45 protein-coding genes and 1 pseudogene (1 of these 46 only partly in view) are annotated in these 47,211 nt (G+C 36.0%); 3 read left to right on the forward strand and 43 right to left on the reverse strand.

The window, feature by feature from the left end; genetic code table 11:
- The 23 genes from J7I96_RS12215 to J7I96_RS12325 all read right to left on the reverse strand — a co-directional run.
- Window positions 1-256 carry the 5' end (the start) of an aminotransferase class I/II-fold pyridoxal phosphate-dependent enzyme gene (locus J7I96_RS12215; RefSeq protein ID WP_214768334.1) on the reverse strand. 950 nt of this gene lie to the left of the window's left edge, so the window shows 256 of its 1,206 coding nt (coding positions 1-256); the start codon lies at window positions 254-256; its stop codon lies off the left edge, out of view.
- Between the two features lies 1 nt (window position 257).
- On the reverse strand, window positions 258-899 hold the full coding sequence (locus tag J7I96_RS12220; RefSeq protein ID WP_214768335.1) for an acetyltransferase: 642 nt from the start codon (window positions 897-899) through the stop codon (window positions 258-260).
- Entirely contained in the window at window positions 896-1,510 is a 615-nt protein-coding gene (locus J7I96_RS12225; RefSeq protein ID WP_214923026.1) for a sugar transferase, read from the reverse strand. Before J7I96_RS12225 ends, J7I96_RS12220 begins: the two co-directional genes overlap by 4 nt.
- A gap of 20 nt (window positions 1,511-1,530) precedes the next feature.
- Window positions 1,531-1,668: a YwzD family small protein gene (locus J7I96_RS12230; RefSeq protein WP_214768337.1), complete on the reverse strand. Its 138-nt coding sequence runs from the start codon at window positions 1,666-1,668 to the stop codon at window positions 1,531-1,533.
- A 16-nt stretch (window positions 1,669-1,684) separates the two neighbouring features.
- The gene (gene galE, locus J7I96_RS12235; RefSeq protein ID WP_214768338.1) at window positions 1,685-2,758 is read right to left on the reverse strand and encodes a UDP-glucose 4-epimerase GalE; all 1,074 of its coding nucleotides are present in this window, start codon (window positions 2,756-2,758) and stop codon (window positions 1,685-1,687) included.
- Window positions 2,759-2,787: 29 nt separating this feature from the next.
- The gene (locus tag J7I96_RS12240; RefSeq protein WP_214923027.1) at window positions 2,788-3,987 is read right to left on the reverse strand and encodes a glycosyltransferase; all 1,200 of its coding nucleotides are present in this window, start codon (window positions 3,985-3,987) and stop codon (window positions 2,788-2,790) included.
- Between the two features lie 16 nt (window positions 3,988-4,003).
- Window positions 4,004-5,143 carry a glycosyltransferase family 1 protein gene (locus J7I96_RS12245; RefSeq protein ID WP_214768340.1) on the reverse strand — a complete coding sequence of 380 codons (1,140 nt, stop codon included), beginning with the start codon at window positions 5,141-5,143 and terminating at the stop codon, window positions 4,004-4,006.
- 20 nt (window positions 5,144-5,163) lie between these two features.
- Window positions 5,164-6,246 (reverse strand): EpsG family protein, encoded by a 1,083-nt coding sequence (locus J7I96_RS12250; RefSeq protein ID WP_214768341.1) that lies wholly within the window; start codon window positions 6,244-6,246, stop codon window positions 5,164-5,166.
- Window positions 6,247-6,252: 6 nt separating this feature from the next.
- Window positions 6,253-7,152, reverse strand: a complete 900-nt coding sequence (locus J7I96_RS12255; protein ID WP_214923028.1) for a glycosyltransferase family 2 protein — start codon at window positions 7,150-7,152, stop codon at window positions 6,253-6,255.
- 5 nt (window positions 7,153-7,157) lie between these two features.
- Window positions 7,158-8,267, reverse strand: coding sequence for a glycosyltransferase family 1 protein (locus J7I96_RS12260; RefSeq protein ID WP_214768343.1), 1,110 nt, complete (start codon window positions 8,265-8,267; stop codon window positions 7,158-7,160).
- Window positions 8,252-9,409 carry a glycosyltransferase family 4 protein gene (locus J7I96_RS12265; RefSeq protein WP_214923029.1) on the reverse strand — a complete coding sequence of 386 codons (1,158 nt, stop codon included), beginning with the start codon at window positions 9,407-9,409 and terminating at the stop codon, window positions 8,252-8,254. Before J7I96_RS12265 ends, J7I96_RS12260 begins: the two co-directional genes overlap by 16 nt.
- Window positions 9,410-9,478: 69 nt before the next feature.
- On the reverse strand, window positions 9,479-11,305 hold the full coding sequence (locus tag J7I96_RS12270; protein ID WP_214768345.1) for a polysaccharide biosynthesis protein: 1,827 nt from the start codon (window positions 11,303-11,305) through the stop codon (window positions 9,479-9,481).
- 290 nt (window positions 11,306-11,595) lie between these two features.
- Window positions 11,596-12,294 carry a CpsD/CapB family tyrosine-protein kinase gene (locus J7I96_RS12275; RefSeq protein WP_311315188.1) on the reverse strand — a complete coding sequence of 233 codons (699 nt, stop codon included), beginning with the start codon at window positions 12,292-12,294 and terminating at the stop codon, window positions 11,596-11,598.
- Window positions 12,295-12,310: 16 nt separating this feature from the next.
- Complete coding sequence (locus J7I96_RS12280) at window positions 12,311-13,060, reverse strand: YveK family protein (RefSeq protein WP_214768347.1); 750 nt, start codon at window positions 13,058-13,060, stop codon at window positions 12,311-12,313.
- Between the two features lie 181 nt (window positions 13,061-13,241).
- Entirely contained in the window at window positions 13,242-15,029 is a 1,788-nt protein-coding gene (locus J7I96_RS12285) for an ABC transporter ATP-binding protein (RefSeq protein ID WP_214768348.1), read from the reverse strand.
- Window position 15,030: 1 nt separating this feature from the next.
- Window positions 15,031-16,212 (reverse strand): nucleotidyltransferase domain-containing protein, encoded by a 1,182-nt coding sequence (locus J7I96_RS12290; RefSeq protein WP_214768349.1) that lies wholly within the window; start codon window positions 16,210-16,212, stop codon window positions 15,031-15,033.
- 14 nt (window positions 16,213-16,226) lie between these two features.
- On the reverse strand, window positions 16,227-16,682 hold the full coding sequence (locus J7I96_RS12295; RefSeq protein WP_214768350.1) for a lasso peptide biosynthesis B2 protein: 456 nt from the start codon (window positions 16,680-16,682) through the stop codon (window positions 16,227-16,229).
- Between the two features lie 33 nt (window positions 16,683-16,715).
- Window positions 16,716-17,015, reverse strand: coding sequence for a lasso peptide biosynthesis PqqD family chaperone (locus J7I96_RS12300; protein WP_214768351.1), 300 nt, complete (start codon window positions 17,013-17,015; stop codon window positions 16,716-16,718).
- Entirely contained in the window at window positions 17,012-17,947 is a 936-nt protein-coding gene (locus tag J7I96_RS12305) for an aldolase (RefSeq protein WP_214768352.1), read from the reverse strand. The genes J7I96_RS12300 and J7I96_RS12305 overlap by 4 nt, the downstream gene beginning before the upstream one ends.
- An 87-nt stretch (window positions 17,948-18,034) precedes the next feature.
- Window positions 18,035-18,160, reverse strand: a complete 126-nt coding sequence (locus J7I96_RS12310; RefSeq protein ID WP_133346496.1) for a paeninodin family lasso peptide — start codon at window positions 18,158-18,160, stop codon at window positions 18,035-18,037.
- Between the two features lie 4 nt (window positions 18,161-18,164).
- Complete coding sequence (locus J7I96_RS12315; protein WP_214768353.1) at window positions 18,165-20,096, reverse strand: asparagine synthase-related protein; 1,932 nt, start codon at window positions 20,094-20,096, stop codon at window positions 18,165-18,167.
- Between the two features lie 545 nt (window positions 20,097-20,641).
- Window positions 20,642-21,547 (reverse strand): hypothetical protein, encoded by a 906-nt coding sequence (locus tag J7I96_RS12320; protein ID WP_214768354.1) that lies wholly within the window; start codon window positions 21,545-21,547, stop codon window positions 20,642-20,644.
- Between the two features lie 238 nt (window positions 21,548-21,785).
- Window positions 21,786-22,679, reverse strand: a complete 894-nt coding sequence (locus J7I96_RS12325; protein ID WP_214923030.1) for a selenium metabolism-associated LysR family transcriptional regulator — start codon at window positions 22,677-22,679, stop codon at window positions 21,786-21,788.
- A gap of 134 nt (window positions 22,680-22,813) precedes the next feature.
- Here J7I96_RS12325 and J7I96_RS12330 point away from each other — a divergent pair, with 134 nt between their 5' ends.
- On the forward strand, window positions 22,814-23,839 hold the full coding sequence (locus tag J7I96_RS12330) for a YeiH family protein (RefSeq protein WP_251025088.1): 1,026 nt from the start codon (window positions 22,814-22,816) through the stop codon (window positions 23,837-23,839).
- 26 nt (window positions 23,840-23,865) lie between these two features.
- Here the strand turns inward: J7I96_RS12330 and speD are convergent, their stop codons facing one another.
- From speD to J7I96_RS12380, 10 genes and pseudogenes are all read right to left on the reverse strand, one after another.
- Window positions 23,866-24,702: an adenosylmethionine decarboxylase gene (gene speD / locus J7I96_RS12335; RefSeq protein ID WP_214768356.1), complete on the reverse strand. Its 837-nt coding sequence runs from the start codon at window positions 24,700-24,702 to the stop codon at window positions 23,866-23,868.
- Between the two features lie 160 nt (window positions 24,703-24,862).
- Complete coding sequence (locus tag J7I96_RS12340; protein ID WP_214768357.1) at window positions 24,863-25,525, reverse strand: ABC transporter permease; 663 nt, start codon at window positions 25,523-25,525, stop codon at window positions 24,863-24,865.
- A gap of 17 nt (window positions 25,526-25,542) precedes the next feature.
- The gene (locus J7I96_RS12345) at window positions 25,543-26,460 is read right to left on the reverse strand and encodes an osmoprotectant ABC transporter substrate-binding protein (protein WP_214768358.1); all 918 of its coding nucleotides are present in this window, start codon (window positions 26,458-26,460) and stop codon (window positions 25,543-25,545) included.
- An 11-nt stretch (window positions 26,461-26,471) separates the two neighbouring features.
- Window positions 26,472-27,125, reverse strand: a complete 654-nt coding sequence (locus J7I96_RS12350; RefSeq protein ID WP_214768359.1) for an ABC transporter permease — start codon at window positions 27,123-27,125, stop codon at window positions 26,472-26,474.
- 12 nt (window positions 27,126-27,137) lie between these two features.
- The gene (locus J7I96_RS12355; protein WP_214768360.1) at window positions 27,138-28,292 is read right to left on the reverse strand and encodes a betaine/proline/choline family ABC transporter ATP-binding protein; all 1,155 of its coding nucleotides are present in this window, start codon (window positions 28,290-28,292) and stop codon (window positions 27,138-27,140) included.
- A gap of 206 nt (window positions 28,293-28,498) precedes the next feature.
- Window positions 28,499-29,662 (reverse strand): annotated as a pseudogene (locus J7I96_RS12360) (acyl-CoA dehydrogenase family protein).
- A gap of 566 nt (window positions 29,663-30,228) precedes the next feature.
- On the reverse strand, window positions 30,229-31,002 hold the full coding sequence (locus J7I96_RS12365; protein WP_214923031.1) for a hypothetical protein: 774 nt from the start codon (window positions 31,000-31,002) through the stop codon (window positions 30,229-30,231).
- Between the two features lie 29 nt (window positions 31,003-31,031).
- A complete protein-coding gene (locus J7I96_RS12370; protein ID WP_214768362.1) occupies window positions 31,032-31,499 on the reverse strand; it encodes a flavodoxin in 468 nt (155 codons plus the stop codon).
- Between the two features lie 48 nt (window positions 31,500-31,547).
- Window positions 31,548-31,946, reverse strand: a complete 399-nt coding sequence (locus J7I96_RS12375) for a hypothetical protein (RefSeq protein WP_214768363.1) — start codon at window positions 31,944-31,946, stop codon at window positions 31,548-31,550.
- A gap of 394 nt (window positions 31,947-32,340) precedes the next feature.
- Window positions 32,341-32,556 (reverse strand): hypothetical protein, encoded by a 216-nt coding sequence (locus J7I96_RS12380; protein WP_095391132.1) that lies wholly within the window; start codon window positions 32,554-32,556, stop codon window positions 32,341-32,343.
- 296 nt (window positions 32,557-32,852) lie between these two features.
- Here J7I96_RS12380 and J7I96_RS12385 point away from each other — a divergent pair, with 296 nt between their 5' ends.
- Entirely contained in the window at window positions 32,853-34,043 is a 1,191-nt protein-coding gene (locus tag J7I96_RS12385; protein ID WP_214768364.1) for an MFS transporter, read from the forward strand.
- A gap of 107 nt (window positions 34,044-34,150) precedes the next feature.
- Window positions 34,151-34,330 (forward strand): acyltransferase family protein, encoded by a 180-nt coding sequence (locus tag J7I96_RS28015; protein ID WP_251025089.1) that lies wholly within the window; start codon window positions 34,151-34,153, stop codon window positions 34,328-34,330.
- A gap of 690 nt (window positions 34,331-35,020) precedes the next feature.
- Here the strand turns inward: J7I96_RS28015 and J7I96_RS12390 are convergent.
- The 10 genes from J7I96_RS12390 to galU form a co-directional block, all read right to left on the reverse strand.
- Window positions 35,021-35,407: a DUF192 domain-containing protein gene (locus J7I96_RS12390; protein WP_214768365.1), complete on the reverse strand. Its 387-nt coding sequence runs from the start codon at window positions 35,405-35,407 to the stop codon at window positions 35,021-35,023.
- Between the two features lie 906 nt (window positions 35,408-36,313).
- Window positions 36,314-38,044, reverse strand: coding sequence for a phospho-sugar mutase (locus J7I96_RS12395; protein WP_214768366.1), 1,731 nt, complete (start codon window positions 38,042-38,044; stop codon window positions 36,314-36,316).
- 39 nt (window positions 38,045-38,083) lie between these two features.
- A complete protein-coding gene (locus tag J7I96_RS28420; protein ID WP_285289401.1) occupies window positions 38,084-38,212 on the reverse strand; it encodes a hypothetical protein in 129 nt (42 codons plus the stop codon).
- Between the two features lie 113 nt (window positions 38,213-38,325).
- A complete protein-coding gene (locus J7I96_RS12400; protein ID WP_251025057.1) occupies window positions 38,326-39,636 on the reverse strand; it encodes a glycosyltransferase in 1,311 nt (436 codons plus the stop codon).
- Window positions 39,633-39,965 (reverse strand): hypothetical protein, encoded by a 333-nt coding sequence (locus J7I96_RS12405; RefSeq protein WP_214768367.1) that lies wholly within the window; start codon window positions 39,963-39,965, stop codon window positions 39,633-39,635. The genes J7I96_RS12400 and J7I96_RS12405 overlap by 4 nt, the downstream gene beginning before the upstream one ends.
- 175 nt (window positions 39,966-40,140) lie before the next feature.
- Window positions 40,141-41,145, reverse strand: coding sequence for an NAD-dependent epimerase (locus J7I96_RS12410; RefSeq protein WP_214768413.1), 1,005 nt, complete (start codon window positions 41,143-41,145; stop codon window positions 40,141-40,143).
- A 360-nt stretch (window positions 41,146-41,505) separates the two neighbouring features.
- Window positions 41,506-42,687 carry a hypothetical protein gene (locus J7I96_RS12415; RefSeq protein WP_214768368.1) on the reverse strand — a complete coding sequence of 394 codons (1,182 nt, stop codon included), beginning with the start codon at window positions 42,685-42,687 and terminating at the stop codon, window positions 41,506-41,508.
- Window positions 42,674-44,197: a glycosyltransferase gene (locus tag J7I96_RS12420; RefSeq protein ID WP_214768369.1), complete on the reverse strand. Its 1,524-nt coding sequence runs from the start codon at window positions 44,195-44,197 to the stop codon at window positions 42,674-42,676. The genes J7I96_RS12415 and J7I96_RS12420 overlap by 14 nt, the downstream gene beginning before the upstream one ends.
- Window positions 44,198-44,568: 371 nt before the next feature.
- On the reverse strand, window positions 44,569-45,888 hold the full coding sequence (locus J7I96_RS12425) for a UDP-glucose dehydrogenase family protein (RefSeq protein ID WP_214768370.1): 1,320 nt from the start codon (window positions 45,886-45,888) through the stop codon (window positions 44,569-44,571).
- A gap of 1 nt (window position 45,889) precedes the next feature.
- Window positions 45,890-46,795: a UTP--glucose-1-phosphate uridylyltransferase GalU gene (galU, locus tag J7I96_RS12430; RefSeq protein WP_214768371.1), complete on the reverse strand. Its 906-nt coding sequence runs from the start codon at window positions 46,793-46,795 to the stop codon at window positions 45,890-45,892.
- Window positions 46,796-47,211: the final 416 nt, after the last annotated feature.

The raw sequence follows: 47,211 nt of genomic DNA on the forward strand, positions 1-47,211 counted from the left end.
TAGAGCAAAAAACAGTATCATTTTTTCCCACACCCAATAAAGAAAGAGCCAAATGAATTGCGGCAGTTCCAGAGCTGACAGCAAGCACTTCTTTGACTCCTACATATTTGGCTATATCCTTTTCAAAAGCATCCAGATTTGGCCCCAGCGGTGCAATCCAATTTGTTTCAAATGCTTCATTAATATACTTTTCTTCATTTCCGCTCATATGGGGAGCTGAAAGTAAAATTCTTTTTTTGCTTGTTACATTTAACATTCTACACACCTCCTATACCTATTTTTTTCATCTTTGCAGGGGTTCCGACAGCTAAACTATGAGATTGAATGTTATTTATAACAGTAGCTCCAGCACCAATCACGGACCATTCTCCAATATTCACATTTGGTATCAGTGTAGAACCGGCACCTACATGAGTCCCTTCATCTACCTTTACGGCACCAGTTAATGTCGCATGGGGTGAAATATGTACAAAATCACCTATTTCACTATCATGTTCTATCACAGAAGCTGTATTGATGATTGAATGACGGCCAATTTTAGCATCAGCATTGATAACAGTTGATGGCATGACTACTGTACCTACTCCTATCTTTATGCTTGGACTAATAATGGAAGAAGGGTGAATTACCGATACATAATAAGAATCCGGTATATTCAATTCCTCTACAACTTTTTTACGAATATGGTTATTACCTATTGCAACAATGAATTTTATATCCTTGAATTGCTCTAATAAATCGGATACGATTGAAAGCGGTGCAAAAAACAAATGTTCTTTCACGATTGTTCGATCATATTTATCGTCTAGATAACCAATTAATTCGTTCCCTTCAGCTATATCAATCATGTCCTTTATAACTTTACTATGACCGCCTTCCCCAACTAATACAATTTTCATCCCTGCCCCTCTCTTTCCTGACCATCAGATCCTCTAAAGGGAAGCATGGTTTCATTTGTCCCTGAATTTACTCCTTCAGATTTAACCACTTTTACTATCGTGAGTAATAATATTTTAAAATCGAGTAATAATGATTGATGATTTACATACCAAACGTCCAATGTGAATTTTTCTTCCCATGATATCGCATTTCTACCATTTACTTGTGCCCAACCAGTTATTCCAGGACGAACATCATGACGTTTAGCTTGATCATCGTTATATAAAGGAAGGTATTCCATTAATAAAGGACGTGGTCCGACTAAACTAAGGTCACCTTTAACAACATTAACTAACTGTGGCAATTCATCTAGGCTTAACTTTCTAAGTGCATTGCCAAATCTGGTTAATCTCAAATGGTCAGGAAGGGGTTTACCTTGTTCATCGGTTTGATTATTCATGGAACGAAATTTATAAAGGGTAAAAGGCTTTCCATTAAAACCTGGTCTTGTTTGTTTAAAAAGTACAGGCGTTCCAAGGTTATACTTTATAAAAATTCCTATTATCACCATTATTGGACTTAGGATAACCAATAAAATCAATGAAATTAAAAAATCAATTATTCTTTTCATAATCTTCACTTCCGAGATTTTTATTTACCATTTGTCATGACAATTTTTTGTTTGATTTCTTCTATTAATATAGATACTTTCATATCTGATTGATTACCCAACTTATAGGCAACTAATAAAATATCTTTAAAGTTTTCCTTCTTTGCTTTTTTGCTCATCCCTTACACCATTTTTCTAATTATTTGGTATTAAAAAATCCTCGCATTGTATTAAGCGGGGATTTTCCAATTCATCTTTTATTTTATATCCATTAGGATTACGTGATTGCCATCTCCAAGAATCCTCACACATATCGTGAATGCTTTTCTTTGCAATCCAGTTTAATTCTTTTTCCGCTTTCTTAGGATCTGCATAACAAATGGCGGCATCTCCCGGCCTAGGATGTGAAATGTTAATGGGGATTTTTACTCCTGTTGCTAACTCAAAAGCTGACACTACTTCTAAAACGCTGTATCCTATTCCGGTTCCAAGATTATAAATATTAACACCGGTGGATTTTAGAGTTTTATCTAGTGCTGCTACATGGCCATTTGCAAGATCAACTACATGGATATAATCTCTTACACCTGTCCCATCTTTCGTTGAATAACCATTCCCGAAAATATTAAGTACATTTAACTGACCTACGGCCACTTTAGTGATATATGGCATTAAGTTATTAGGGGTTCCGCTTGGATCTTCACCTATCATACCGCTTTCATGTGCCCCTATTGGATTGAAATATCTCAGGATTGTAATGCTCCATTCATTGTCTGAAATATATATGTCCTGAAGAATTTCTTCGACCATTAATTTTGTCCTGCCATATGGATTCAAAGCTTTTAAGGGAAATCCTTCTGATATTGGAACTGTATCCGGCAATCCATATACAGTGGCAGATGAGCTAAATACCAGTTTTTTCACACTATATTTTTGCATAAGGTCACAAATTATAATGGTCGTAGTGATATTGTTTTTATAATATTTCAGAGATTCTTTAACGGATTCACCTACCGCTTTAAGTCCAGCTAAGTGGATAACTGCTTCAATTTGATTTACTAGGAACACTTTTTCTAAAGATTCTGAATCTAAAAGATCCAAATGATAAATCATGATGGTTTTTCCTGTTATTTCACAAACACGCTTTAGCGATTCTGGTTTACTATTAGAAAAATTATCTACCACAATAATCTCATAATCTTCATTCAATAGCTCTATGCATGTATGGCTGCCGATGAATCCAGCTCCGCCGGTGACCAGTATTGCCATTTATTAGATTCCCTCACTTTCATTTAAATTTAATTGTTGATTAATCCATAGATTTTATTAATTTCATTTTCATTGCCATAATCCTTCGCAAGTACGTTCGAAACTATTGCCCCCCTAAATTCATCATCAACAATCATTTTTACAATCCCTCTGGCAATTCCATCCTGACCGCACTCTGTTATTAAGGCATCAAACCCATTATCCGCTTGGCTTTTTGCGGTAGGGAAATTGGTTATCACAACTGGTTTACCAAGCACTTGTGCTTCTCGTATTGTTACTGCTTTACCTTCATAACGTGAAGGTTGAACATAAATATCACAAGCTGCAATATATGGATATGGATTGGTTTTCTTCCCTAATAATATAAATTGCTTTTCAACTCCTAATTTTATTATTAAGTTTCTTAACTCGTTTTCGAGAGGTCCATAACCTACCACATACCACTGAATGTCAAATCCCTCGTCTATTAGCTTTTTACAAGCCCTTATTGCTTCATCCAAACCTTTTGCATGTGTTAAACGTCCCACTGTTACTAATATGGTTTTACCAGGTGAATTAATGATTTCTTTGGGAATATCTGCCTTCGCTTGTTCTCTAACAAAATCTGGAGAAAGAATATTTTCGATTACCGTTGTTTTTTCCTTGAAGTCAGGAAAAACTTCTAAAAATGTTTGAGAACATTCTTCAGAAACCACTACGATATCATCTATTTTCCCCCACATTTTCTTCTCAATTTTCTTATTCACATAAATATTGGAATAATCGGTATGAATCCAGCCGATCTTCTTCTTGGCTTTGACTTTATCCCCGATAAAGTGATGTGGCCATAAAAAACCTATGGCCACATCATATTCTTTATTAAGATTTGGTAAATGCCGGGTAGTAAGCTCCCAACCGTACTGAATGGATAAATAACCTGGTTCTTCAACCTTTTTTACTTTTCCATGTACTACACCTGAATACTTTGCGATGACTCTAGAAATAGCGATAGGGTAAAAACCCTCTTTTACAATTTGTTGAATGGATTTTCTAAAGGTTGTATACGAAGGTTCTTCCGGTAATAAATTAGGACCTTCCGGGATATATGACAGGAATTCTCCTTCATGTTTAAATAATAATAAATCGACATCGTATTTAGCATAATTGATTTGATTTAACAATCCTATTAGACTTCTTTCGACTCCTCCAATTGCCAAGTCAAAAGATGTAATCAAAATCTTTTTCTTCATCGTAAAAACCTCTTTTTCAGGAAACTTCATATAGCTTTAACCAATCCCTAACATTCCCATGTATATCATAACCCTTATTCGATATTTTTCTTTTAATCGTTTCATTGTCAGGTGTATCGATCAATAAGGATCTAATTACTTCGTTACACCAAACGTCTAGAGGCTCCTGCAAACTAATAAATGATGCTAAGCCGAGTTCCATATCTATACTTTTTGGTAAAGTATCCGACATAATGCAAGGCGTTCCAGATCCTTGTGCTTCTAATGCAGCAATTCCAAAGCCTTCGAATAATGAAGGAAATAAGAAAACATCAAAAGCTTTCATTAATCTAGGAATATCCGTTCTTACTCCTAAGAATTTGATATTTTTTTTAATTCCTAACGCTTCTGCTTTTTGCTCCATTTCCAGTCTTAAAGGACCATCTCCGATTAAAAGGGCAAAAAACTTTCTATCTTTCTTTATTAATGTATTTAAAAATTGCAAAATAAAAAGGTGGTTTTTCGAATCCGAAAACCGCCCCACGTGTCCAATGATTTTTACTTCTTCGCTTAAACCAAACTCTCTAATGATACTATCCTTACTATTTACATTTGATTCAGTAAAATCGTTAACATTTATTCCATTTTTTAATATCGTGACTTTTCCATTTTTCACTCTTTGTTTACCAAACATGAATTGAGCCGCCTCAGGACTACATCCGCAAAATCTATTTGCTGAAATTTTCATGATTGTTTGAAGGAGCTTAAGCGTAAATCTTTCTTTAAAATGGTTTCCTTTTGCCCAATTATTACTGTGTGAATGACAGATCCTTATTTTTATCCCCGCTATCTTTGCTGCTAATGCTGGAAAGCCTGCTTGATAATCAGTATGGGCATGAACAGCTTGGTAAGGATGGGAAGACATGATTCTATTTAGTTCTTTAAGATAGGATATTGGACCGACTTTTCCCAAGCTTGGTATTTTAAACAAGTTTCCACCTAATCTTATTATTTCATCTTCGAAATCTTCTTTCTTATTTGAATGAGTAACAAAGTCAAATTGAATCTTTTCTCTGTCCAGATTCCTATATATGTTCATAATAATTGTTTCTGCCCCGCCACGATCCATCGCACTGACAATATGTAAAACTCTCTTTGGAGACCTTAATTTCTTCATCAAATTTCACCTCCCCACTATTAAAATAAGCTTTCTAAAATATCACTTTTATACAAAATATTTAAACTGGTAACATTTTCGTAAAAATAAAAAACAAAAAATAAAACGAGAATTGAATAATATAAGAGCTTTTGATCTTTTTCACTAAATAATTCAATTAGCCAGGAAATCAGAATTAGTTGATATAAATTAAAATAAATAGAAATCCTCGCGAATATCCATTGTTGTGTGGAAATAATCATAAACACCAATCCCAATAAAGCCATATTTACTATATAGTCACTCTTAGGAAATATTTTGCGAAGTTTATCTTTACCTAGGTAGGCAATTAATAATGGCGCTGCACTGACTGCTACCCTAATCACACTAGCCCCGCCTTCATTAAAATTAGAATAGTCACTATACTGGGTATCCTGTAAAACAGAAAATAAAAACGATGTAAATTTCCCAAAACCAAGGACAATAATAACGGAAAAAGATAACCAAGCAAGAGTTGATTTTGTCCATGCCTTTGTTCTAACTAAAAAATAAATGGGTATAAGGATAAGAGCACTTTGGTGAAATGTAGATGCAATTAATACAATTAATGTGTATTTCACAAAATTTCCATTTAATAAATACTTGGTTGCTGTAAAAATAATGGCAGCTGCAAGCACTTGCCGTATTCCATTCATTGATACTAAGTGCAACCCACCTGTAATATATACATAGGTGCCTAGTTCAAAAAGTCGTGAATATTTATATAAAACCATGACAATTAAAACATTTGTGATCATAGCAGTTGTAAAAATCAATACTTGAGGGTCACCTGAGAATTTCTTTAACAACATCTGCAGAATGCCGAATCCCATATCCTTTTGTGAAGATATATACTCCCAAGTAAAGTCATTTTCAATATAAATATTTTTATAATTGAAAGTATCTCCAATATTTGTCCTGAGTCCCGAAACACAAACTAAACATACAACAGCTAAAAAAACCAACAGCTTATTTGGTTTAAAACCATATAATTCAGTCGGTGTGATTAGTGAATATGTTGAAAAATACCTACCTAAATATGAAAAAATAAATACGATGGCGAGATTGATCCAAAGTATGGTCATTTAACATTAATTCCTTTCAATTAACCTAATCCTAGTTTTACTGATGATGAAGGCATATAAAAGTATGCCTAATGGGAAGGCCAAAACCGTGAGTGCTTTCTTAGGAGTCTCAATGAACAGTTTCGGATTTTTCATTAGTAGGTTGCTCGATACATAATGAATGGCTTGCTTATATTTGAATAACTTTCCGCCAAAAGGTAACTTCATAAGCTCTTTCCGGTAAAATGAGAAGCCTCTAGGATTTTTAAGATATTGGTTATACATATTTCGAGAGGAACCATCAGGAAGATATTCAACATGACACAGTACTTCATTCATCAGTAACATTTTGTATTGCTTATCTAGCATATAGTATTTATAAGCAAGGCCAACATATTTCTCGTTTTTAAAAACAGGATAGGGATATTCCTTCGTCAATTCTGTTCGATAAACCAATTTCTTGTCTCCTGTTACACCATATTTATTATAGAGATCAAACAATGTAGAACTTTTTAATTTCTCAGGTAACTTTGTTCCGATGATTTGGTTATTGATCGTCGCGTCCAGAGCTGCTATACCACTTACATTTTCGTGGCCATGTTTTCTCCAATATGAAAGGATAATTTCTACTGCCCCATCCGCCAAATAGTCATCGGAATCAATACAAACATTCAATTCCGTTTCAATTAGTTTATAGGCTGTATTATGTGCACCATGCATTCCTTGATTTTCTTGCCAGTAATACTTAATATCAATTTTCTTTTCCTGAATCCAATGATGTGCCATTTCTTTTGTATTATCTGTTGATCCATCATCAATAATTAACCAAGTAAAATCTTTATTGTTTTGACGTACTAAGCTCTGATAACATTTTTCGAGACAATAAGCCCTATTATAGGTTGGTGTAAACACTGTTAAAGTTTTCATATGATTCACCCTGACATTGATAGATAAAAATCTTTTAGTTCATTGGCTGTTTCATTTATCGAATACCCCTGTTTGGATAATGAATCCGGTTGAATACTTCTTTTCATTTTCGTGGAGGTTAATTTCATTAAATGGGAAATCCATATTTTGCAATCATATATAGGTAAAAATCGGATCAGATTGATTCCCAAATCTACCTCTTTGGAAATTTGGTCCGAGATTAAGCAAGGCAGTCCAGCTGCCTGAGCTTCGATAAGTGAAACCGGCAATCCTTCATGTAAAGAAGGAAAGACAAAAACATCGAAAGCTTGTAGGACTCGATTTATATCACTCCGAACCCCAAGGAATTTAACTTTATCTTCTAAATTATGTGCTTTAACCTTTGCTAATATTTCTGGTTTTAATGGCCCATCTCCGACTAAAATCAAGTAGGAATTTTCCATTTCTCTAATAAAATTTGCAAAGATATCAATCAAAAAAGAATGATTTTTTTGTTGAGCAAATCTTCCAACGTGTCCTAAAACACATGCATCACTTTCGATATTTAATTCTTTTCTCACTTTACATCTTGTCTCGGGTGAGAAAGAAAATAATTGGTATTCAATGCCGTTTTTTAAAATATTCGCAGTATTTGTCTTATCTTTAAATAACCACTGTGCTGCCTGTCTAGAACAAGCTAATAAATTTGTAGCATTGGGCAGGATTAATGTCCCTGCATACCATTTGTAAATCCTGGAAGACAAGCTGCCTTCACTTTGGGTGTTATGACTATGTGAAATTCTTTTTGGAATTCCTGCTTTTTTAGCTGATTGAAGAACGATTCCGCTCATTTTATCCATATGGGCATGAACGACCTTATAGGAATGATTTTTGCTAAAGAATCGATCTAACTGTTTTTTATAAGCAAAGTGACCTACATCAGAAATATAAGGAATTCTATGAATCTTACCGCCCAGTTTTACGATTTCATCATCAAATACGCCTTCTTTGGATGTAAGAAAATCAAATTGTATTTTCGAGCGGTCCATATTGCGATACAAGTTCATGATCAAGGTTTCCGCTCCGCCCCTATTCATATTAACGACAACATGCAGGATCCTTAGTGGATTCCCCATACTCTTTCCTCCGTATCTTCCATGTATGATTTATAAAGTTCGCTTTTAGCTTCCAGGATTTTTTTTGCACTATATTTTCTTTCCACCATTTTATGGCTACTTTCACCCAGCATTTTTCTCATTCCCCTATTTCCAGCAATTTTTATGATCTTTTCAGCAAATGATTTTTCATCATTCCTTGCAATTAACCACCCATTTTGACCATTGAAGACCAACTCCCTATGCCCTCTATTTTCATTAGCTATTATTGGCAGTCCACAAGCCATCGCTTCCATGATATTTACTGGAAGTCCCTCTCTCAAGCTTGATGCTACAGCGAGATCACTGATTTTCAATAATTCATCAATATCTTTTCGAAAACCAAGAAAATCAACCTGATTTCTGATTCCTAAAGATTCCGCAAGAATCTTGCATTCGTCTAATAAAGGTCCATCTCCGGCCAATAGTAACCTAGCATTTGAAACCTCTTCTTTTATCAAAGAAAAAGCCCGAAGCAATAGTTGCTGGTTTTTGTTTTTATTGAACTCGGCTGCATAAAACATAAGGAAATCCTCTTCACAATACCCTCTTTCTAACCTTAGTTCAGTTTTCTTATTTGTGGAGACAGGATGATATTGATTTGTATCAACTCCAACACCAAGGATATGAGTAATCTCCTTTGCCCTGAAGTTTCTTTGTATGGCAATTTGAAAATCTTCATTATTGATCGTTATCAAACAATCTGTCATTCTTGCTAAAAATTTTTCAATGGGATAGTAGACTAGCCAGTTTAGGATAGGAACGCCTTTGAAAAAATGGAAGCCGTGTGCCGTATATAGCATTTTTGTATCACGTTCTCTTGCTTTCCGACCAGCAAGCCTGCCTAAAGCCCCCCCCATTGGCGTATGACAATGAATGATTTGAAAATTATTGTTATCGATGATGTACTTTAATTCTTTGTATGCCATAATGTTTTCTTTTTTAAATGGAGACCTCTGAATGGGTATAACGTGTTTTTTATCAACAAATGGGAGATTCAAATCACCATGTGCTGCTGTATGGACCTTATACCCTTGCTCTTTAAACCATTTAAAATATGGCAAGTGAAACGCTTCAAAATGATAATCCTTTGTTGCACAAAATAGGACTTTCTTCTCCATCATTCACTATCCTTTCGATATCTTGTTCCTCGTTTTATTCCATGATACTTATATATAGGATTTTAATATCGTTTAGTTGGAAACGGGCACAAGAAGAGGTGCAGTATCACGTTCATTCGCCAGATCTACTAGTTTTTTTCTTAGTGATTCTTTATCCATATCAGGATAACTGTTTATAATATCTTCAATCTCCTTTGAATATAAATTCCCTGTTTTCCCTATGTAAATATTTGGATATATTTGTTTTTCATGAATTTCATCTTGATTTAACAGTTCTTCAAATAGTTTTTCACCTGGTCTTGTTCCCGTGAATTCTATTGATATATCATCTTCAGAATGACCGGAGAGTTTAATCAAGTTTTTCGCCAAATCTACAATCTTCACTGGATGGCCCATATCTAGTACAAAAATCTCGCCGCCTTGTGCTAACGCCCCAGCTTGGATGACAAGTCTTGAAGCTTCAGGGATAGTCATGAAATAACGAATCATATCAGGATGTGTCACTGTGACTGGCCCGCCTTTTTCAATTTGTTTGGTGAATAGCGGGATGACACTTCCTCTGCTCCCTAGCACATTCCCAAAACGAACGGCTACAAACTTCGTTTTGCTTTCTTTATTTATTTGTTGAATCGTCATTTCCGCTAGCCTTTTTGTGGAGCCCATAACACTTGTAGGGTTAACTGCCTTATCACTGGATATCATCACAAAAGTTTTTACTCCGCTCCAGCTAGCCGCATTGGCAACATTCCTTGTACCTATTAAGTTATTTTTGACCGCTTCTTCTGGGTTTCGTTCCATCAATGGTACATGTTTATGTGCTGCTGCATGATAAACGACATCTGGTTGATATTCTGCCATGACGGACAACATTTTTTTTCGATCTTGAAGATCAGCAATTTCTGTTAAAAACTCGATATTTTTGTTTTTATATGTTTCTTTCAACTCCATTTCTATCGTATAAATACTGTTTTCACCATGACCGAGTAAAATTAACCTGGATGGATTAAATTTAGAAATTTGGCGGCAAATCTCTGATCCAATTGAACCTCCTGCCCCAGTGACTAAAATTACCTTTTCGGTTACATACTCTGAAATTACATCAATATCTAATTCTACAGGTTCACGTCCAAGAAGATCTTGAACCTGTACATCTCTAAATTTATTGACTGAAAGCTTTCCAGTTAATAAATCTTCTAACATTGGGAGGATTTGTGTCTTCGCATTTGTTTTTGCACATTCAAGGAAAATTCGATTCATTTCCTGTTTATTCAATGAAGGAATGGCAATGATAATATGTTCGATATTCAATGCTTCAACGTTTCTTGAAATTTCACCCACTCCTCCCACTACAGGTATTCCTAAAATATCAAGATTATGTTTTCGTACGTTATCATCAATAAATGCTACTGGTAATAAATCTACATCATTATTTTTTAATAATTGCCGGGCAACCATCGTACCTGCTGAACCTGCCCCTATTATTAATGTTCTTTTCTTATTTTCATATTTGATTAAGTATTGATCTCTAAACATTCTCCAACAAAATCTTGATCCGCCTATCAATAGCATGTGAAGTAACCAAGTTACCGCCAACAACCGATAATATACATCTTGAAAAAGAAGTGCCTGTACTATTGATGTAGTAAAAATGGATGCCGTAACAGTTTTGAATATAATGACTAATTCACCTATACTCGCATACTCCCACGCTTTTTTATATAGATGAAAGGTAATAGCAAAAATATGATGACTGAGGAGAATCGTAACAGAGCTGAGCACAATCGGAATAGTAAAAACATAAATACTGGCATCTACTAAAAATCGCCCTAAAAAAATAGCTGATAAGACAATACATGAATCGATTAATATAAAAAGTGATAGTCTTTGTTGATATGTCAATACTTTCCCCCCTTGTAGATCAATTTATTGTTACAGTTAAAAGGAATTAAATGATAAAGTGCTAATGAATGCTGTCCTATTAAGACAGCATTCATTAGCACTTTAATAAAATTATAGGGCATTTAACCCTCCCTCACCCCACACTCTTGACGACTGGCGTCTAAGGTCTATTAAACCCACAGCATGATCGAGTGCCTCCGTTTATAATGGCAAGGAGACATCACCAAATACTTTATTAATTTAATTTTCGTTCGTAATAAAGAACACTGCTATAAAATTTTTTTTCGTCTTTATAGGATTTTCTTCAATAAATTGGTAAACAGATTTTCCGGATTATCGTTTAAAACGACTCCTACAATCTTTTCTTCAACAAATTGAAGGATTCTTTTTGTAGCTAAAGCTTTTTTTAACTCCGTTTTGCCGTTATTGAACACCATAATGATCCCATTACAATAATTGGCCAAAATTTTTGTGTCTGTAACCTCTAATATTGATGGGGAGTCTATGAGAACAATATCGTATTGCTCTTCACACTTAACAAGGAAGTCCTGCATGACTGGCAATCCAATTATTTCGCCTGGATTGAAGGGTATAGGGCCACTTGTCAAAACATCTAAATCACCCATTCCCGTCCTGTATACAGCCTTGTCAAGAGATGTGAAATTTGAATCAGATAAAATATTTGTCAATCCTACTTTATTTGGAATCTTAAAGATCGAGTGAATTGCAGGATTCCTTAAATTAGCATCTATCAGTAAAACCTTTTCTTTATTTTGGGCCATTGAAACAGCTAGATTTGCAGCAGTGGTTGATTTACCTTCTCCAGATGATGGAGAGGTTATCATGATGATATTCCGTTTTTTCGATACGGAGGAAAACCTAATATTTGTTCGAATCGTTCTATATTGTTCGGAGATTAAAGAATCCGGACTTGAAAAAGCCACAAGATTCCTTTTCTTTAGTCTATCCCCGATTTTTTGTTTATTCATCGTCATTCTAACCGCCTCACAATTCTGCTCTTGTTTCTTTTGAATGTTTAGCTTGTTGCACTTCTTTAATTTTTTTAATATTGTTTTTACTGACATTCGAATTCTTTTTATTCATTTTAGATACATGTCCTATAACTGGAAAACCTATGATATCCTCTACTTCTTGCTCTTTACGAATTGTATAATCCAATGAATTCAATAAAAATGTCAGTCCGATACCCAAAAATAAACCTATAATTCCGCTCTTTATTATTGTTCCATTATTGTCTCCGTTAATTGGCACTAAGTTTACCTTGGCCGGGGATAAATTTCGTATTTTTTTAAAGTCCACTATATTAGGAGCCTCATTTTTAAATACTCTCGCCGTCGTATTGGCGATCTCGGCAGCTGTATAAGGATTGGATGATGTGACGCTAATACTGACTACTTCTGATTCCTCTACACTAGTTACGTTTATTGCCCCTGCCAATGCTTCTGGTGATAGTGGTAATTCCATTTCATCGATAACTTTCTGTAAAACTGTAGTATCTTTTATTATGACTTGAAGAGTTTTCATTTTATCTTGATTGGCTTCAATAATTATTCTCGTAGATGCCTGGTAAAGAGGGGTTGTTGTTAAAGTTTTCAAATATCCTGCCAGTATGAATAAGAGTGTGACAATAATGACGATCCATATACGCCTACTAATGATACCGATCAGTTCTTTTAAATTAATCTCTTTGGCAGGTTGTTGATTTTCAAAGTTCCTTTTTGAATAATTTGTCATTGAACCACCTTTTTCAACTTACTTTTCTTTATTAAGAACAATAATGCCTTAATCAACGATATAAAACTGCTAAAACTGTACTGTTCTTATTACGTGTTAATTTTCCTATGAATATATCCTTATTTTAGTTCTTTATAAAGAACGAGTCAACTAGTTATCTACTTTTATTTTAGAAATTATTTCATGAATTTATCGTATCCACTTCTCTTGTTAGCAATTGTTTAAATAAACCTCTTTCTTTAGACAACTCACTATATTCACCGTTCTGTAAAATTTCCCCTTTCTCTAATACGATGACTTGATCGGCATTCCTTATGGTGCTTAAACGGTGTGCAATGACAATGATGGTCATGCGGCCTTGTAAAGTTTCGATAGCTTTTTGAATTTTGGCTTCAGTGTCGTTATCAAGGGCACTGGTAGCTTCATCCAAAACCAGAATCGATGGTTTACGTAATATAGCCCTTGCAAGAACTAGTCTCTGTCTTTCTCCCCCAGATAACCTAATGCCTCTATCCCCAATTACCGTATCTATATTTTGAGGCAATTTAATCACAAAATCAGCCGCCGCAGAAAATTCCAACGCTTCCCATATTTGTTGGTCGCTGGCCTTCGGTTCGACTAAAAGCAAATTTTCCTTAATACTTCCATTGAATAAAAATGGATCTTGGGAAACATAACTAATAGATTTCCTTAAACCGATTAAATCTTTTCTAGAGAGTTTTTTACCATCAACTATAATCTCTCCCACATCAGGGAGCATGAGGCCCATCATTAGATCGATTAATGTGCTTTTACCTGCTCCGGATGGACCGACGATAGCGGTCAACCTATTAGCGGGTATTGCTATATTGATATTTTGCAGTGTATAGTCTGTTTCAGTTTTGTTATAACGAAAAAAAAGATCATGACATTCCAGTTTTTGTTCGATGACAATTGGCATGATATTCTCGAGACTATAAGCCTCTTTGTAGCCTTTTGCTTCACCTTCTATTTTCATAATGGATTTGAAAGCTGGTAAAGTTGAAGATATATTTTCCATATTGCTTTGTATGGCTGTAAATCTAGGCCATAACCTTGAAAAAATAAGGATAATGAGTAAAAGTTCTTCCTGTTGAGCTGCAAAAAGTGTAATGGATAAAAAAACGAAAGATGCGATTAATAAGGCAGATGCTACTTTATATGATAATTGAGATTTTGTGTTTAATTTAATATACTCAACTTGCTCATCATTCATTTCTTTCGTTAATGAACTGATCCAATTTACATGTGATTTCTCTAAATGATAACTTTTTATATCCTTAATTCCATTTAACTGGTCGGTAACGCTGGCTAAATATCTTAGTGCTAATTGAGATGTCCTACTTCCTAATGACTTAGCTTTTCGGATGAATTTCCTTGAAAATAGTGCCAGGACCAAACCAGCAACCAAAACGAATACTGTAATTTTCGGAGCTAACCAAAACGCCACACCAATTTGAATGAGTGTAAAGATCACAGAAGCTAATAATTGTAAGATTAAATTAATTCCTGCATTAACTCGTGCTAAATCGTTTGTCATGATATTTATTAAATCCGATTTCCGTGTTTTAATAAAGAACTCCCAGTTGGCATGTAATAAAGACTGATACAATTGAATCCTTAAATGACTGATATATGCTTGCTGCATTCTCACATCACGTATTGTAAGATTTCGTTGGAGAATGTTCTGGAGAATCACTAGAACAATATAAAAACCTAAGATAATGGATAAGCTTATCATTTTAGGTATCTCGACTATCCAAGAGAGCGTGGAAGGAAGATTATTTGATAGATCTATATCTATAATTCCACTTACACTTATCATGGGTACTAATAAAAGAATGCCTACACTGTCCATTAAGCTAACAATGACCATTCCTAGCATATTGATAAATAGTATTTTCCCTGTGAAAGTGTATAGCCTTTTGAAAAAGAACCACAGCTGTTTCATCTTATCCTCCTATGACATTTCGTATTCTCGTTTTTCTCCAAAACCATAAAAAAGGCCTCAAAGGAAAATATAAAAAATGGAACTTTTGAGGCAACGGCAAGGTTTTTGTATCCTCAAAATAAGGATGAAGAAAACTGAGTACGAATAACAGTTTATTCTGAAATGACATGAGTGAAAATAGATGCTTTTTATGATAACTAGCAATCTCTTCAGATAGTGGTTCATCATGAAGGTTAATGAATCGTTGAATATAAAATAGTGCTTCTTGTGCCAATCGATTGGAACGGTATTTTAGTGTAAGATCGTTTACTTCTTTGTTTATCGGTGTATTTAACATTTGGGAAGTCAGGACTAATGTTTGACCTGCAACATGCATATATTGATATTTTTTTAGCAGGCTAATTATTTTATCCCAATCCAATTTTTTTTGGCAAAGTCGGTCGATATCCACTAACCAGCGAAGGCGTGACCATCCATGACGCGCCCCATGTGAAGCTAGAAATAAAAAGAGATCCTCATTACCTAAACAATATATCGGATATGAAGTAGTTAGTGAGCTAACCCTCTTTCGTAGCCATAACTCATTAAAAGTTGGTTCCTTGGCTGGACCTGGGTTTAAACGCCAATGAATTTCAAGTTTAATCTCTTTCTCGGTATGAAAATAGACAAAATGATGATGGCGCCACTTCCAATCATTTAATACGGTTTGTATATATTCATCTTTTACATATCCCATTTGAATTAAAAGGGACTCGATCTTCTTTAGATCATCGATGTTAACCAAAATATCAACATCACTTGAAGTCCTTTGAGATATACCTCCATATAAATCAGCTGCCAATATAGGTCCTTTTAAAAATAGCGTCGAAATTTCATTTTCAAAAACAACTCGGGAAATCCTTTCGATTTCTCCACTTAGCTTTAACATTTTAAAGGTATTTTTTTGATAATCGTAGTACATCGATTGAATTATAGGTGCAGGAATATAATTTGCGTATTTTAGTTTTTTATAAATAAGTGGGTAAACCCTATGATGCCTGGCCAGTTTCAAGAACAAATTCCAATCAAGGTTTTGTTCTACATTAAATGGAACCTGCTTGTTTGTTTCACTTTTCAGACAATCCAATAAAAACTTTAATTCATTAGATATGCTTGATGAATCGAAATTGGTTTTGTCATTCATTTAATTCCCTCTTTTTAAGCTTTTTTTGTTTTAGCGAATTTCCCGACAACAATGAATTTACCCATTTCTTCTGCGCCCGTTACATAATACGGACCACTCCGCAACCAAGCATGAGCAATCAAATCACCATTTTCATCTCTTGCCGTGCCAAAATAAACTGTACTTTCCATTCCTCTTCTTTCAAGCATTTTCATTCCAGCTACCGCCTTAACTAAACATTGGCTCTCCCAGAATGTATAGTAGCTCATGATATGTATGGCCTCTGAAATATTCTTTATTACTTCTTTATCTAAATATTTTACAGAATAGCTGGTTTCTTCCATGTGATTTCCCAGTAATCGGGCACTCTTAATAAATGGAAACAATTTAAAAATACGGCCTACTGCTAAAAAAAATAACGCTTCAAACAATAACCACTTCATGCTTCTATTTAATGATATGAACGTGATAATTTTTTTGTAAAGATTCATCTTTTGCCCCTATATAAACTGGAATATAAATGCTTATAATTCAGCTGGTAAGATAATTAACCCCTCATTATATAAATCACTTAAAAAAGATAACACTTCTTCTTCGCATTCTTGTTGACTGACGTCATACTGTGAAATCAATTTATCTAGTAAGTCACTAATTTTAATAGGTTTCTCAATTAAACTCCAAATTTCCCCACCTAGAACTCCCAGATTATAATAATTCCCTTTTTCAATGCTGAGCATGACCAATTCCCCATCCATATCACTAACAATATTCCCCTGATTTTGAGTAATTACATTATTTTTTGATAGAACTGATGCGTTAATCATATATTTTTCTCTCCTTTAATAACACTTAGAATTCTCGTTAAAATTTCGTGGGCTGTGAATGTTGAGTTTGGACGTCTTAATCGATATATCGGCACAGCATTCATACACTTTGCACAAATCTTGAAATGCCAATCCATCATATTCATTCTTTCAATTAGAGATCGTCTATAGGTATGCAAGTGCATTACTTGAAATCGATGAAGCTTTTCAATAGGTTGTAGATCTATGGACACTATATCTGCCCCAACTAATTCGAATATCCCTCCAAGTGGCAAAGGTTTGTTATAGAAGTCAGTTTGCACTGGTATCGAAAATTTTGTCGTTCTATCGAATAATGGTTGGTAATCAGTAGAATTCATTCCAAAAGCGTTTAAACTTTCCTGCCATAATTTTTGTTGAGGGTATGAGGGGATAACCCACGGCTGGTATTCCTCCGTTAGTGTTATAGCCACTACATCATCACTTAAAAGTTTATACCCCTTATTAACGAAAGAGGATGCCAGAGTAGACTTGCCAGCTCCTGATTCACCAATAAAAGCGTATGCTTTTCCTTCGATGGCTATTGCACTTCCATGAAGTGGCAATACCTTTCTTTGCATCAACAGAATTCCTAAACAGCTCCCTAAAATATAAAGCCGAATCCTATCATCTTTATCACTGCCGTAAGTTGAAAATGTAATGGTTTTCCCATTTTCTATTGAAAAAACAGCTAATCCAGGCACTTCGAACATTACGCGATTTCCTTCAACGAAAAAACTAGTACGAATTAAAGGATTTATTTTTGACCAAACATTTGATAAATCTTTCTTTTTAATCGTTATATCGGCTTCCTTTTCAATATCTGTCATTTTCTCTAACTCAGGTAGAGGAAGTACACTTTCTGCAATTAATCCAAATGTGGTATACGTATATGTATTTTCCGTGCTTAGCATTTTTCTTCACTCCAAACATATCATCACTGTTTTCAAAAGAAACCCTTACACTTACACGGTGTAAGGGCATAACCTTTTAAATGAAACTTAACTGAATTTTACCGGATCATCCGGATCTGGTTGAATTGCATCAGGAAGTCTCCTTCCTGGTCCAGCCATTGTTAAATTAACATTAAGTATTTCTAATTTTGGTTTTTCCCATTCTTTTTTCATTGTTTCACCTCCCCTCAAAATGTTTTTTTATAAATCGTGAAACGATTAAGGTTCGCATTAAAATTCTGAAATCATCATCAAACACTTTTTCTGGAAGAGGTGTTTGTTCGACGCTATTAAGTGCTTTTCTAACTTCCTCCATATTTAAAAATTCAGACATGACTTCATCTTTACTAAGACTATGCATTTCATCTATAAAAGAACTCCATAATGATGCCATTCTATGAATTCCATCTGATCCTTGTATTCCGCGCGTTTTATTATTAAGCCTAACATTATCAGGCAGATAGTCCTTAGTGGCCCTTCTTATTAAGGAGCGATCCTGACCATTTAATACATATTGTGATTCTGGGACTGAATTACAAAATTGGATGATACGCAAATCGTTAGTTGGATCACGTTCAGCTATAGAATGTCTTAAGGATAGCTTGGTGGAAATATTCCCATTTATACTCCAATAGTATAATTGTTCAAATTGAGTTCTTTTCATAGTAAAAACATTTGTTTTAATGGTACCTTTAACATCAATGTTATGTTCTTCTAATTTGGTGAATACTTTCGTTCTTTTTGCAAAGTCGGGGTTTATTAACATTGGATAAGGTTCTTCCGCTGATGATAATGATGGGAAGGCTTTTTTTCTTATCGCTGTCATGACTCTTGATTTGTTCACACCATAATTTTCACTGAATGAATGTAATTCTTTGTAAAAGTGAATTAGTTTAAACTGCTTTAATAAACTAGCTTGATAGTCTAAAGCATGTCCCCATGATATGGTCCAATTACCTCTTTGACCATTTAGTAGCACTCTGATATTTTCTTGTGCGGCTTTTTCATAAATGCCTTTTAACCAAAAACTATTTTCATAATATTTATAAGGCATTTCTAGCACCTCAAGCCAATCATCCACCTCGGATAAAGGGCTCTTATCTTTAAAATCCAAATAGTTATCCTTAATATTTCCTACGTACTCAACAGTAGAAGAAATGAAAGGTCTCTCATCAGCAACTCTACTTTTAGGAGTCCAATCGACAAAATCCTCAACTGGTACATAGCTGTATGTATATAACTGTTTTTTTTGCTCATCTAAAGCCCTGGCTGCAAAGCTAACGACGGATCCTGAGTCTAACCCCCCACTTAAATGTGAGCCAATATTGTATGTAGTCCTTAATTTGGATCTCACTACTTTATCGAAAACTTCGCGGAAAGCTTCTTCATATTCTTCATTCGTATTTAGCTTCAGTTTTTCTTGTATTTTTATAAAAGAGTATCTGGAAAAAGTTACACTTCCATCAATGACCGTTATTGAATGTGATGGTGGTATTTGTTTAATGTTCTGATAAACGGTTGATGAGGTATCTACTGATTCAACATTAATGGGAATGGCCAAAAACTCCGATAACCAATCCTCATTCAATCTCTTTTCAATATATGGCAAATTAAGCAACGGTTCAATTGTTGTACAAAATGCTAATTTATCTTGGTTTTTAAAATAATAAAGAGTGCGACTTCCTGAAAAGTCACGAGCTCCGAACAATTTGCGTTGTTTTTGATCCCAAATCATGAAAGCAAATTCACCAACTAAATACTTTGGTGTTTCCTCTTCCCACTTATAATAAGCAAGCAGAATCAATTGGCTATCCGTTATATTAAGTCGGTCAGAATTCTTAACCTGTAATCGTTCAAATAATTCTTCCCGATTATCAATGATTGCGTCGGCGGTAATGGCAAGCTGTCTGGCATAATCAAAAAATGGCAGAGTTTCACTCACCGATTCAGGGGTAATCCATTGATTATGGCAGCCAAATATGATTCGCTCATCATTCCATATTTGAATGCTGTCGGCGGGAAATTTATATAATGATTTCATTAATATATCCCCATGATGGAGATTGATCGGTTCTTGGTTTAAATGATAGAGGCCAGCGATTGCGCTCATTTTTTTCCTCCTGGCGGTGAATGTCCATGATAAAATAAATCGCAAAATATATACGTAAAAAAGGACTTCTCAAACCTTAATTCTTGTACCTTTTTAAAACTCGTTCTTTATAAAGAACGCCTTATGTATAAACTACCACCTTCTTCAATCAACTGTCAATATACAACAAATATATTTTATGAATATTTTGATTTTCATTTTTTATTGACATTTATTTTATTTTTTTGAAATCATCTTTTAATACTATATTGAACGCGGAACATCATAAAGGAAACCACATAATATTTTTTACTAAAAAGGGGTTTTTCATGAAATTTTATCCAAAATATGAATATACTAATCTATAAGGGGAGTGATTCAGATAGCTTTTTTAAATGCCTTTAATAATTTTAAAAATGGGAAAAAGTCTAAGAAAATAAAGAACATGGATTTTCGGGAACAGCATGTAAATAAATCGTCGGAGCTCATTGGTAATAATGTAATTGTCCAAAATATAATTAACAATCACCTTTCCAAAAAAAATAACCACTTGTAGGGTGGTTTTTTTAATTATTAGGGGAAATGGTTTCATTCTTTTCCAACTTCTCACTTGCTTCGTAAATATAGTTATATTGTAAATAGTAATCGTATATGACGTTTTGCAGGATTTTTAGCAGTGATTTATCGAATGTATCGAATTCAGTTTGATAACTATTTAAGACAGTGACGAATTTACCGTCCATGTTTTCGAAATAATGAATAAGAAAATTCTTGTAATATTCACTATCGCTATTGCTTTTATTTGTAATGCACGGTTCGCCGGTTTGAATGGATTTATCAAGCATCGCTTTGATTGATTTAGGCAGCTTTGCTTTTTTGAACTGGTTCAGGGTATAGATATCATAGGTAAAGGAAAGACCTAATTGATCGGAATAAAAATCCACGGCACAGTCCAATGTATAGATTAAGGGTGTTCTAAAGTCCTTGCTGTTGGCAATTTCCTCTGATATCTCCAATTGAAATTCCTCGGAAGTTAAATACGCTGCAAATTTCATTTTTGAACTGCTCATGCTGAATACTTCATAAACGGCTGCATCTTGTTTTTCAATTTCAATTTCAATATTAAAAAATTTAAAATGTTTTAAACGGTAAAAAGCTATCGGGGCTAATAGGAAAAGCAATATCCAAACTAGGTAAAGGAATAACGTGTTAAAGATGATTTGATAAAATTCAGACGTTACGATCGGTTCGATGATTAACGATATCAATGTATGTTCAAAACCCTGGGAAACAGGGGGGGCAGGTACAATGGTTTCCTCTGGATTTTTCAAAGTTTGGATACCTAAACGAGCCATCGCAACCAGTGTATAAACAAAAATTAAAATTGTCCCAATCACATAAAATTTTGGCATGAATCCTATAATTCTGTCGAAAACAGAAATCCGTTTATCTTTCTGCTCTTCTGTAGCCAATGTGGTTGCTCCTTTTAAGATTATTAATATCAGGAAAAGTCTACAGGAACTTAAAATTTCCTGGAGACTACCTATTTAATTTATATGTTTGCAATTATGTTAAAATTCGTAAAATTCGTTTAATCATTGACATATTCCAAATTACTTTCGACGTTTTCATTAAAATTAATGATAATTCGTCGTTAAAAATGCCCACCCCATCATTGAAAATGAAAGGATGAGCAAATGTTTAGGGTTTTTATTTAGGACGGCCCTTTATCGCAAATTCTTCGACCTTCCTTAGAAACAACTCCATCGCTTTTGATGCTTCGAAGTCCAACTTTTTCACGATCGAAAAAGGTCTTATTAGGGGCTCATTTTTCAAATGGAAAGTTTTCAATTCATTGGACTTCAATTCTTTTTGTACTGTCAATCGGGATAATAAGGCAATGCCGAGTCCAGCCATCACCGCTTCTTTCACTCCTTGGATACTGGTGAAAATAAAGGTTTTCTTTATGTTTAACTCCAGACTGCTCAGAAGTTTATCGGAATATGTACGGGTCCCCGATCCTTGCTCCCTAAGTACCCATATTTGGTTTTGGAGCATGTTGCCTTCGATGAGATCCATCTGTGAAAGTGGATGATCCGGGGGAACGACCACAATCATCTCGTCATTCATGAAGGGCCTGACATCTATATCTTTATAATCCGTTTCCCCTTCAATCAAGCCTATATCAAGCTTATTCGAACGGATTCTTTGGGTGACATCATTTGAATTAGAGATGATGATTTGTATATCCACCATCGGATATTTAGTGGTAAATTCTGCTAATACTTTTGGAAGGTAATATTCCCCTATCGTGAAGCTTGCACCTATTTTCATCGTTCCGCTAACCACGTTATTAAATTCATTTATTTCTCTTTTTGCGGTCTCATAATGATTAAGCATTTGCTTTGCATGTCTATACAAAATTTTTCCCGGCTCTGTTATTTGAACTTGTTTGGGGGAACGATAAATTAATTTCGTTCCTAACTCATTTTCCAGATTCCTTATGTGAAGACTGACTCCTGGCTGCGACAGGTTCAGGATATCCCCTGCTCTTGAAAAATTTTTCTGTTCGATTACAGTTACGAATACTTTTAACGGATCCATTGTTACCTCCCTATTTTACTATGCGTTTCATTTTATCATAAGTATAAGTAATCATTGAAATAGCAAAAATATATTTCACTTATTTTTAATTTAGTTTTAAAGTTAAAAGCATCAACATAGATGGAGTGATCACACTGGAACAAATAAAAATTGAAGCTAAAAAACTCGGATTTACAAAAGGAATAGCATTGACTTTGCTAATTGCCATTGCAGCAAAATACTTAGCAGAGCTTCCATTCCTTCATATAATCGGACAGTTAGTCATTGCAATTCTGATTGGTGTTGTTTGGAAATCGCTAATCGGTGTCCCGGCTTACACCGTTGCAGGGACAAATTATTCAAGTAAAGTCCTTTTGAGAGTGGGCATTATCTTATTGGGGATGCGTTTGAACCTAAAGGATATTATTAATGCCGGTCCGAAAACATTTGCAGTGGCTGCCATTAGTCTTGCATTTGGTATATTAGTAGTTTATGGATTGACCCGCCTATTTAAAGTTGAGAAAAAACTTGGGATATTGACAGCTTGCGGAACGGGAATTTGCGGAGCTGCTGCCATACTAGCAATTTCCTCCCAAATAAAAGCAAAAGAAAAAGATACAGCAATAGCTGTAGCGACGGTTGCTGTATTAGGTACAACCTTCACCTTCGGATATACGGTCCTATATCCATTATTGGAGTTATCAAATCAAGGATATGGTATTTTTTCGGGTGCGACACTCCATGAAATTGCTCACGTCATCGCTGCTGCGGCACCGGGGGGGAATGAGGCTGTCGACTTGGCAGTGGTGGTCAAATTGACTAGGGTGGCCCTGCTCATACCCGTTGCCATTTTAATTGGATTCATCATCAATTGGAAAGAACGATCAACGGTTACCAAAAAGAAATTTTCCTGGAAATCCATTCAGATACCGTGGTTCATTTTTGGATTTTTATTGATGAGTGCCATTTATTCTTCAGGTGCAGTTCCTGAACCTTTTGCCGAAAAGCTTGTTATGCTTTCTTATATCCTCATGGCCATGGCGATGGCGGGATTAGGATTGAATATTGACCTTGTAACTTTTAGGAAATATGGCGGTAAGCCTTTTATTGCTGGACTTGTTGGCTCTATATTATTGAGTTGCCTCGGCTATATATTGGTTCAGGCTTTCCATTTAAATTAACTTTTTCAATAAAAAACAAGCATCCCTTAATCGGCATGCTTGTTTTTTTCTATTGGATGTGGAACATTGGCACCATAAAAAATTTCATCCATTTCCGTTTGAAGCCTTTCTATAATTTCTAGCCTTTCCTCTTTATTCAGCTTTTCCTCTGTATAACCGAATAAGTAATTATTAATATCGAACCTTTTCAGCTTACATTTCGTATGGAATATATTTTCCTGGTATACATTTACATCGATCATGTCATATAAACCTTTTACTTCATCAGGAATATAGTTTTGAATGGAATTTATATCATGGTCAATGAACAATTTTCGCCCATCTTTATCTCTCGTAAATCCTCTTACTCGGTAATCGATCGTGATAATATCCGTATCGAAGGAATGAATGAGATAATTAAGGGCTTTAAGGGGTGATATTTCTCCACATGTAGAGACATCGATATCGGCCCTGAATGTGCTAATGCCTTCATTTGGATGGTATTCTGGGTATGTATGTACGGTAATATGGCTTTTATCCAGTTGCATGACCACATTATCAGGTAAAGGCCCTGGTGATTCCTCATAAGTCCCCATTGGTACTTCGACGACAGGTCCTTCTGAAACAAGAATGGTTACACTGGCGCCTTGAGGGACATAATCCTGTTTGGCCGTATTTAAAACATGCGCCCCTATTAAATCCGCAACATTGTGCAGGATCTTCGAAAGCCGCTCTGCATTATATTGTTCATCGATATAATCCAGGTAGGACTCCCTCTCTTCCCTGGTTTTTGTGTAACAAATATCATACATATTAAAGCTTAAAGATTTCGTAAGATTATTAAAGCCATGAAGTTCAATACGCTGCTCAGGTGTAAGTTTCATGAATGATTCCCCTTATACTTTTTTTAGGACTACCCTTATAGTTACCCTTTTCGTGAAATAAAAAACTAAATCTGCCAGTCTAAGCTTCTGACTTCTAATCGGTAAGTTAAAAAAAGCCATTGCAATAACATGCAACGGCTTTTTTATTTTCCTATTAGTTCTAGGCAGTATGAACTTTTTTCTTCTTTATAGGTGAAAGTATCCGTTCCAGCCATCCGAGTAAAAGATCCGAGAGAATGGCCATCAATGCCGTCGGAATTGCTCCTGCAAGTATGATTGCCGTTCCATTTGACGCATTCGTTCCCCTGACAATGATATCCCCCAGGCCGCCTGCCCCTACGAATGTACCGACAGCAGTTACACCAATTGCAACGACAAGAGCTGTACGTAAGCCAGCCATGATGACAGATAGAGATAATGGAAGTTCGACCATTCTTAGTAACTGGAGCTTTGTCATTCCCATTGCCTTGCCAGATTCTAAATAAGCATGATCTATACTTGTAATCCCGACATACGTGTTTCTCAGGATTGGCAGCAATGAATACAAAAACAACGATAAGATTACCGTATTTGTCCCCAGCCCCATCACTAGCATCAGGAGTGCAAGCATAGCCAATGCTGGTGTGGTTTGTATGACATTCGTTATCGAAAATACCCAATTACTCAATTTCTGATGTTTCGCGATGAAAATGCCTATCGGGATGGCTACAATTGCTGCAAATAACACTCCATAAGCAGACATTAAAAAATGGCGATAAAATTCAGTAAGAACATACATCCAATTCTGGGAATAATAAGTTCCCAACTGTTGCAAGGTTTCCATTAGTTTGCACCTCCCAATTATTCAAAATATTTATGTGCTTTAAGGAATTCCGATGCTACGACCGATGGCTCCTTCAAGTTTCCATCCACTTCATAATTCAATTCCTGCATGGTTTCAGTAGTGATCTCGCCAATTAACTTGTTAAGTTCCTCTTCAATTTCAGGATACCGTTCCAATAATTCTTCAGTAACGACCGGTGAACAGTCATATGGAGGGAAATATTGTTTATCATCTTCTAAGAGCTTCAAATCATTAACCTTAATCCGTCCATCTGAGGAATATGCAAGGACAATATCCATCTGACCATTTTTGACTGCATCGTATACTAAGCCAATCTGCATCGGATAAGTTTCTCCAAATTCCAATCCATATGTATCGACGAACCCTTTATAACCATCCCCTTTTCTTTTTAACCAAGCACTATCCACACCTAACCTTAAATTACCTGCATCCTTTTCCAAATCCGATATTTTCTGATACCCTTTTTGCTCAGCCAATTCATTAGAAATCGTAAAGGCATATGTGTTATCGAATCCATAAGAATCAAAAAATTTGAACCCATATTGTTCCTTGAATTCCCTTTGAACAATTTCCATCGCCTTTACTGGGTCCTTTTCGATTTCCTGTCCCAGTACACTCGTTAAATCCGTCCCTGTATATCGAGTAGCTGCTATATCTATATCACCGGTCTCCATCGCTTTTTGCTGAACGAAATTCGAACCTAGATTTTTGATGATTTTCGTATCAAGTTCCGTATTCCTTTCAAGGAGTTGAGCGATCATGTTCGCCAGGATTTCGGATTCGGTCATGCTTTGGGCACCGATCTTTACAGTAGTCTCAGAAGATGACCCTAGACCAGGCAAAGAACAGCCGGTGATCATTAATACACAAACGATAAGAGCCATTAAAATTGTATTTCTTATTTTTTTATTCATGGTAATCCTCCTCAAGCAACTTCCTTCATGCCTTTCAAGCCTTTTGGTACGACTTTTCGCTCTATGATCGAGAATACATAATCAACCAGGATAGCCATGATGATTACCGGAACTGCACCAGCGATGATATATTCTGTTTGGTATAAATTCAAACCGATAAAAATGTAATCTCCCAAGCCCCCGCCTCCAATAAAGGAAGCTAGGGTAGCCCATCCAATTAAATAGACGGAAGCCGTACGGATACCTGCCATAATGACGGAAAGTGCAAGCGGGAATTCTACCAGACGAATCCTTTCCCAGCTTGTCATCCCGATGCCGCGTCCGGATTCCAGCAGATTTTCATTTACGCCTTTAATACCTGTATATGTATTCCTGAGTATGGGTAAAACGGAATAAAAAAATAACGCAATGATCGCGGGTGTTTTCCCAACGCCAAGGAGAGGAATGAAAAAGGCGAGGACCGCTAAGCTTGGCAGTGTCTGCATAATGTTCGCAATTCCGATTATAATCGATGCGCTCCTTTTCATTCGCGTCAACATTATCCCTAGTGGAACAGCGACTATTATTCCAAGGAAAACAGCGATCATGGAAATATATAAGTGCTCCCATGCTTTAAAGATTAATTCTTGCCAGTTCGTTTGTAAAAATTCGAGCATTGTTTCCATCTATTACACCTCCTAAAACATTTCTACTACTTCTGCCACTTGATTTTCGTCCTCTCCCCAAATGCTGTCATATACAATGTCGACCAATGTAGCCCTAGTGACAATTCCGACCAAATGTTTATTTTGGTCAACTACAGGCACGTATTTGAAACCTCGTTTTAAAATCTTTTGAACGGAATCGCGGATTAAAGTATCCTGTTTCACTGAATAGACTTCAGTATTGATGACTTCACTGATTAATTTAGCTTTTTTTCGATATTCACTGATCGTTTCAACATCTACGAACCCTTTCAAAACATTTTGCTCATCGACCACAAGTAATGAATCGACCCTTTTCTCGCGCATTATCGTAATAGCATCGGTAAGGGATTTTTCCTCAGTAATGGAAATTGGGTTTCGACTCATGATTTGTTCAACCAACTCAACATTGGGTCTTGTTTGAAGCAAACGATCTTTGCCGATGAATTCTTCAACAAACTCATTTGCTGGGTATCTGAGGATTTCATCCGGTGTTCCCACTTGGACGATTTCACCAGCCTTTAAGATGACGATCCTGTCGGCTAGCTTAATGGCTTCATCCATATCATGCGTAACAAAAACGATTGTTTTATCAAGTGTGCGCTGCAAATTTTTAAATTCCTCCTGAAGGGCATCGCGGGTGATTGGATCTAATGCGCCAAAAGGTTCATCCATTAAAATGAGTGGAGGATTGGAAGCAAGTGCTCTGAGAACGCCTATCCTTTGCTGCTGTCCGCCGCTTAATTCGTAAGGGTACCTTTCCAGGTATTCGGGTCCCATATCGACAAGCTTAAGCAATTCCAGTGCCCGTTCTTTTTTCTTCTGTTCATTCCATTTAAGAAGTTTTGGAACGAGGGTGATATTTTCAAGAATGGTCATGTGAGGGAAAAGTCCGATTTGCTGGATAACGTAGCCGATCTGTCTTCTTAGCTCAACTGGGTCTTTATCCATGATATTTTCACCATTAATAAGTATGTTGCCTTCAGATGGCTCGATAAGACGGTTAATCATTTTCATTGTCGTGGTCTTACCACACCCACTCGGACCAATGAAGCAAATGAACTCCCCTTTTTTAATATCCAAAGATATATTTTTTACTGCTTTCTTTCCTCCCTTATAGATTTTCGATACATTTTCAATTTTTAACATAAAAAGCACCTCCATCATTCGCATAACAATTACAAATTTTACAAAAATATTAATTTTTCATATGCACAGTCTCTTCTACCCATAAGGCAAGCTGTATAAACCTTTTTTTATAAATAACTAGTTCATTGTAATTATATTGAAAGAATGGTATAAAAAAACTGCCCAGTTTTAATTGAGGCAGTTGGATAGATTTATAGTATTAAAGATTAAAATCCTATATTTTTAGCAATCAGGGTTTTTATAGTTTCATCTGTCCCTGTAAAGAATGTTGGCAAAGAAATGTCCCGATGACGCCGGGCAATTTTATCGTCACCCATACTTCCGTAACGATCATGCAACTGCATACACTTATTAGATATTCTCTGAGACATCTCCGTTATCCATTGTTTAGCCATCGATACTTCAGTTATGATATTCTCCCCATCCATATGTTTACAGATCAACTCATCAATGAACGTTCTTCCCAGATGAATATCTGTCGCTATTTCTGCGACGGTAAACTGTGCATTTTTTTATGCACTTCTTTTCTTCCCAAATGCTTTTTGTCTTTTTATAAAATTCATCGTTAAGTGAAGCATCTCTTTCGCTGCCATTAAAGACCTGATCGCACTCATTAGTCTTTCCTGCTGCAGTTTTTGCATGATATATGAAAGGCCCTTCCTTTCCTCCCCAAGGAGGTTGCCAACTGGAACTGAAGCATCATCGAAAAATAGTTCTGCTGTGCCTGAGCTTCCCTGTTCTGATTTACAAAGCTTTCTTCCCCGTGATAACCCTGGTGTATCTTTATCAATGAGCAGTAGACTGATTCCGTCCTTTGGAGGAACAACATTTAGATCAGTTTTGCATGCTACTATCATGAAGTCAGCTTTAAAGCCATTTGTAACGTACGTTTTGGCTCCATTGAGAAGATAATACCCATCTTTCTTGATGGCTGTGGTTTGAATATCAGCTAATTCCGATCCCATTTCCGGCTCTGTCCATGCAAAGGCAGAAATCATTTCCCCTGTAATGAACTTTGGTAAATATTTTTGTTTTTGATCTATTGTTCCGAAGGAAGCAATATAAGGGGCTACAACATCTGAATGAATGAATACTCCTCCCAAGGCTGAACCCACCCTCTCCAATTCCTCTGCCAGCACAACCGAATATCCAAAATCTGCTCCTATTCCACCGAATTCCACTTCAATCCACGGACATAAAAATCCATTATCTCCTGCCTTTTCCCAAAATGAGTAAGGTATTTCCCCCTCTTTTTCCCAATGATCATAAAAGGGGACAGCCTCCTTGGCGAGAAATTCACGAATTGATTTTTTAAATAATAGGTGTTCTTCCGTTAGAAAGGAACGGGAATCATCCTTATTAATTGCCATCGTGCTAACCATGGGTTTACCTCCATTCTTTTTTTACTGATAATTACTACCATGAACCAAGTAAGATATGTTCAATGCCCCGATGTAAACGGTTACAATTTCATGCGGTTAAAATGTTCCACAATATTCATGTTCAACAAAAGTATTGAATTCCCTTTTGAAAATATATTTTTTTCCATTTTAAATGATTTGATTATGACTTAACCGCTTGAATTTGGTTTTTAACTTATATTCTGGCGAGGTTATTTTTGGAATATAAAATGTAATAAATAGACAATTCTTCTTTTTATGCTCATATCTCATTCTTTTTTTGCTTAATACAATGGTTATTTATCAGCCTTCGTTAGTGAAATATACCAGCAAATAGCATGTCAAATCCTTCTATAAAAGATTCATTTCCCTTAAATCTACTATTTTTGGCCATGCCCAATAGCCCTCCAAAACCTTTTTGGAAGGATATTTCTCTGATTCAGTTAATTAGGCAACATCCAGGAACGTTTCTTTTCTCTTTAATATACGGTAATTCCTAGTGATATAGACAATAATTTCAGGTTTTTTAAATGCGATTATTGACTGTTAAATCTTTCTTGATTTATATTAATTCCTTCATAACATCTTTTTTGGTAAGAACAGCTTTTGCAAACTGCTAAGGAATCCGTTTTCAAATACTTTTTGGGTTCTTGTAAAAGATTCTTGATCATGTTGAGGTATTCCAATCCACCAGAAACATCCTTCTTGGTTGGTATAAATGTTTCTTTTTTACCATCCATAAGCGAGTATATCTCTATTCTTTCCGGTAATTGACCAAATGCCTTTTCACAAAATACCGAAATCATATTATTAAATAAACGATTCATTTCTTCATCTGTATCAACTAAATACTTCTTTATGATGAATGAGTTGCCTGACCATTCTGCCACTTCAAATGTTAAGGAAAGTTCGGTCCCCAACTCATCCATATTCATGTTGAATTTTTCATATAAAAACAAAGGTGGATTTTCAATTCTTTTAGTAGTTAAACATTGAAGTAAATGGTCTGTAATATTAGCAAGAGCCTTATAATAATGGATCTTCGACTCGAACTGACGTACTTCAATGGCACTCCAATGATCATCTATGAACTCCAAAACCTTCTTAGTCGTCTGACTTTCTGGAGGAAGTTTATAATATCGACTTACAACTTGATTAACCACAAATTGAACCATCTTCCTCCAATCCGATTGAGTGGTGATTTTTCCTTCTATATGAAAATAGTAAAATTTATTAGGACATCTTATAAAATCCTGTAAATGATAATCAGTTAAAGTAGCAATGGAAATCCGATGTTTCCTACCGATCATTCCCTTCTCCTCTCTCTCCTCATAAAATTTCAAATTCTATATTGAGTGACAATACTATTCTTAATAAATTCCCTTCCGAAATTTTGGCAGTTTTTGATATCCTCATCATCTGGGGTTAATTCCACTTTTAACCCTTCCAGGACGATAACAGCACCTTGTTCCCTTAATTTTTCTGTCAAAATATCTACAGCTGCACCATATTGTGGGTAAGATGAATCGCAGGAACCAAACGCCGCAGCCTTCTTTCCAGTTAGATCAATATGATCCATATCCTCATAAAAGTCTAATAAATCATCGGGTAACTCTCCGTCACCCCACGTATAAACTCCTAATATGATCCCATCGTAATCTTCAAGCATGGAAGCTTCAGGACCATCCATAATATCTATCTTTTCGATGCTCACATCACTGATTTCAGTGATTCCTTCTGCAATGGCATTCGCCATTTCTTCTGTATTTCCACTCATACTGGCAAAAATTATAATGATTTTAGACATGATAAGTCCCCCTTCCAACTAATTTATATGTACATGTAATTTGCCTTCTTAAAAAGCATGTACATCACCAGAGTTCATTTTATTCTTAATTTTTTGTACGTTGCTCAGTTCATCGGAAAATGAAAGAAATGACTCCCTATTATGTGCATCGAGTGCTTCGTTTACTTTAAAACGCAAATGGTTAATTTTAAGGTTCAAATCCAAAATGGAGCAAATGCTGCCCTTGGAATACAGTTCCTCGATATCTTCCACGTGCATAAAAAATTGAAAATCGTTGTTGACAACTATTAAAGAGTGCCACCCTAGGCAATCAATATACTTCCGTTCATTTGTAATTGTCCAAACATCCCCTTGAAGAAACTCAATTATATGTTGGTGCCTTTGACCCGGACAGCAGCAGCTTACTTCTTGCTGAAAACGTTCTACTATTATAAAATTTTTATCCATAGGTGCTCCTCCTCCACTCACATTCAGTTTTTTTGAATCCTTCTTCAACCTCGGCACTTGGTCAGTCCGTTTGTTTTTGACGGGTACCGCCTATTTGAAATGCAGAGAACCGTTCGAAATTGATAATCATTTTCAATTAGTATTTTATGTGATAATGATTATCATTGTCAATTTGTTTTAGCTAAGTTTTGATTTTTTGTTTTGTTGCCTCGGAAAAATAGATGCCTAGCTACCGCAGCCAAGTACAAAAAAATACTCTGGGATGAGTTATTCTCCAGAGTATTTTTTTACGCTATACAACTATTTTATCGTCTTTACCCTTACCCGGTTTAAAGGCAGGAAACTGTCCACCAACTTATTCTAAAAAGTGCACTCATTATTCCTGCATAACTTTTTATCCTTGTATTTTCCCATTAATGACAACACACTTCCCATTTGTTTGCTTCTTTATCATCCTTCCATCCTTGATGTATACAGTGTAAGTATTATTGACTTTAGCATCTAATTTTGCTAGGTCTCCCGTTATTGCTATGATATTTTTGACAGCTTCCCTCTTCAGATTTTCGATAACTTTCTCTTTCCATTGTTCACGTTTTTTTTCATCAACCATCAGGATCCCATCCTTCTTGTTTGATTTATGTCTTCTCCCTGATATAGAGTATTACATTTTTATTATTTTGTTCCCCTTATGCTTTTCCTTATTAATCCGTTTCAAATTTTTTTTGTTTTCTAACATAGCAGGTTACGGTAAAATGAGTGAATGATTAAGGTACAAGCTTTTTTAGCAGGAAATAATCAATGGTAACTATGCAAGGGTTTTCCTCATAAAAATGTTTTATGTTATGATAGATAGATTGTTTTTCCACCCTGTGACAACTTTTACATTCATCAAGGAAAGAGGTATTTATGCACACCACAGTATTAACCAAGCGGCATTGGCTGCTCATCTTAACACTTACTTTATTAACATTTGTTCTCGGGACAAGCGAATTTGTTATCGTCGGGATCTTAACCGACATTTCTTCGAGTCTCCATATTACAAATGCAAAAGCAGGCACACTCGTTTCTGCGTTTGCCATTACGTTTGCCATTGCCACACCGCTTGTGATGTCGGCAACCAGCCATTTTCCGAAACGGAAATGGATGTTGTTTTTGATAGGTTCGTTCATTATCCTGAATGCTTTGTGCGTGATTTCGACGACCTATGTCATGCTCCTTGCACTTCGGATGATGACTGCGATTGTAACAGGAGTTTTAATTTCTCTTGCCATGATCGTTGCCAGTGAAAACATGCCAATCGCAAAACGTGGACTTGCTATATCATTCGTTTTCGGTGGTTTTACACTTGCAAACGTGATCGGAGTACCAATTGGCACTGTCATCGCTGAAAGGTACGACTGGAATGCAACCTTTCTGTTAACGACTTTTCTTGGAGGTATTGCGTTTTTGGCATCTTTCTTCATTTTGCCTACTATGCACAGTCCATTCCGTAGCTCAATGCGTGATCAATTTTCTTTGTTGACACACCCGCGAATCTTAATGGCTTTTTTCATACCATCGCTTGGTTTTGGAGCGACGTATGCCGTTTATACGTATCTTGTTCCGATCCTGAAAGGAATGGAAGCACCAAGTGGTTCAATCAGTTGGATCTTGTTTGGCTACGGATTCATTTCCATTTTTAGCAACATACTCGCTGGTAAAATTGCCAGCTACAATGCCATCGGACGCCTCCGGTTTGTTTTTCTCGTGCAAGCAGTTGTCCTGATCAGTTTATATTGGACGACAGATAATTTTATCTTTGGCTTGGTTAACATTAGCTTGATGTCATTAATGGCCATCCTTTTAACAACATCTACCCAGCTATATTTGATAGACCTAGCAGGTATTTATCAACCTAAAGCTACAGGATTGGCTGCTTCACTGATGCCTGTGGCAAGCAATGTTGGTATCGCCTTTGGTTCCGCATTAGGCGGAATTGTTTACCATCAGGGAAATTTGATGAGTGTCACATGGGTAGGCGGGCTGATTGCTATCTTGGCAAGTCTTTTAACTTTCCTGAGTCATCGCTTAGACCAGAAACAAAAGCAGGCAGCATAAGATGTTAAAGGATCTACAAACGCCAAGGATAGGTGCTTTCTTGCTGCATGGCTCCCCGTGGAATGAAGGGCAAGGTTAAAAAATCTGGATACATTAACCATTCTTTAATGGCTTTAGGAAAACGTTCATTAACTTTCTATGCTTGGAATGAGACAATGCCCGTGCTATTGCTATCACCAGTAACACTTGATTTAGGAGGGCGTGTGAGTAGAGGTTATAGCTGCTATGATTGCAGTAGGAATTTGGTCTCTTTCTCTCGTTTTGGCGACTTTATTGGAAAAACATAAATCTGAATGGTCCATTTGAAATTTTATTGAGGCGATTAATATATAAACAAAAAATCAAGGCTGTTTTCACATACTTTGTTGCTATTTACCAAGTAGTGAGTTGTTACCCTCCAGATGCTCGCTTTCCGCGGGGCGGGCGGTGAGCCTCCTCGGCGTAAACGCCTGTGGGGTCTCACCTGTCCCGCTGCACCCGCTGGAGCCCCGCACTTCCGCTCCAAAAAAGAGCCATAATCAAAAAGAAAACCGGTCATTTGAGTTCGGTTTCTTTTTTTAAGAAGGCTTTTTTGAATTCATCTACTTCTATGTAGTGAAATATTAAAATTGTAGTTCCTCATTTAGAAGATTTTTTCTATACAGCAATAGATTTTTTGGAGATATTTCTACACTACTCAAAATTTAATAATCATGCTGTCAAACTTCTTTTGAATTCATAACTGAGGAATATGGCTTGGCATAATTTAAATCCACTGGGGGTAGCCTTTGTTAGGAACGGAGAAAAGTTAAATATAAGTTGACCCTTCAAGAAACCTCCCTCTCTAGTTGCATAGGAAAAGGAGCTGCTGAGCTTCCGGTAATGAAGGGAAAACACCATGTTCGTTTAGTAAAACTATTCACAAGCTTCCTAGCATAATCAACATAAATACCCATTTTTAAAATTTCACCTCCAAGAATTAGAGGTGGGGATAGGAATCAATTAAACTTTACATAGTCCCCTTTTTTGATTTGATTCTTTTCAAACCATCCAAGATTCACTTCAATTGCATAATAATAAAAAATTCCTGGATCATAGGTAGGGCAATAATCATCTATACAAGGTTTCATATCAAGTATTTTTAGAATTACCCCATATGAATCAAGAAAAGCGATGGATAAAGGGATAAATGTGTTTTTCATCCAAAATCCACCATATGTTTCTTCTGAAAACACAAATAACATCCCCTCATTTTCGGGTAATTTTCCGACAAACATCAAGCCCTTTTCTCTTTTTCTTTGAGTATCTGCAACTTGAACAGTTAAACCAGTTACCTTGTTTCCACTGATTATTTTTATCACTTTTGTTTTAATTCTATTTTTCATGTTCACTCACCTTCGTAGGGAATAGACCTTTTTTCAAAAAAAGAAAATGTCAATCTCATGAACTTCTTTTAAAAAGACAGCAACTTTCTTTCCCTGCTTTTAAATAATAAAAAGGAAGAAAGTTGGTGATAAACGAATACAGATGAAATAGCTCCATTTAACTTCTAATACTTTATTCCATGGCTTTTAAAATTAATACCCTGTTTTCAATAATCACAGCAACTGTATATAAAAGCATAGGCATTTTTTGGAGCCAGCGATAATTTCGTGAGCCTGTTCCATATTACAGAAGTATTATTGAAATACGAGCTAGGGAAGCATAATCAAATTAGAAATGTACTTAAAGGTACAAAAATTCACTTAATGTCCAGCCGCGTTTATTATTCCAACCATATAGGACGTTCGTTTTATTGTTAGAATGTTCGATTATGTATGATGTTAAATGTACGTGTCTTAAGACTTTAAAGTGATATTTCAAGGCTTGTCTCATTGGGAAATGCCTCAATATGAACGCCGATGAGGATCCAAAAAAAAAAAAACCTCCCTATTTAGCACCTTTCATAAGGTCCATCCTAGGGCCTGTACAACTGTACTACGTAACGTCATACGGTATCAGCAAGGCTACTATCATAGGGGGATTTGGTGGATTGGAATAGTATATTATATGCTCAATATTCCAATAAGTGTCGAATAGTCATGCATATCCGCATAAGCCCCCGATCCCCTGAACATGTTTGGATAAACCCTATTCAGCCACACTTAATTCGCCCCGCCGGAATTCTTGATTTTTAAGAAGGGTTTTTATGAAAAGGATGGGTGCTATCCATTAATGGACAAAAAAAGGTCAGCATTTCTTGAATGCTGACTCTAGGTTTTTATGAAAATCCTCTGAATGAGGGTACTTCTTTAAAGCATTTTATTGATACTTTTCATAAAGTCTGTCGTAACGGCGGATAATTTTCCCTGAGCTTCCTTCATCGAGCTTCCTTGAACACCGAAATAAAATTTTATTTTAGGTTCTGTTCCGGAAGGGCGTAAACATACCCATGTCCCATCTTCAAGAAAGTATTTTAATACGTTCGACTTTGGGAGTTTGATGTCCTCTTCCCTATTTGTCCCATACATGTATTTTTTACTGCTGAGATAATCCTCTTGAATCACGACTTGATGACCAGAGATTTGATTTGGTGGATTACTCCGGAATTCATTGAGAATCGCTTGAATTTGCTTCGTACCTTCAATTCCTTTTAAAGTCAACGACCGTAAATCTTCCATATAGTATCCATATTTATCGAATACATCCAGTAAACCTTCGTACATCGTTTTACCCTGCTTCTTGTAATAGGCACAGACTTCCACTGCCAGAATAGTAGCCTGTATGGCATCCTTATCACGAGCAAAATCTTTGATCAAATATCCATAGCTTTCTTCATAGCCAAACAGGAAAGAATGTTCTCCACTTGTCTGGTATTCATTGATTTTTTCTGTAATGTATTTAAATCCAGTTAAAACATCTACAGTTTTTAAACCATTTTGCTCAGAAATCGCCCGTCCTATTTCTGAAGTCACGATGGTCTTTAATACGACTCCATTTTGAGGAAGGGTCCCTTTCTTTTGTTTTTGTGAAATTAAATAATCCAAAAAGAGAGCGCCAGTTTGGTTGCCTGTTAATACGACATAATTTCCAGCATTGTTCTTCACGCTAATTCCAAGCCTATCCGCATCCGGATCGGTGGCAATCAATAAATCAGCATTAACACGTTTTCCAAGCTCAATGGCCAATTCAAACGCAGCATGTTCCTCTGGATTAGGCACTTTAACAGTAGGAAAATGAGCATCGGGCAATTCCTGTTCCTTAACAATATGGACATTTCGATATCCTAAATCATGCAAAGCACGTTTTACTGATTTATTGGCTGTACCATGAAGTGGTGTAAACACGAGCTTTACATCGATTTCATCTGCTAACTTTGAATCTTCAGGAATAGTGAGCAAATGCTCGTTATAAGCAGTATCCAGCTCCTCGCCAATGATTTGAATGAGGCCTCTGACCTTTAGGGCTTCTTCTTCCTCCACTACAATGGAAAGCTCACTTTCAATCGCGTTCACGTAATTAATGACTTGATCCACCGCCTCAGGAAGTAGTTGTGCCCCATCTGGACCATACACTTTATACCCATTATATTCAGGCGGATTATGGCTTGCTGTAATGACGATCCCTGCAAATGCACTCAGCTTACGTACAGAAAAAGAGAGCTGTGGGGTAGGGCGTAATTCATCAAATACATAAGCTTTGATTCCCTTTGTGGCCAAAGTCTTGGCTGCTTCCAATGCAAATTCGGGAGATTTATGTCTTGAATCGTAAGCAATTACGACTCCTCTGGATTTTGCCTCATTCCCAAACGATTGAATATATTCAGCAAGTCCTAAAGTCGCTTTACGCACAGTATAAATGTTCATCCTATTCGTACCTGGACCCATTTCCCCTCTCATACCACCTGTCCCGAATTCCAAATTTTTATAAAAGGCGTCTTCAAGTGATATTTCATCATCCTTCATTTCTTCAAGCATTAAACGCATTTCATTATTTAAATTGGGATAACTAGTCCAAATAGTATATAAAGACTTCCAGTCCATGAAAATACAGCTCCTCCTGCCTGTATGTTTTTGCTTTGTTTAACATTTCTTTTGATCGTAATACACATTGCAAGCGATCAATTGAATATGAAGTCTAACCATCGTTCCTAGAGCATTAGCTCCCTTTTCTCGCCCTTCATCCCGTAACGGACGTGGTAGCATCGCCAAATGCGCTACCTCCAAAGTTGTTGGTTACACTCTAATCATTTTACCTACCAATACTTTGGAAGAGTGTCATTTATTCTTCTTTTCCTTCACGCTCTGCTGTTTCCTAACTTGATTTATTTTTTCTTTTTACTCTTTTCCGTTTTCGTTTTTGTTTTCGATTTCTTTTTCATTTCCTTTTTCTTTTCCGATTCCGCTTTGGTTTTCTTTTTCTTTTCCGTTTCCGATTCCGTTTTGGTTTTCTTTTCCGTTTCCGTTTCCGTTTCCGTATTCGTATTCTTTTCCGTTACCGCTTTGGTTTTCTTTTCCGTTTCCGTTTGCGTATACGTTTTCTTTTCCGTTGCATTTTCTGTTTTCACTGTATTTACAAGAGAATATAGTCTTTGTTGCTCAATAATTTGTTTATTGACATCAAATTTTTCTTCAATGACTTTCCGTGCTCTTTCCGTATAGTCGGTCCAAACATCTGGATTTTCTATAAAGAATTGTATGCCTTTCGCTAACTCCAAATCATTTTTTTCTGGCGCTAGGTATCCTGTTCTCTGATGTTCAATTAATTCAGGGATTCCTGCGTGTCGAGTGGAAACGACAGGTAAACCGCTAGCCATTGCTTCTTTTAAGGCATTAGGAATGCCTTCGACATCACCATTATTAGCTGTCTGACTTGCTAGACAGAAGATATGGGCTTTTTTCAATTCGTCCGAAACCTGTTTTGAATCCATAGCTCCTCTAAGAATCACAACATCTTTAAGGTTATATTCTGCAATGGTGGATTTAATTCGTTTCTCATCTTCACCTGCTCCAATAATATGCAGTCTAGCATTTGGATATTGTGAATAAATGTGTTTAAATGCCTTTATAAGAGTTACAAATCCTTTTTTGTCTACAAGTCTACCTACCGATAGAACTCTTATTTCGCCTACTGTAGGAAGAGTGCGGTTAGCATAGGGGAAAAGATCTAATTCGATACCACCATATAATACATGCATATTCTTAGCCGGAATTCCTAACCTTCTTAATCCTTCTGCAAGATATTGGCATACAGGGTAATAGTGTGCACCATGTTTATTTAAAGCTGAATATCGCTTAGCATTTTTTTTGAAAATTTCCGGTCTGTCCGAACCATCTCGTCCTCTAATGCTAACAATCAAAGGAATATTATATTTTTCACATACAGGCAAAATCTCTTGTCCGTGTGATCCGTGATGAGCATGAATGGCTATGATATCTTGTTCTTCGAAGAACTTTTTTAGATCTTTAATTTTGTTTATATTATAGTAGTTTTCAAAGGGGAATTCTGTACGGTCGGTATTGTCGAATGGGCCGATTACGATTGTGCGATAGTTAGTTATTTTTACGATTTGATTATATATAAAACGTTGGTGTGTTTTAATGTTTTCACTTACAAAATAAGCAATGGTTTTCATGCCACCTCAGTCCCTTTAATAAGAAATTTTCTCTTTTCGCGTTCTGCTAAAACTGAAAGTTCATGATATTTGCCTGATTTTTTTAATTTTCCTCGTTCTGCAATTTGTTTCACTTGTTTGTGAAATTCTTGAGGGAACATAGAATCAGCTTTATAAATGTCTTTATATGGCAGATCTTCAAAACAAACTTTAAAGTAGTTTTCAAACAGAGGATTTAATTTGAATAGAGGCTTTTTTGTAGAATTTCGTTTAATGGATGTCATGAGAAAATCTGACAAATTATACTCATTAAGAACTTCCAATGGAGTTTTCATATTTTCAGGATTCAAATTACTTTCTCCTTTTAATAACTTACAAAATTTTTAATCTATATTTTTCACTTGGATTATTCGTCCATATACCCACTCTTTGGTTTTGCATTTTCACATATTAGATTAAACTTTAAATATATTGAACAGTGCTGCCTAATATGCAACATTGAAGTTTGCAAACCCCTTATTTTTCTTATTTATTATACTTTTTGTACCAATTTACAAAATGAGCTAAACCTTCTTCTATTGTTGTTGAAGGGTGGAACCCCACATCAGCATGTAAATCGGCAATATCTGCATATGTCTCCTTAACATCTCCCGGTTGCATTGGTAATAATTCTACTTTTGCCTTTTTGCCAATTAGTTTTTCCAATGTGTTAATGAAATCCATTAATTTTATAGGTTTATTGTTACCGATATTATAAATTTTGTATGGGGCATAGCTTGAACTTGAATCAGGGTTAGATCTGTCCCATCCAATATTATGAACCGGTGGTTTTTCAAGTAACCGGACTATTCCTTCAACAATATCATCAATATAAGTGAAGTCTCTTCTCATATCTCCATTATTAAAAACCTTTATTGTCTTCTCTTCGATAATATTTTTAGTAAAAGAGTAATAAGCCATATCAGGTCTCCCCCATGGGCCATACACCGTAAAGAAACGAAGTCCTGTGGTTGGAATATTATATAAATGACTATACGTATGAGCCATTAATTCATTAGACTTTTTAGTGGCCGCGTATAAACTTACTGGATGATCCACTGGGTCTTTGGTTGAGAAGGGGATATTAGTATTTGCTCCATATACAGAACTAGAGGATGCATAAATTAAGTGCTTTACGTTATTGTGTCGACAAACCTCCAAGATATTGACAAACCCAACAAGGTTGGAATTAACATAAGAATCCGGATTTTCTATGCTATAACGTACTCCAGCCTGGGCTGCTAAGTTAATGACTATATCAATGGTTCTGTCTTTGAATAATTGATTTAATTTTTCTTTATTTGACAAATCCATTTTGTGGAACTCAAAATCAGGGTTTTCTTCTAATATCTTCAGTCGATTGTTTTTTAAAATAACATCATAATAATCATTAATATTGTCTACTCCAATAACCTTGTTATCCAGGGCTAACAAACGTTTTGTTAAATGGAAACCAATGAATCCTGCTGCCCCTGTTACTAAAATGTTCATAGCATTCATTTCAATCCTTTCTTTTACATTAGGATTCTGACACTTTTTAGGAACACTGACTACATTATTTATAAAGTGTGATACTTTCGATTCTTTACACCAACAGAAAAGAATTCATCATTACGGATAAAAAGAGGAAAAAAACTCAAAGTTTTCATTGGAGATAGTTTTACGTTTTATTCGTAACCCACTAATGACATGATATCTTCTTCGCTTAAGCCTCATGAGTTTTTTCACTCTCATACCCGCTGTCAACTAGCACTTACGTAAGTGAGGTTATGCTAAAACCATCTTGGAAACCGGTGAATGCGAAATCATCATCGGTTTTTTATATGCTCGGTTACGGTTAGATAACTATGACTATACAAGGGTATTTTCATTTTCATCTAATGGGATTGGTGTTTTTGTCCATTCAGCATACGTACCGGGATCTATCGCCTTTACTTGTTCTAAAAAGGCATCTAAAAAATTTCTTTCCCGCAGGTCTTTAAATAACTCGAGTGGTCTTTTTTGTTCACGTGAAAAAGAGTACACATGGTCGACTAATTTAAAACCATTCTTGGTTATAATGATATGTCGTAATGGGGCATCAATTTGTTTGAAACCTGATTTTTCCATTGTTTTCAATATATAGAGTAACCGTTTTGTGATGTCCTCAGAAAGTACAGATTGTTTTTTAAGAAACGTATTTAAATCTGGTCCTAATAGATATTCCATTAAAATATAATTGGGTCCTGTTTCAAAGACTTTCGGTATAAAGGGCAAGTCTTGACTTGATAAAAGGACCATTTTTTCCTGATTTGCATGTTCAGTTTTTCCATAAAGTTTGACGCAAGTCTCTTCAGACACTCGATAAACAGCACCTTGATGCCCTTTTCCAATGAGGGTTTGTGTTATGGCACTATCCACTTTCACTCCATTACCTGAACCTCCTGAGAGGACTGGAATATTTCTAAAGTCCAAACTATTTTGATTGAAATAATCCTCCCACTCATTGAAGGTGTCCGGTTCAAGCTTTTTCACTTGAGCTAGGAACGAGTCCTTTAAAAGGATTATTTTCAAATCTCTTAATAATTTTAATGGTACAGGGTGTATCCTTTTGAAGGAATTCACATGGTCAATCACCTTAAGTTCCTCATTACCGACGACAAAAATATGGCGTAGAGGGGCATCTATCATGGTGAACTTTGCTTGTTTTAATTCCTTTAATATATAGAGAAGTTTCTTTACTATAGAATCAGGGATATACGTACAATTTCTCAGATATTCTTTTAAGGTCGGGGCATTAAAATATTCCATGACTATATAGTTTGGTCCTGTATCATATATCAAAGGCATAAAGGGTAGATGTTTTCCAGCTGCAAGAGCTTCTTCCTCCATTTTCGCTTGTATTGGGTCTGAATAGATTTTTACACATTTATCTTCTGAAAGTTGAAAAACTGCACCTTGAGCTCCCATTCCAATCAGCGAATAGCTAGTTGGATTGTGAATTTCCAAAGATTTTTCACCTTTGGTAACAGTAATGGTTTTAAAGTCCTCCATGATCTCCTCCTAACTGCTCATCTATGGCCTGCTGTTGAAATTTTTGAATTTTATAAAGGGCCTTTTTTACTTTTTCGGCTTTCTGAGCCTTTTTCTCTTTTTTATGAGAAGCTATTTTTTCGTCATGATCCTTAGCTCTCTGTTGTACTTTAGCTTTTTTTTCATGTTTATTAGATGCTACAACTTCATCTTTGACTTTATCTTTAGTTTGCCGTTGAAGCTGCTGAAACTGTTTAAGTTGTTGTAGCTGTGGAAGCTCTTGATACCCTTGAAGCTGTTGTAGCTGTTGTAGCTGTTGCATATAAATAAGGGATTTTTTGGCTAATTCGGCTTTTTTTCCAGGCTTTATCCTTTCGCCATCATACTTACCTTGCTGTTGAGACTGTGGAGTCTCCTTAAGGACTTTTTTATCTTCTTGGCGCGGTGTTACTAAATATCGTTTACCTACTTTATAAGGGGCTACAAGTTCATCATAAAATTCAGCTTGTTGTTGAAGTTGTTGGGCGAGGTTAAAGTTTTGTTCTACTTTTTGACGAGCCGCTACTGTATAAGTTTCCCATATCTCTCTGTTCGTCAGCATAAATTCAAGAGCATCTGCCAGTTCATCTACATTGTTTTCTTGTACTAAAACCCCTTCTTTGTTATTAGTTATTAATTCAGGGATGCCGGCATGATTGGTCGAAATCACTGGTACTCCAATCGCCATTGCTTCTTTTAATGTATTAGGTATACCTTCTACATCTCCATCGGCAGATTCTAAGCTCGCGGCGCAAAATATATCTGCATTGGTCATTTGTTTTCGTACTTGATCTTTAGGGAGATGGTTTAATAAGCGAAAAGAGTCACCTAAATTAAGCTGATTTGCCAAAGAAATGAGATATTCTTCAAGCTCCCCTCTTCCGATTATCGTCAAGGTTGCATTTGGAAATTTACCTCTGATTTTTTGGAAAGCTTGCATTAAGATGTGATGTCCTTTTTTTTCCACCAACCTACCGATGGATAAAATGTTTTGAGAGTCCCCTTTATGTGGTGCCCGGTATTTGAATTCTTTAAGGTCAACGCCCCCATATAACACTCTAATTTTTTCTGAAGGACAACCCCAAGCAATTAACCTATCTGCTAAATACTGACAAACTGGGAAAAAACGCTCCCCTCGATCAAATAGCATTTTCATGTTATCTAGATAGCCAATGGGCTGATTGGCTAGGGTTGCATCCCTGCCTCTAATACTTGTTACCAACGGAAGGTTTGTTTCCTCTTTAAAAGGAAGTAATAACATCCCTAATTGGCCATGATGAGCATGTAATAGGGAGATATTATTTCTTTTAACATATTCTTTTGGTGAAAAAACTTCATTGAGATAATGAACCTTCTCATTTAAAAGGGAAAGATCTATCATATACTTAGGTTGTCGTACCATATGAATATAATCATAATCAGGAACTTCTCGAATCTGTGAGATATATTGGGTCGGATCAACTCTTAAGTTCAAATGCATAACTGTGTGCAAATAAATGATCTCCTTTCATGCATGGTAAATTAATTTCCTGGACCTTTTCAAGTATATTATGCAGGACTCTATAGGTACGCATGGACTAATAACATACAGTAAAGCTAAATGGCTTAGAGTATGCGCTTTGTCTAATACAAAAGGATTGAAGTAAGTGCCATGACACAAGATCATTTGCAAACAATGATAATAAAAATAACATGTTATAGTTGATGTTGATCTAAGGTTTAATGGTTCATGAAGATTTTTCTTATATTTTAGAAATATAAAAAAGCACCCAAGAGGGATCAAAGGTGCTGCATTTCCAGTTTGAACCTAATATAGGTTTTCAAAAAAATCATGTCTAAGTTAAAGAAAAAAATTTTTTCGCTTTATGTCTTTCCAATAACAATTGCCGGTCTTCCTATTGGGTAATATTCAATTTTATTGCACTCTCTGATTCGGTCTTCTTCAAGACAATTTCTACCATCAAAAACGATTGGCCGTCTCATTGTTGTCATCAATGTTTTCAAATCTAAATGTCTAAACTCTTTCCATTCGGTAACAATAAATACAGCATCCGCATTCTCTGCCGCTTCACGGACTGTGCTGGCAAATCTGATTGTATTCCCTAATATTTTCTTCGCATTATCCACTGCAACCGGATCATAAGCGACCACTTCTGCTCCAAGTTTTGTTAATGAACGCGCAATTTTGATTGATGGTGCTTCCCTCATGTCGTCTGTCTCTGGCTTGAAAGCTAGACCAAGCATTGCAACTTTTTTCCCTTTTAAATCTTCTAATCGATTTATCGCCTTCGTTACAAGGAGCTCCTGCTGAAAATCATTGATCGCTACTGTTTCTTTTAACAGGGAAAAATGTACTCCATTTAAATTGGCAGCATGAAGCAACGCCTTAACATCCTTTGGAAAACAAGATCCTCCATAACCAATGCCGGGCTGTAAAAAAGCTTCTCCGATCCTTTTATCTTTTCCCATTCCCTTTGCTACATCTTTAACATCTGCACCCACTACTCCGCATAAATTGGCAACTTCATTGATAAAGCTAATCTTGGTCGCCAAAAAGGCATTAGATGCGTACTTAATCATTTCCGCACTTCGAATGCTTGTTAGTATAAATGGTACATTTAATGGACGATACATTTCTTGCACTTTCTTAGCAGCCTCATCATTTTCTGAACCGATTATGATTCGATCTGCTTTCATCGTATCCATGACGGCAGACCCTTGTCTTAAAAATTCAGGATTTGATACCATATTAAAGGTAACACGTTCGTTACAATGTTCTTCAATGATGCTTTTAATAAAATCATTCGTACCAACAGGCACAGTACTCTTTATAACGACTACTGAACTCTGTTCCAGGTTAGCAGCAATATCCTTCGCGGCCTGCACAATATAAGATAAATCTGCTCCCCCATCCTCCATTTGCGGTGTTCCTACGGCAATGATGATAATCTCGGCACCATTTAGCGCTTCTCGATGAGATGTAGTAAATAGCAGTCTACCCGCTGCAGCATTTTGAGCAAGCAAATTCTCCAAACCAGGTTCATATATTGGAGAAATCCCTTGACGTAGGCTTTTAATTTTCTGTTCATCTGTATCGATACAAATGACATTATGACCTATTTCTGACAAACAAACACCAGTGGACAGCCCGACATAACCTGTACCCAAAACAGCTATTTTCATATTATTCAAGCTCTCTCTTTATAATTTGTAGGTTTTCTTTCTTATTTACATCCCTTAAATAGGAAAGTACCTCGTCTCTTATATCATCCCTGCGCAAAGCAAAGTCTATTGTTGCCTTAATGAATCCAACTTTATCACCAATATCATATCGGTTTCCCTCAAAGTTATATGCTAATACAGCCTGCTGTTTATTTAGCTCATTAATGGCATCAGTAAGTTGTAATTCATTACCATGTCCAACCGGAAGCTTGGAAAGCGTTTCAAAAATCTCGGGTCTAAAAACATAACGCCCCATTATCGCATATCTGGAAGGCGCCTCTTCCCTTTTCGGTTTTTCAACCAAAGAATCTATATGAAAAAGGTTTGGCTCAATCATTGTCCCTTTTGGCTTAATAATTCCATATTTACTGACATCCTTTTCCGGAACATTCTGAACAGCTACGACTGAACTGTTGCAATACTCAAAAACACTGATGATTTGTTTCAGACAGGGTGTATTAGACATAACGATGTCATCCCCTAACAAAACGGCAAAAGGTTCATTTCCAATGAAGCTTTTAGCACAGAGAATTGCATGTCCTAACCCCATCGGCTCCTTTTGGCGGACGTAATAGATATTTGCCAAGCTGGATATTTTCTGAACTTCCTCTAAAATATCAAGCTGATTTTTTCTTAAAAGTGCATCTTCCAACTCATAGGATTTATCAAAATGATCCTCTATTGATCTTTTTCCTCTACCGATTATGATAATTATTTCCTCTATGCCCGAAGCTACTGCTTCTTCAACAATATATTGAATCGTTGGTTTATCAACAATCGGCAGCATTTCCTTAGCCTGAGCTTTTGTAGCAGGCAAAAATCGGGTCCCTAGACCTGCGGCCGGAATAATGGCCTTTCGAATTTTCATAAGCTGCCTCCCTCTTGTCATTCATTAATCCTTTATATGCAATAGGACAACTTACGGTCTAGTTAGTAGCCCAATTCGTCCATTTTTATTTAACAGGGACCAGTAGGCTATATATGGAAGAATTCCAATCTGGCTGTGGCCGGGCGTCTCAGCCTGTCGGTTAGTTCCCTTTAAAAACTCCATTACACTTTTTATGTAATGGAGTTTGAAATGATCGATATACGGTTTGGATAAACCAATGTGGAGCTTTTTGCGGTATAGTAGCCTAAATGATTTCCTTTTCTCTTTCTTTGAAAAACTCCATTGCAGGATCAGTTTTTTGTTTAATTTTAAAGGCTCTTTTCGTAAAGGTTGTTGTTTTTAAAACGAAACGATCTAAGGTTGATTGGAGCGGAAGTGCGAGACTCCTGCGGGAG

The organism is Bacillus sp. ISL-78 (genome assembly GCF_018613455.1).
Classification (GTDB): Bacteria; Bacillota; Bacilli; order Bacillales; family DSM-1321; genus Peribacillus; species Peribacillus frigoritolerans.

Coding starts and splice junctions, on each gene's coding strand:
- J7I96_RS12220 (WP_214768335.1), bottom strand. CDS start 899: ATGAAAATTGTATTAGTTGGGGAAGGCGGTCATAGTAAAGTTATAAAG.
- J7I96_RS12225 (WP_214923026.1), bottom strand. CDS start 1,510: ATGAAAAGAATAATTGATTTTTTAATTTCATTGATTTTATTGGTTATC.
- J7I96_RS12230 (WP_214768337.1), bottom strand. CDS start 1,668: ATGAGCAAAAAAGCAAAGAAGGAAAACTTTAAAGATATTTTATTAGTT.
- galE (WP_214768338.1), bottom strand. CDS start 2,758: ATGGCAATACTGGTCACCGGCGGAGCTGGATTCATCGGCAGCCATACA.
- J7I96_RS12240 (WP_214923027.1), bottom strand. CDS start 3,987: ATGAAGAAAAAGATTTTGATTACATCTTTTGACTTGGCAATTGGAGGA.
- J7I96_RS12245 (WP_214768340.1), bottom strand. CDS start 5,143: ATGAAGAAATTAAGGTCTCCAAAGAGAGTTTTACATATTGTCAGTGCG.
- J7I96_RS12250 (WP_214768341.1), bottom strand. CDS start 6,246: ATGACCATACTTTGGATCAATCTCGCCATCGTATTTATTTTTTCATAT.
- J7I96_RS12255 (WP_214923028.1), bottom strand. CDS start 7,152: ATGAAAACTTTAACAGTGTTTACACCAACCTATAATAGGGCTTATTGT.
- J7I96_RS12260 (WP_214768343.1), bottom strand. CDS start 8,267: ATGGGGAATCCACTAAGGATCCTGCATGTTGTCGTTAATATGAATAGG.
- J7I96_RS12265 (WP_214923029.1), bottom strand. CDS start 9,409: ATGATGGAGAAGAAAGTCCTATTTTGTGCAACAAAGGATTATCATTTT.
- J7I96_RS12275 (WP_311315188.1), bottom strand. CDS start 12,294: ATGAATAAACAAAAAATCGGGGATAGACTAAAGAAAAGGAATCTTGTG.
- J7I96_RS12280 (WP_214768347.1), bottom strand. CDS start 13,060: ATGACAAATTATTCAAAAAGGAACTTTGAAAATCAACAACCTGCCAAA.
- J7I96_RS12285 (WP_214768348.1), bottom strand. CDS start 15,029: ATGAAACAGCTGTGGTTCTTTTTCAAAAGGCTATACACTTTCACAGGG.
- J7I96_RS12290 (WP_214768349.1), bottom strand. CDS start 16,212: ATGAATGACAAAACCAATTTCGATTCATCAAGCATATCTAATGAATTA.
- J7I96_RS12295 (WP_214768350.1), bottom strand. CDS start 16,682: ATGAATCTTTACAAAAAAATTATCACGTTCATATCATTAAATAGAAGC.
- J7I96_RS12300 (WP_214768351.1), bottom strand. CDS start 17,015: ATGATTAACGCATCAGTTCTATCAAAAAATAATGTAATTACTCAAAAT.
- J7I96_RS12305 (WP_214768352.1), bottom strand. CDS start 17,947: ATGCTAAGCACGGAAAATACATATACGTATACCACATTTGGATTAATT.
- J7I96_RS12310 (WP_133346496.1), bottom strand. CDS start 18,160: ATGAAAAAAGAATGGGAAAAACCAAAATTAGAAATACTTAATGTTAAT.
- J7I96_RS12315 (WP_214768353.1), bottom strand. CDS start 20,096: ATGAGCGCAATCGCTGGCCTCTATCATTTAAACCAAGAACCGATCAAT.
- J7I96_RS12325 (WP_214923030.1), bottom strand. CDS start 22,679: ATGGATCCGTTAAAAGTATTCGTAACTGTAATCGAACAGAAAAATTTT.
- speD (WP_214768356.1), bottom strand. CDS start 24,702: ATGAAACTTACACCTGAGCAGCGTATTGAACTTCATGGCTTTAATAAT.
- J7I96_RS12340 (WP_214768357.1), bottom strand. CDS start 25,525: ATGGAAACCTTGCAACAGTTGGGAACTTATTATTCCCAGAATTGGATG.
- J7I96_RS12345 (WP_214768358.1), bottom strand. CDS start 26,460: ATGAATAAAAAAATAAGAAATACAATTTTAATGGCTCTTATCGTTTGT.
- J7I96_RS12350 (WP_214768359.1), bottom strand. CDS start 27,125: ATGGAAACAATGCTCGAATTTTTACAAACGAACTGGCAAGAATTAATC.
- J7I96_RS12355 (WP_214768360.1), bottom strand. CDS start 28,292: ATGTTAAAAATTGAAAATGTATCGAAAATCTATAAGGGAGGAAAGAAA.
- J7I96_RS12365 (WP_214923031.1), bottom strand. CDS start 31,002: ATGATCGGTAGGAAACATCGGATTTCCATTGCTACTTTAACTGATTAT.
- J7I96_RS12370 (WP_214768362.1), bottom strand. CDS start 31,499: ATGTCTAAAATCATTATAATTTTTGCCAGTATGAGTGGAAATACAGAA.
- J7I96_RS12375 (WP_214768363.1), bottom strand. CDS start 31,946: ATGGATAAAAATTTTATAATAGTAGAACGTTTTCAGCAAGAAGTAAGC.
- J7I96_RS12380 (WP_095391132.1), bottom strand. CDS start 32,556: ATGGTTGATGAAAAAAAACGTGAACAATGGAAAGAGAAAGTTATCGAA.
- J7I96_RS12385 (WP_214768364.1), top strand. CDS start 32,853: ATGCACACCACAGTATTAACCAAGCGGCATTGGCTGCTCATCTTAACA.
- J7I96_RS28015 (WP_251025089.1), top strand. CDS start 34,151: ATGGCTTTAGGAAAACGTTCATTAACTTTCTATGCTTGGAATGAGACA.
- J7I96_RS12390 (WP_214768365.1), bottom strand. CDS start 35,407: ATGAAAAATAGAATTAAAACAAAAGTGATAAAAATAATCAGTGGAAAC.
- J7I96_RS12395 (WP_214768366.1), bottom strand. CDS start 38,044: ATGGACTGGAAGTCTTTATATACTATTTGGACTAGTTATCCCAATTTA.
- J7I96_RS12400 (WP_251025057.1), bottom strand. CDS start 39,636: ATGAAAACCATTGCTTATTTTGTAAGTGAAAACATTAAAACACACCAA.
- J7I96_RS12410 (WP_214768413.1), bottom strand. CDS start 41,145: ATGAACATTTTAGTAACAGGGGCAGCAGGATTCATTGGTTTCCATTTA.
- J7I96_RS12415 (WP_214768368.1), bottom strand. CDS start 42,687: ATGGAGGACTTTAAAACCATTACTGTTACCAAAGGTGAAAAATCTTTG.
- J7I96_RS12425 (WP_214768370.1), bottom strand. CDS start 45,888: ATGAAAATAGCTGTTTTGGGTACAGGTTATGTCGGGCTGTCCACTGGT.
- galU (WP_214768371.1), bottom strand. CDS start 46,795: ATGAAAATTCGAAAGGCCATTATTCCGGCCGCAGGTCTAGGGACCCGA.